This is a genomic window from Flavobacterium hibernum (assembly GCF_000832125.1).
GTDB classification, from domain to species: Bacteria; Bacteroidota; Bacteroidia; order Flavobacteriales; family Flavobacteriaceae; genus Flavobacterium; species Flavobacterium hibernum.
Window position 1 is genome coordinate 1 of record NZ_JPRK01000014.1, and the last position, 57,671, is coordinate 57,671.

At 33.1% G+C, this 57,671-nt stretch carries 37 protein-coding genes and 1 tRNA gene (1 of these 38 running past the window's edge); 27 read left to right on the forward strand and 11 right to left on the reverse strand.

What is annotated here, in order from left to right; genetic code table 11:
- Window positions 1–85: transfer RNA gene (locus IW18_RS16650), tRNA-Leu, on the forward strand.
- Window positions 86–198: 113 nt separating this feature from the next.
- Here IW18_RS16650 and IW18_RS16655 read toward each other — a convergent pair.
- Window positions 199–1,218, reverse strand: a complete 1,020-nt coding sequence (locus IW18_RS16655) for a proline-specific peptidase family protein (RefSeq protein ID WP_041519036.1) — start codon at window positions 1,216–1,218, stop codon at window positions 199–201.
- 152 nt (window positions 1,219–1,370) lie between these two features.
- On the opposite strand from IW18_RS16655, the gene IW18_RS16660 reads away from it, so the two are divergent.
- The 19 genes from IW18_RS16660 (at window position 1,371) to IW18_RS16750 (ending at window position 33,904) form a co-directional block, all read left to right on the forward strand.
- Window positions 1,371–2,417 (forward strand): LacI family DNA-binding transcriptional regulator, encoded by a 1,047-nt coding sequence (locus IW18_RS16660; protein WP_041519037.1) that lies wholly within the window; start codon window positions 1,371–1,373, stop codon window positions 2,415–2,417.
- 270 nt (window positions 2,418–2,687) lie between these two features.
- The gene (locus IW18_RS16665; protein WP_041519038.1) at window positions 2,688–4,838 is read left to right on the forward strand and encodes an alpha-glucuronidase family glycosyl hydrolase; all 2,151 of its coding nucleotides are present in this window, start codon (window positions 2,688–2,690) and stop codon (window positions 4,836–4,838) included.
- 16 nt (window positions 4,839–4,854) lie between these two features.
- Window positions 4,855–5,592 carry an SDR family NAD(P)-dependent oxidoreductase gene (locus IW18_RS16670; RefSeq protein WP_041519039.1) on the forward strand — a complete coding sequence of 246 codons (738 nt, stop codon included), beginning with the start codon at window positions 4,855–4,857 and terminating at the stop codon, window positions 5,590–5,592.
- A gap of 25 nt (window positions 5,593–5,617) precedes the next feature.
- Window positions 5,618–6,781: a mannonate dehydratase gene (uxuA, locus tag IW18_RS16675; protein ID WP_205625292.1), complete on the forward strand. Its 1,164-nt coding sequence runs from the start codon at window positions 5,618–5,620 to the stop codon at window positions 6,779–6,781.
- 157 nt (window positions 6,782–6,938) lie between these two features.
- Entirely contained in the window at window positions 6,939–9,797 is a 2,859-nt protein-coding gene (locus IW18_RS16680) for a glycosyl hydrolase 115 family protein (protein WP_041519171.1), read from the forward strand.
- Window positions 9,798–9,913: 116 nt separating this feature from the next.
- Window positions 9,914–11,029, forward strand: coding sequence for an endo-1,4-beta-xylanase (locus IW18_RS16685; RefSeq protein ID WP_041519040.1), 1,116 nt, complete (start codon window positions 9,914–9,916; stop codon window positions 11,027–11,029).
- A 281-nt stretch (window positions 11,030–11,310) separates the two neighbouring features.
- Window positions 11,311–12,744: an MFS transporter gene (locus IW18_RS16690; RefSeq protein WP_041519041.1), complete on the forward strand. Its 1,434-nt coding sequence runs from the start codon at window positions 11,311–11,313 to the stop codon at window positions 12,742–12,744.
- A gap of 27 nt (window positions 12,745–12,771) precedes the next feature.
- On the forward strand, window positions 12,772–13,806 hold the full coding sequence (locus tag IW18_RS16695) for a glycoside hydrolase family 43 protein (RefSeq protein WP_041519042.1): 1,035 nt from the start codon (window positions 12,772–12,774) through the stop codon (window positions 13,804–13,806).
- Window positions 13,807–13,830: 24 nt separating this feature from the next.
- The gene (locus IW18_RS16700; RefSeq protein ID WP_041519043.1) at window positions 13,831–15,570 is read left to right on the forward strand and encodes a glycoside hydrolase family 43 protein; all 1,740 of its coding nucleotides are present in this window, start codon (window positions 13,831–13,833) and stop codon (window positions 15,568–15,570) included.
- Between the two features lie 276 nt (window positions 15,571–15,846).
- Window positions 15,847–16,857 carry a GntR family transcriptional regulator gene (locus IW18_RS16705; protein ID WP_041519044.1) on the forward strand — a complete coding sequence of 337 codons (1,011 nt, stop codon included), beginning with the start codon at window positions 15,847–15,849 and terminating at the stop codon, window positions 16,855–16,857.
- 3 nt (window positions 16,858–16,860) lie between these two features.
- Complete coding sequence (locus tag IW18_RS16710) at window positions 16,861–18,348, forward strand: xylulokinase (protein WP_041519046.1); 1,488 nt, start codon at window positions 16,861–16,863, stop codon at window positions 18,346–18,348.
- Window positions 18,349–18,352: 4 nt separating this feature from the next.
- Window positions 18,353–19,678, forward strand: a complete 1,326-nt coding sequence (xylA, locus tag IW18_RS16715; protein ID WP_041519047.1) for a xylose isomerase — start codon at window positions 18,353–18,355, stop codon at window positions 19,676–19,678.
- Window positions 19,679–20,228: 550 nt separating this feature from the next.
- Window positions 20,229–20,885, forward strand: a complete 657-nt coding sequence (gene fsa, locus IW18_RS16720) for a fructose-6-phosphate aldolase (protein WP_041519049.1) — start codon at window positions 20,229–20,231, stop codon at window positions 20,883–20,885.
- A 604-nt stretch (window positions 20,886–21,489) separates the two neighbouring features.
- Window positions 21,490–24,654: a SusC/RagA family TonB-linked outer membrane protein gene (locus IW18_RS16725; protein ID WP_115098663.1), complete on the forward strand. Its 3,165-nt coding sequence runs from the start codon at window positions 21,490–21,492 to the stop codon at window positions 24,652–24,654.
- 12 nt (window positions 24,655–24,666) lie between these two features.
- Window positions 24,667–26,298 (forward strand): RagB/SusD family nutrient uptake outer membrane protein, encoded by a 1,632-nt coding sequence (locus tag IW18_RS16730; RefSeq protein ID WP_041519051.1) that lies wholly within the window; start codon window positions 24,667–24,669, stop codon window positions 26,296–26,298.
- Window positions 26,299–26,334: 36 nt separating this feature from the next.
- The gene (locus IW18_RS16735; protein ID WP_041519052.1) at window positions 26,335–27,702 is read left to right on the forward strand and encodes a glycan-binding surface protein; all 1,368 of its coding nucleotides are present in this window, start codon (window positions 26,335–26,337) and stop codon (window positions 27,700–27,702) included.
- 12 nt (window positions 27,703–27,714) lie between these two features.
- Complete coding sequence (locus IW18_RS16740; RefSeq protein WP_041519053.1) at window positions 27,715–29,919, forward strand: endo-1,4-beta-xylanase; 2,205 nt, start codon at window positions 27,715–27,717, stop codon at window positions 29,917–29,919.
- Between the two features lie 139 nt (window positions 29,920–30,058).
- Window positions 30,059–31,687, forward strand: coding sequence for a GH35 family beta-galactosidase (locus tag IW18_RS16745; RefSeq protein WP_041519054.1), 1,629 nt, complete (start codon window positions 30,059–30,061; stop codon window positions 31,685–31,687).
- Between the two features lie 291 nt (window positions 31,688–31,978).
- On the forward strand, window positions 31,979–33,904 hold the full coding sequence (locus tag IW18_RS16750; RefSeq protein ID WP_052480206.1) for a sialate O-acetylesterase: 1,926 nt from the start codon (window positions 31,979–31,981) through the stop codon (window positions 33,902–33,904).
- A 100-nt stretch (window positions 33,905–34,004) separates the two neighbouring features.
- On the opposite strand, the gene IW18_RS16755 is transcribed toward IW18_RS16750, so the two are convergent.
- The 4 genes from IW18_RS16755 to IW18_RS23415 all read right to left on the reverse strand — a co-directional run bounded on the left by IW18_RS16755 (window position 34,005) and on the right by IW18_RS23415 (window position 41,915).
- Window positions 34,005–35,513 (reverse strand): efflux transporter outer membrane subunit, encoded by a 1,509-nt coding sequence (locus tag IW18_RS16755; protein ID WP_089081950.1) that lies wholly within the window; start codon window positions 35,511–35,513, stop codon window positions 34,005–34,007.
- 9 nt (window positions 35,514–35,522) lie between these two features.
- Entirely contained in the window at window positions 35,523–38,636 is a 3,114-nt protein-coding gene (locus IW18_RS16760) for an efflux RND transporter permease subunit (RefSeq protein WP_041519056.1), read from the reverse strand.
- Between the two features lie 50 nt (window positions 38,637–38,686).
- Window positions 38,687–39,778 carry an efflux RND transporter periplasmic adaptor subunit gene (locus IW18_RS16765; RefSeq protein ID WP_041519058.1) on the reverse strand — a complete coding sequence of 364 codons (1,092 nt, stop codon included), beginning with the start codon at window positions 39,776–39,778 and terminating at the stop codon, window positions 38,687–38,689.
- A 2,014-nt stretch (window positions 39,779–41,792) separates the two neighbouring features.
- On the reverse strand, window positions 41,793–41,915 hold the full coding sequence (locus IW18_RS23415) for a hypothetical protein (protein WP_262488174.1): 123 nt from the start codon (window positions 41,913–41,915) through the stop codon (window positions 41,793–41,795).
- Between the two features lie 75 nt (window positions 41,916–41,990).
- Between IW18_RS23415 and IW18_RS16780 the strand changes: the two genes are divergently transcribed.
- The 6 genes from IW18_RS16780 (at window position 41,991) to IW18_RS22740 (ending at window position 50,610) form a co-directional block, all read left to right on the forward strand.
- Complete coding sequence (locus IW18_RS16780) at window positions 41,991–42,227, forward strand: hypothetical protein (protein WP_041519063.1); 237 nt, start codon at window positions 41,991–41,993, stop codon at window positions 42,225–42,227.
- A gap of 384 nt (window positions 42,228–42,611) precedes the next feature.
- Window positions 42,612–44,879 carry an N-6 DNA methylase gene (locus IW18_RS16785; protein WP_052480207.1) on the forward strand — a complete coding sequence of 756 codons (2,268 nt, stop codon included), beginning with the start codon at window positions 42,612–42,614 and terminating at the stop codon, window positions 44,877–44,879.
- 5 nt (window positions 44,880–44,884) lie between these two features.
- Complete coding sequence (locus IW18_RS22735) at window positions 44,885–46,237, forward strand: restriction endonuclease subunit S (RefSeq protein ID WP_160113207.1); 1,353 nt, start codon at window positions 44,885–44,887, stop codon at window positions 46,235–46,237.
- Window positions 46,234–47,682: an AAA family ATPase gene (locus IW18_RS16795; protein WP_041519065.1), complete on the forward strand. Its 1,449-nt coding sequence runs from the start codon at window positions 46,234–46,236 to the stop codon at window positions 47,680–47,682. The genes IW18_RS22735 and IW18_RS16795 overlap by 4 nt, the downstream gene beginning before the upstream one ends.
- Window positions 47,682–48,362, forward strand: a complete 681-nt coding sequence (locus tag IW18_RS16800; protein ID WP_041519066.1) for an HNH endonuclease family protein — start codon at window positions 47,682–47,684, stop codon at window positions 48,360–48,362. Before IW18_RS16795 ends, IW18_RS16800 begins: the two co-directional genes overlap by 1 nt.
- Window positions 48,363–48,378: 16 nt before the next feature.
- Window positions 48,379–50,610, forward strand: a complete 2,232-nt coding sequence (locus tag IW18_RS22740) for an AAA family ATPase (RefSeq protein ID WP_052480209.1) — start codon at window positions 48,379–48,381, stop codon at window positions 50,608–50,610.
- 20 nt (window positions 50,611–50,630) lie between these two features.
- Here IW18_RS22740 and IW18_RS23375 read toward each other — a convergent pair whose 3' ends face one another.
- The 4 genes from IW18_RS23375 to IW18_RS16820 all read right to left on the reverse strand — a co-directional run bounded on the left by IW18_RS23375 (window position 50,631) and on the right by IW18_RS16820 (window position 55,066).
- Window positions 50,631–50,807 (reverse strand): JAB domain-containing protein, encoded by a 177-nt coding sequence (locus IW18_RS23375; protein WP_240475573.1) that lies wholly within the window; start codon window positions 50,805–50,807, stop codon window positions 50,631–50,633.
- Between the two features lie 64 nt (window positions 50,808–50,871).
- Window positions 50,872–50,997: a hypothetical protein gene (locus tag IW18_RS23420; protein WP_255313464.1), complete on the reverse strand. Its 126-nt coding sequence runs from the start codon at window positions 50,995–50,997 to the stop codon at window positions 50,872–50,874.
- Between the two features lie 168 nt (window positions 50,998–51,165).
- A complete protein-coding gene (locus IW18_RS16815; protein WP_041519068.1) occupies window positions 51,166–54,039 on the reverse strand; it encodes a type I restriction endonuclease subunit R in 2,874 nt (957 codons plus the stop codon).
- A 100-nt stretch (window positions 54,040–54,139) separates the two neighbouring features.
- Window positions 54,140–55,066 (reverse strand): tyrosine-type recombinase/integrase, encoded by a 927-nt coding sequence (locus IW18_RS16820; protein WP_041519070.1) that lies wholly within the window; start codon window positions 55,064–55,066, stop codon window positions 54,140–54,142.
- Between the two features lie 75 nt (window positions 55,067–55,141).
- Between IW18_RS16820 and IW18_RS23225 the strand changes: the two genes are divergently transcribed.
- Window positions 55,142–56,284 (forward strand): restriction endonuclease subunit S, encoded by a 1,143-nt coding sequence (locus IW18_RS23225; RefSeq protein WP_084607975.1) that lies wholly within the window; start codon window positions 55,142–55,144, stop codon window positions 56,282–56,284.
- Here the strand turns inward: IW18_RS23225 and IW18_RS22745 are convergent.
- On the reverse strand, window positions 56,277–57,515 hold the full coding sequence (locus tag IW18_RS22745) for a restriction endonuclease subunit S (RefSeq protein ID WP_052480210.1): 1,239 nt from the start codon (window positions 57,513–57,515) through the stop codon (window positions 56,277–56,279). The genes IW18_RS23225 and IW18_RS22745 overlap by 8 nt on opposite strands.
- 47 nt (window positions 57,516–57,562) lie before the next feature.
- Window positions 57,563–57,671, reverse strand: partial view of a type I restriction-modification system subunit M gene (locus IW18_RS16835; protein ID WP_041519071.1) — the 3' portion only. It continues 1,451 nt past the right edge of the window; 109 of the gene's 1,560 nt are visible here — the last part of the coding sequence; the start codon falls outside the window, past its right edge — the gene reads right to left on this strand; its stop codon occupies window positions 57,563–57,565.

Sequence of the window (57,671 nt, forward strand, 5' to 3'; positions counted from 1 at the left end):
CTCGGATGGTGAAATTGGTAGACACGCTGGACTTAAAATCCAGTGAACAGTAATGTTCGTGCGGGTTCAAGTCCCGCTCTGAGTACTAAAAACTTCAATTGGCTTGGCTAATTGAAGTTTTTTTTTGCAATAAACTCAAGTTTTACGAATAATCTAATTGGTAAGTTCTCTTCTGATGATCTTTTTTGAGTGTAAAATTTAGAAATTTTCTTTATTAACGTCGTTAACAAATTGTATTACTCCATTCATAAAAACTTTTTGGTCATCCCACATGGCTAAATGACTTCCGTTTGGGCAATATAAATAGCGCCCTTTTTTGACTAATTTACTCTGTTCTTCCATTGCTTTAGGATCCATTGTGTCATATTTTGCTCCAATCATAAGAGTCGGAACAGTGATTTCATGAAGACGATTCTTAATATCCCACTTCGCTAAGCGACCACTAATTCCAAATTCGCTTGGTCCTTGCATTATAGTATAGATTTCATTGTTAATATGTTTGCTGGCTCGATTTAAACCGTCTGGCCATTCTTTTAATCGACATAGATGTTGCTGGTAATAATTAGGAATAAGTATTTCCATATAACGAGGATTGCTAAAATCTTTTTTTGATTCCAGTGCTCTTATTTCGGCTAAGACTTCTGGTTTCATTTGTTTAGAAAGTACTTCATCTGCATATTTTCCATATTCCGGCGCGCTTGCCATCATGTTTGCAACTAGCAAACCTTTCATGTTTTGTTGATATTTTAATGCATATTCCATTGCGAGAATTCCTCCCCACGAATTTCCTAACACATAAAAATTATTTTTGTCTGCGCCAATCGCTTTTCTCACTTGTTCTACTTCCTCTACAAAACGTTCAGTAGTCCACAGGATGCTGTCTTTTGGCTGATCACTGTAATACGAGCCTAATTGATCGTATTCGTAAAATTCGAAGCCTTCTCGTTGAAAGAAAGTTTCAAAACACTCCATATACTCATGTGTCATAGCTGGACCGCCATGTAAGAGTAATATTTTTATTTTGGGATTTTTTCCAAATCGTTTGGTCCATACTTTAAATTCGCCAACGGGAGTTTTTATAGGGATCATTTTAACTCCTGCTGATTCTATACTATTTTCTACATTGTAAGTAAAATAATCATTAAGAGTGCTTTTTTGTGTATCGTTTTTACAAGAGCCTAGTAGTAGAATAGTAGCTAGAGGAATAATATAACGCATAGGTATAGATTTAGAAATGATTACATTGTGTTATATTAAAAATACGAAATTTAATTTACTTGTAATTCATTCAGGTACTTACGGTATTGTTATTTTTCGAAATATCATCTTGTTGTAAAATAGTTTATATTTACATCTATATTATTTATTTCATGGAAGAAAATAAACATGTAACGATTTACGATATCGCTGAAAGGCTTAATCTTGCAACATCAACTATTTCAAGAGCGTTAAAAGATCACCATACTATTAGTGATAAAACCATTAAGAAAGTAAAAAAAACGGCTGAGGAAATGGGATTTGTTCCCAATACTTTAGCAGCAGGTTTGCGTGGAAATAAAACTAAAACTATTGGGGTTTTGATTCCAACTGTGACACAGCCTTTTTTGTCTTCTCTAATTAGTGGTATCGAAATTACCGCTCAAAAATCAGATTATACCGTAATTATTATGCAATCGCATGACTCGTATGAAGAAGAAGTAAATATGGCTAAATCTTTATACAGTAATCGTGTAAGTGGTGTCATTTGTTCACTGGCAATGGAAACTAGGGATACAGCACATTTTCATCAGTTTTCAAATAATAATATTCCATTGGTATTTGTCGACAGGGTTCCAAAGGATTATAACACTTTTAGAGTCGTTATTGATAATTATTCAGCGGGATACAAAGCTACAAAGCATCTTATTGAGCAGGGTTGTATTCGTATTGCTCATTTAACTGCTGGTTCAGAGCTTGGAAATCTATATAATGAAAGAAAAAGGGGGTATATTGAGGCTTTAAAAGATCATAATATTCCAGTAGAAGAAGAATTAATTATTAGTTTAAATTCTGTTACTTATGAAGATGGTGTTAAAGCGAGTAATACTTTATTTGATCTAAAACCAATGCCAGATGGGTTATTTGCTCCAGGAGATATTTTGGCGGTAAGTGCGGTTCAGACCGCAAAAAAAAGAGGTATAAAAGTTCCGGAAGAATTTAAGGTTATAGGTTTTAATAATGATCCCATTTCGCAAATTATAGATCCTAACTTATCAACTATTACGCATCCTGCTGAAAAAATGGGAAAAGCTGCGGCTGAGATTATTATCAAAAATTTGAAGTCGTCTAAAAATGATGATGCAAAAGAGATTACTTTTTTAAATACAGAGGTTCTTGCCAGAGAGTCGTCTAGTAATGAATTGTTAAAAGATATTTAGGGTTTCACCTCTAGAATTTACGATACTAAAGCAGGATAGTTTTTTAAATTATCCTGCTTTTCTTTGTTAAAGAAATAAATTTTTGAAAAAAAAGAGACTTAAAGTTTTTTTCTTAAATAACAATCCTATATTTTTACGCAACCGATTGCAATTGTTGTTTTATTTGTAATAATGTATTTTTTAGATTAAAATTTTATCAAATATTTTTATTAATCCGTAAAACATTGATGCTTTATAGGTGAGGTTTTAAAGAATAAAATTAAAAAGTAAATGACTTCATTAAGATTTTTTTTCTGGTTTCTTCTCATTTCCTTTTCGGCTTCAGCTCAAAAGGACTATAAATTATGGCTTCAATACCATAAAATACAAAACGCTGCAATTGCGTCAGAATACAAAAGTAACTTGCAGGGAATTGTTTCTTTAGGAAGTTCCGCAACTTCTAAAATTTCTCTTACTGAATTAGAAACCGGAATTTCTGATATGCTTGGAAATAAACCAGAAGTAAAATCAGTAATAAATGGAGAAAACAATTTAATTTTTGGGGCTCAAACTAATTTAAATTCGGATTTACAAAAAATATTTCAATCAGATTTCACTCAGATAAATAATGAAGGGTTTATTATAAAATCGGTTTTGTTGAAAAATAAAAAACAAATAGTAATTACCGGAAAAAATGATGTTGCTGTCTTATATGGTGTTTATAGTTTTTTGAGATTAATGCAAACGAATAAATCGATTAAAAGCATAAATATTGTAGATGCTCCAAAAACTAATATCAGAATCTTAAATCATTGGGATAATTTAGATCGAACAGTTGAGCGCGGTTACGCTGGTTTTTCCTTATGGAATTGGCAAAAATTACCTGATTTTATCGATCAGCGTTATATTGATTATGCCAGAGCAAATGCCTCAATTGGAATCAACGGAACTGTTTTGACCAACGTAAATGCAAATGCGCTAATTCTAACACCACAATATTTAGAGAAAGTTACGGCATTGGCAAATGTCTTCAGACCCTACGGAATAAAAGTGTATTTAACTGCCCGTTTTTCGGCACCAATAGAAATTGGAGGTTTAAAGACGGCCGATCCAAAAGATACTGAAGTTGCCAATTGGTGGAAAGAAAAAGCAAAAGAAATATATAAGTCAATTCCTGATTTTGGAGGATTTCTAGTAAAAGCAAATTCAGAAGGTCAACCAGGTCCACAAAATTATGGCAGAGATCATGTCGATGGTGCCAATATGCTTGCCGATGCTGTTGCTCCGTTTGGAGGTGTTATTATGTGGAGAGCTTTTGTATATTCTGAACATGATGCCAACGACAGAGCAAAACAGGCTTATGCTGAGTTTCAGCCATACGATGGGAAGTTTAGAGACAATGTAATTGTTCAGGTGAAAAATGGAGCAATAGATTTTCAGCCAAGAGAACCTTTTCATCCTTTATTTGGAGCAATGCCAAAAACGCCTTTAATGATGGAGTTTCAAATTACGCAGGAATATTTAGGTTTTAGTACGCATTTAGTTTTTCTGCCTAAATTATTTCAGGAAGTTTTAGAATCGGAGACTTATCAAAAAGGAAAAGGTTCGACTATTGCTAAAGTAATTGATGGTTCTTTAAATCCACACAAACTTACCGGAATTGCAGGAGTTTCCAATATTGGGAATGATCTTAACTGGACAGGTCATCCTTTTGCGCAAGCCAATTGGTATGGCTTTGGGAGATTAGCTTGGAACCCGTATTTAGATGCTGAAATTATTGCGGATGAATGGTTACGAGCTACTTTTTCGAATGATGAAAATTTCATTAAACCTGTAAAAGATATGATGCTCACATCGCGCGAAGCAGTTGTAAATTATATGACGCCACTTGGTTTGCATCATATTATGGATACTGGGCATCATTATGGCCCGGGACCGTGGGTAAGTAATTTGTCAAGACCTGAATGGAATCCAACCTATTATCATAAAGCCGACAAGAACGGAATTGGTTTCGATCGATCTAAAACCGGAACAAATGCAACTGCACAATACGCGGCAGAAGGGGAGAAGATTTTTGATAATCTGGAAACTTGTCCTGAAAAAGATTTATTATGGTTTCATCATGTTTCATGGGATTATAAACTGAAAAGTGGTCAGACGCTTTGGAATGGTATGGCTTTAAAATACCAAGAAGGCGTAAATCAGGTAAAAGAGATGCAAAATACGTGGAGTAAAACAAAAAAATATGTTGACAGCGAACGCTATAAAGAAGTTGAAATGTTGTTAGCAATTCAATACAAAGAAGCTAAATGGTGGCGAGATGCCTGTTTACTTTATTTTCAGCAGTATTCGGGTAAAGAATTGCCTGTGGGAGTAGAGAAATCGACACAAACTTTAGAATATTTTAAATCATTAAAATTTCCTTTTGCACCAGGAAATTAATTATACAAATTAAAACATGAGCAATAAAACAGCAATTGTAACCGGAGGGAATTCGGGTTTAGGATTTGCAACCGCAAAGAAATTATGTGATAACGGAATCAAAACGTATATCATCGGAAGATCAAAAGAAAAAACAGAAGAAGCTTGTCGAGAAATTGGCGTAAATGCAATTCCTGTTTTGTACGATCTAAACGATATTGCCGGAATTCCAGCAATGATAGAAAGTATTACCAAAAATGATCCAATTGATATTTTGGTAAACAATGCCGGTATTAATCTTAAAAAAGAATTTTCGGATGTTACAGATGAAGATTTTCTATCTGTAATTCACACCAATCTTTTAAGCGTTTTTGCCGTAAGTAGAGAAGTGGTAAAAAACATGAAAGAAAATGGCGGTGGAAGCATCGTAAACATTAGCTCGATGGCATCTCAATACGGAATTCCAAAAGTAATTGCCTATTCAGCAAGCAAAGGAGCAATTGAATCAATGACAAGAGCAATGGCAGTAGAATTGGCTTCGTTTGGAATTCGTGTTAATTGTATTGCACCGGGATTTATTAAAACCAAAATGTCATCTACAGCTTTGGATAATGATCCTGAAAGAAAAAATAAAGTGCTGGGAAGAACGCCAATGGGCTTTTTGGGTGAGCCTTCAGACATTGCAGATGCAGTATATTATTTTGCTTTAAACGAATCCAAATATACTACAGGAACAGTTTTGCCGGTTGATGGCGGAAACAGCATTGGGTTTTAATTTTAAATCATCGATTATGATAAAAATGCAGCAAACAATGCGATGGTTTGGTCCGCAGGATAGCATTACATTAAGAGATATAAAACAAGCTGGCACAACCGGAATCGTAACCGCTTTGCATCAAATTCCGGTTGGAGAAATCTGGACCGTTGAAGCAATTATAGAAAGACAGCAAATTATTAAGGAAGCGGGATTAGAATGGACTGTTGTTGAAAGCCTTCCGGTTCATGAAGAAATAAAACGTGCAAGCGGATCGTATTTGCAATATATTGAAAACTATAAAACGAGTATTAAAAACTTGTCTTATTGCGGTGTCAAAGTCATAACCTATAATTTTATGCCTATTCTCGATTGGGTTCGAACGGATCATAATTTTATTAATAAAGATGGAAGCAAAGCCTTGTTATACAATCAGGACGCGTTTACTTATTTTGATCTCTATCTATTAAAAAGACCAAACGCCGAAAATGATTATTCGGAAGCAGAAAAAGAAACTGCTTTACAATTTGGCAACCAACTTTCGGAAGAAGAAAAACAATTACTTTTTAAGAATGTTTTATTGGGATTGCCAGGAAGTAAAATCAACTTTACGGCCGAACAGATTTTGTCTTTGCTAGATAATTATGCCAATATTGATAATCAAAAATTAAGAGAAAACTTAATTTATTTTTTATCCGAAGTAGCTCCGGTTGCCGAAGAAAACGGCGCAAAATTGGCCATTCACCCGGATGATCCGCCATTTTCGGTTTTGGGTTTGCCGAGAATTGTTTCTACAGAAAATGATATAAAAAATATTCTGGAAGCCGTTCCTTTAAAAGCAAATGGTTTGTGCTATTGTACTGGTTCTTTAGGCGCTAATAAAAATAACAATCTCGAGCAAATTATTGAAGATTGTGGAGACCGAATTCACTTTTTACATCTCCGAAATACCTTCCGCGAAAGCGACAATATTTTCAGAGAATCAGAACACTTAAAAGGCGATGCTAAAATGGAAGTTATTGTAGAAAAACTTTTAGTGTTAATGAATAAAACCAAAGTGAGTTTACCCATGCGTCCTGATCATGGATTTTTGCATGATGTTGATGAAACAAACGAAACGTATCCCGGATATTCACTCGTAGGACGATTAAAAGGTCTTGCAGAATTAAGAGGTTTAGAAATGGGAATTGCTTATAAATTAAATTTATAGATTAGTTTAACTATCCTAACAGGTTTCGAAAGCCTCTTAGTTATTTGGAATGAACAAAAAACATTACGGCTTAGACCTGTCAGGTCTCCGTTGAAAATACAAAGGTTTAAATAATAACTAACAAGGTTCTAATTTCTATGATTTTATGTATTTAAAAATGAAAGTATCGCATTTAATTTTATCGCTTTTCCTTATGGGATTCGGGATGAAATCGTATGCCATAAATCCGGATAAATATGTAGTACATCAGGCTTCTGCCGAAAGTTTTCCTTTGGTTTCAAAAGGCAAAATAGCTTCGCTTTTAGTTAGTGAAAAGGATTTTTATGGGGTTTTAAAAGTTGTTGGACATTTAGAAAGCGATCTTTTTAAAGTTTCAGACTTACATCCAAAAAGAATAAATAAAATTACCGATATTCAGGATTTTGTAGTTATTATTGGTACAATTGGCAAAAATGAAATTATTGACCAATTAGTCAAAGAAGGAAAAATCGATGGAGATCAGCTTAAAGGGAAATGGGAAAAATTTACCACGCAAATTGTCGATAATCCGGTAAAAGGAATTAAAAAGGCTTTGGTCATTGCAGGTTCGGACAAACGAGGAACGATTTACGGAATTTACGATTTATCCAATCAAATAGGAGTTTCTCCATGGTATTTTTGGGCAGATGTTCCCGTTCAAAAACAATCAGAATTACATGTATTACCCGGAATTCATTCGCTGGGAGAACCAAAAGTAAAATATCGAGGTATTTTTATTAACGACGAAGCACCAGCTTTATCGGGTTGGGCATTTGAAAAGTACGGCGGATTTAATTCGAAATTTTACGATAAGGTTTTTGAATTGATTCTGCGAATGAAAGGCAATTATTTATGGCCGGCCATGTGGGGTAGAATGTTTTATGTCGAAGATCCGCAGAATGCTGTTTTAGCCAATGAATATGGAATTGTAATGGGAACTTCTCATCACGAACCTTTAACAAGAGCACATGCCGAATGGGGAAAAGCAAACGGGAAGTGGGATTTTAATACCAATTCTGAAGCTTTGATTAATTTTTGGAAAGACGGAATTAAAAGAATGGGAGATAACGAAACCATTGTTACGGTTGGAATGCGTGGCGATGGTGATGAACCTATGACTGAAGGAACGGCAATTGATTTATTAGAAAATATCGTAAAAACGCAAAGAAACATCATTGCAGATGTTACTAAAAAACCTGCCGAAGAAACGCCTCAAATGTGGGCACTTTACAAAGAAGTTCAGGATTACTACGACAAAGGAATGACTGTTCCGGATGATATTACACTTTTATTGTGCGATGACAATTGGGGGAATATCCGCAAATTGCCTGAACTGAATGCAAAACCACGAAAAGGCGGTTATGGTATTTATTATCATTATGATTATGTTGGCGGACCAAGAAATTATAAATGGATTAACACGAATCAAATCGAACGTGTATGGGAACAAATGGATTTGGCGTATCAATATGGAGTCGATAAAATCTGGATTGTAAATGTGGGTGATATCAAACCAATGGAATTTCCTATTGAATTTTTCTTAGATATGGCATGGAATCCTGAAAAATTCAATGCTGGTAATTTAGATCAATATTATAAAGATTGGGCAAAGGAAAATTTTGGTGATCAAAATACAAATGATATTGCCGAAATCTTAAAATTACACACAAAATACAATGCTCGTAGAAAACCAGAATTATTAAATGAGAAAACCTATAGTATTGCCAGTTATGATGAGGCAGATAGAGTTGTTGCAGATTATAAGAAACTGGTTGAAAAAGCCAATTCGATAAACGGGAAATTGCAGCCAGAATATAAAGATGCTTTTTATCAGCTGGTTTTATTTCCTGTTTTAGCAAGTTCAAATTTAAATGAAATGTATGTTGCAACGGCTAAAAACTATTTGTATACAGAGCAGTGGCGACTTTCGGCAAATGATTATGGAGAGAAAGTAAAAGAGTTATTTGAAAAAGACAATCAGCTCACGAATTATTATCATACCCAATTAGCCAATGACAAATGGAACCATATGATGTCGCAAACCCATATTGGCTATGATAATTGGCAACAGCCCGATAAAAATGTGATTCCAAATACAAGACATCTTTTTTATAACACATTTATAAGTCAGGCCATTGTTATTGAAGGAACAAAAGAATCTTTTGATGGAGTTCTAAAAAATAAAATTGCGCTGATGGATTTGACTTCGCTAGAAAATAAGCCAACTTACATCGATTTAATAAATTCTGGAGAAAAAAAATATGCGTTTAAAATTACTTGCGATTATAATTGGATTCAATTTTCTACTACTGAAGGCATAGTTCAAACAGAACAAAGAGTTCTAGTAAATATTGATTGGAAAAAAGCCCCTAAGGGAATCAGTAATAGGGAATTTACTGTTGTAGCCAATAATCAAAAGTTTACTTTTCTACTGAAAACGAATAACATTAATCCAAGTAAAGTTCATGGTTTTATAGAAAGTAACGGATACATTTCGATAGAAGCACAAAACTACTCAAAAGCAATAAACTTAGATCCTGTAAAATGGACAATAATTCCGAATCTGGGAAAAACGAAATCGGGTGTTACTTTAAAACCTTCAAATATAAAACCGATTGAGATTTCAGAAAAATCTCCAAGATTAGAATATGATGTTCATTTTTTCAGCAAAGGAAATGTAAAAGTACACGCTTATTTTTCGCCTACACTCAATTTTACTATCCGCGACGGATTGAAATACGGAATTGCTTTTGATGATGAAAAACCTCAAATTATCAATTTTAATCAAGATAATTCTGAGAAAAAATGGGCAGAATCTGTTGCAGATAATATCAAAATAATAACCTCATCGCATACCATCGAAAAACCTGGAAATCACGTTTTAAAGTTTTATGGAATTGACCCAGCTTTAGTTCTTCAGAAAATTGTAATTGAAACGGAATCAGGACAAATACTACAATCGTATTTAGGACCGCCAGAGAGTTTTAGAAAAAAGTAATTATCTAGACATTGTTTGTCGTCGATTAAACCTGACAGGTTTTTAAAACCTGTCAGGTCTCCGATGAAAATATTATTTGTTTTAAAAATAACGATTAACTATTAAACCAAAAATATATGAAATTTATTAACCATTGTTTGCCACTATTATCGTTGATGATTTTAGGCAGTTGTAATGTAAAGAAAACTGAATTGTCATCGTCTTTAAAAAATAGTTACAAGAACGATTTCTATATTGGAACCGCTTTAAGTGCTGATCAGATTGAAGAAAAAGACGCTAAAGTTGATTCGCTAATTTGCCGACAATTTAATGCAATTACAGCCGAAAATATCATGAAGTCGATGTTTGTGCATCCACAAAAAGATAAATATGATTTTGCCTTGACAGATAAATTTGTGGCATTTGGCGAAAAAAATAAAATGTTCATTCACGGACATACTTTAATTTGGCACAGTCAACTGGCGCCTTGGATGGAGAAAATTAAAGACAGTACCGAAATGAAAGCTTTTATGAATGATCATATCACAACAATTGTCTCTAAGTACAAAGGCAGAATCAATTCGTGGGATGTAGTAAATGAAGCTCTAAACGATGATGGAACTTTAAGGAAATCAGTTTTTCTAAATACGCTTGGCGAAAGTTATCTTGCCGATGCTTTTAAACTAGCAGCAAAAGCCGATCCAAAAGTCGATTTGTATTATAACGATTATAACCTTGAAGATCCTGCAAAAAGAGAAGGTGCTATTAATTTGATAAAAAAAATAAAAGCTGCCGGAGGAAAAGTGGATGGAATAGGAAGTCAGGGACATTGGAATTTAAATAGTCCGTCACTAGAAGAAATTGAAAAAAGCATTTTAGCCTATTCAGCATTAGGAGTTAAAGTTGCTTTTACCGAATTAGATATTACAGTTTTGCCAAATCCGTGGGATTTAAAAGGAGCAGATGTAAATCAGAAATTTGAAGGAAATCCTAAAATGAATCCATATCCAGAGACACTTCCAGATTCTATTCAGAATAAATTAGCACAACGTTATGCTGATATTTTTAAATTATTCCTGAAGCACAAAGACAAAATAAGTAGAGTAACTTTCTGGGGAGTTCATGACGGACAATCGTGGTTGAACGATTGGCCCATAAAAGGAAGAACAAATTATCCTTTACTGTTTGATACAAAGTTACAGCCTAAAAAAGCATACAACAGCGTTATGCAATTAAAAGAAGTAAAAGAATAATTTTTAAGGCTAAAAATGATCCCTTTTTGAAGATTGTTTTACAATCGGTTGTTTTTTGAGTAATAATTGTAATAAAGTAAACTAAATTTGCATAATATGTTTTTTTAGCTAAATTTACACAACCGATTGTTTAAAATATAAGTAAGTATAATTTTGTCATTTCGAGAAACCAGAAATCTTCATTTGTTGCTCAGGTCTCGTTCTTCAAAATAACAAAACAGGAGTAATTTATTTAATTTTAACATTCTGTACTAACTAACCAAAATAACCACTAACCCATAATGAATCACATTTCTCAAAAATTATCAATTAAAGAAAAAATAGGATACAGTTTAGGCGACTTAGCAGCAAATTTAGTTTTTCAGACTCTGATGACTTATTTGGCTTATTTTTATACAGATATCTACGGATTATCGCCTACAGATTCATCTATCATTATGTTGGTTGTAGGGCTAATTGCAGCCTTTATATTTAACCCAATCATTGGAGTTTTGGCAGATAGAACCAATACAAAATGGGGAAAGTTTCGACCTTGGATTTTAATTACGGCAATACCATTAGGAGTTGTTGCTTTATTGGCTTTCTCAACACCAGATTTTTCGTATCACGGAAAAGTAATTTACGCCGTAGTAACCTATACTTTATTACTGTTGTTTTATGCCAGTAACAATTTACCATATTCGGCATTGAGTGGTGTAATTACAGGCGATATGCGAGAAAGAAACAGTCTGTCATCGTATCGTTTTGTAGCCGTAATGTTTGCGCAATTCTTTGTTCAGGTATTTATGCTTGGTATTATTAAAAGTGCCGGAAACGGAGACAAAGCTATTGGAATCGAAAAGGTAATGACCGCTTTGGCAATTATAGGAACCGTTATGTTGTTAATTACTTTTTTGACCACAAAAGAGCGTATCATTCCAAAACCGGAACAAAAGTCAAGTATTAAAGAAGATCTAAACGATTTAATGAAAAATAAACCGTGGATAATCATGTTGACTTTAACAACCTTGGTTTTTATAACCCTGTCAATGAAAGGTGGAGCTTATGTATATTATTTTGAAAATTATGTCAATAAAGAACAATTAGCCATTTTTATTCAGCCCATTCTGGATGTGTTGTCAAATTTGGGATTGAATCATTTTGGTAATGATCCCATTTCGGCAGGATTTGGATTGTTTAATGCCGGCGGAATCATCTTTATGATTGTTGGAATTACATTGTCTAAAAGCCTTGCAGATAAGTGTGGAAAAAGAAACGTTTTCGGATTGTTTTTATTCATTTCAACATTATTTATTATAGCGTTTTATTTCTTTCCGCCAACCTCAATAAGCTTGATCTTTTGCTCTCAAATCTTTCATGGATTTTTCTACGGAATCACAATCCCAATTCTGTGGGCAATGATTGCTGATGTTGCCGATTATTCAGAATGGTTAAACAACCGTCGTGCTACAGCCATAATATTTTCGGCCATGATGGTAGGATTAAAAGCAGGTTTAAGCATTGGTGGGTCATTAAATGCTTTGTTTTTAGGATACTTTCATTACGTCCCAAACTCATTAACACAAACAGATACCGCCGTAAACGGAATAAAATTATTGGTCAGCATTTTTCCTGCTATTCCATTTTTAATTGGTGTTGTTCTATTGTTCTTCTATAAAATCAATAAAAATATGGAAGTACAAATAGAATCCGATTTAAAAGAAAGAAGAAATTAATTATTATTTAAAAAACAAGATATCACTATGCCTGAAGATAGTATTGAACAAATTAATTTTGAACAAATTAATAAATTAGCCATTTCCAAACCCCTAGTATCACACATGTATACAGCTGATCCATCGGCACATGTGTTCAACGGTAAAATTTATATTTATCCTTCGCATGATATCGATGCCGGAATTCCATTTAACGACAATGGAGATCATTTTGGTATGGAAGATTATCATGTGTTTTCGATGGAAAATATTCAATCTGAAGTTGTAGATAATGGTGTTGCCTTACATGTAAATGAAGTAGCATGGGCCGAAAAACAAATGTGGGCGCCGGATGCAGCACATAAAAACGGAAAGTACTATTTGTATTTTCCTGCCAAACGAGCCAACGGAATTTTCCAGATTGGAGTTGCCATCAGCGATTCGCCAGTTGGACCTTTTAAACCTGAACCAGATGCTATTAAAGGAAGTTATAGTATTGATCCAGCAGTTTTTGAAGACGAAGATGGGAAACATTATATTTATTTTGGCGGAATTTGGGGCGGACAACTTCAAAAATACCGCAGTAATAAATACGATGTAGATAATGAAGAACCAGTTGGTAAAGAATCTGCATTAGGACCTATCGTAGCTTTGCTAAGAGAGGATATGTTAGAATTTGCAGAAGAACCAAAAGAAATTAAAATACTGGATGAAAACGGCAAAATCTTATTGGCAGGAGATAACGACCGACGTTTTTTTGAAGCTTCGTGGGTGCATAAATACAACGATAAATACTATTTCTCTTATTCTACAGGAGATACCCATTTTATTTGTTATGCGATAGGCGATAATCCGTATGGGCCATTTACATATCAGGGGCGAATTTTAAACCCTGTCGTAGGCTGGACTTCACATCATTCAATTTGTAAAGTCGATGATGATTGGTATTTATTTTACCACGACTCAAGTTTGTCAAAAGGAGTAACGCATTTAAGAAGTATGAAAGTAACCAAAATCGATTATCTCGAAGATGGAACAATAGTTACAATAGACCCTTATGGAATAAGAAGATTGTTGGATTAAGATTTTGTTTATCAGTAAAAAGATATGTTTAAAATAGAAAAAATAGATTTTAAAATTGTTACTGTAATCATTTTGATGATTGCCACTTCTTCGTGTAAAAAAATTTCTCAAAAATCACAATCGGTTGTGTGTTCTGATTGTGCTGCTTTTGACTGGTTTAATTACAAAGGAAATGACGATGCTTATGCCAATATATCCAAATCTGATAAAGAATATCTAAATCCAATTTTGGCTGGATTTTATCCCGATCCAACCATTTGCAGAGTGGGAGATAAGTTCTATTTGGTAAATTCTTCATTTTGTTATTTTCCAGGGTTGCCCATTTTCGAAAGTACAGATTTAGTCAACTGGAAACAAATTGCAAATATTATCGACCGTCCGGAACAAGCTAATTTTGGTAACTCAAGATTGTCTGGCGGAATGTACGCGCCAACACTTCGCTATCATAATGGAACTTTTTATGTGATTTGTACCAATGTAAGCGGAGTAGGAAATTTTATCGTAACTGCAAAAAATCCTGCAGGCCCTTGGTCAAACCCAATTGTGATTCCTGGTGTTGACGGAATTGATCCCGACATTTTTTTTGATGACGATGGTAAAGTTTATATCACGCACAATGGATCGCCGCCAAATAATATTTCGCTTCATGACGGACACAGAGCTATTTATATGTTCGAATATGATTTGAAAAATCAAAAAATTACAAGTCAACCCAAATTAGTCATAAACGGAGGAACGGACATGGCTAAGAAACCAGTTTGGATTGAAGGTCCGCATGTGATAAAAAAATCAGGATATTATTATATGATTTGTGCACAAGGTGGAACGGGTTTCAATCATTCTGAAGTTGTTTTTAGAAGCAAAAACATATATGGGCCTTATGAAAGTTATGGAGAAAATCCAATTATGACACAATCACATTTAGACCCGAATCGTAAAAATGAAGTTTCAACAACCGGACATGCCGATTTTGTAGAATTACCTAACGGAGATTGGTGGGCAGTATTTCTTGGTTGCAGACCTTACGGAATGGATTTGTACAATACAGGAAGAGAAACGTTTATGATGCCAGTTGAATGGAAAAATGATTGGCCAACAATTGTAGACGGAAACAAAGCCATTCCGATGATGAATAAAAGACCCAATTTGCCCCTTTCAAAAGAAAAAACAGAACCAATGAGTGGGAATTTTGTTTCTCATGATGATTTTGAAAATAACAAGTTAGACTTAAAGTGGAATTTTATTCGAACGCCTTCTGAAAGATGGTACGATTTAATGAACGGAAAACTAGTTATGAAACCGCGTCAGGAATCAATTCATACCGAAACTAATTTTTCATTTATAGGAAGAAGACAACAACATTTAAAATTCGAAGCGTCAACAAAATTAGAATATAAAGCCAAAGATGCTTTAGGAACAGCAGGTTTAGTCGCATTTCAAAACGAAAAACATTACCTGTTACTTGGGAAAAGGTTAAATGCCAATGGAAAGCAAGAAGTTTATTTAGAAAAAACAGCCGCTAAAAGTAACGATGGAAAACCTGAGATTATAGCCAAAAAAGAAATTGCTGAAAATGAAAAAGTATTGTTTTTGAAAATTGAAGGCAAAGCAAGATTTTACGACTTCTATTATAAAACAACCGAAAAAGGAGCATGGATTTTACTCGCAAAAGATATTGATGGAGCGCTATTAAGTACAAAAGAAGCAGGAGGGTTTGTAGGGACATACTTGGCGATGTATACTTCGAGTAAACATTTCGATTAATAATCCATAAAGTTTTTGTCGAGTTAATTGTGGAGATTTCTTGTTCCTCGAAATGACAAGATTGTGTCTTATGAAACCGTTTTGCGTGAGGGATAGCAGTGGAAAGCCCACAGCCTGACGAAGGAAGTGCGAGGACTTGAAACGATCCCGAAGCTTCGGGACGACCCAGAGGGACACGCCCAAATTAAAAAGTTAACAATTTTTGCATAAAAACTATTTTTTTATAACTAACAATTAGTTACTTTAGCTTACCATAACAGAACGGAACAGAACGGTATGCTAAACGAAGAACAAGAAAAATTTGTATTTACAATAAATCACGATAGTGATGTTCCGAAATACCAGCAATTGGTAAACGGAATCACCAATGCCATTGCCGAGAATATTTTACAAAAAGGAGATTTGCTGCCGTCAGTAAACAGCATTTGCAAAACGAATCAGTTGTCAAGAGATACCGTTTTTAAGGCGTATTCGATTTTAAAAGACCAAAACATCATTGATTCTGTGCCCAATAAAGGATATTATGTATCGGGCGAAACCAGAAAAGTGCTTTTGGTATTAGATACTTTTAAAGCATATAAAGAGGTGTTATATCATTCGTTTGTAAATAATCTTGCTGATAATGTGATTACAGATGTACAATTTCATCATTATAACATTGACGTTTTTAAAACGATCATTAACAATAGTGTAGGAAAGTATTATAAATATGTGGTGATGAATTTTGATCATAAAGAAGTGTCACCAACTTTATCTGTAATTGCCAACGAAAAGCTATTATTAATTGATTGGAATATACATACCGAAAAACAAAATAATTATGTTTTTCAGGATTTTGGAAAAGCATTTTATAATGCTTTAGAAAATGCGGTTGATTTGTTTAAAAAGTATAAAAACATACAATTTGTTTATCCGGATTATACCAATCATCCAAAAGAAACATTGGAGTTTTTTAAAAAGTTTTGTACCGATTTTAATTTTGATTATGAAGTTATTACCGATCCAAAAAAGTTCAATATCGAAAAAGGAATTGCCTACATCAGTGTGAGCGATAGAATTTTAGGTCACTTTTTAGAACAATGCAAAGAGCGGGATTTAGAACCCGGAAGAGATGTTGGTTTTTTGTCGTACAACGAAACGCCAATGAAGAAATTTATATATAAAGGAATTTCAGTAGTATCGACTGATTTTAAAGAATTAGGAACAAAAGCCGCAGCATTTATCACACACGATGAGGTTGTTCAGAGTTATGTATCAACAAATTTAATTTTAAGAGAATCATTATAAGTTATGTATTATATAGGATATGATATTGGAAGTTCTTCTGTCAAAGTTGCTTTGGTAGAAGCCGAAACCGGAAAAAAAATAATCGTATTGCATGAACCGCAAAACGAAATGGAAATTGTGTCGTTGCACCCAGATTGGGCAGAACAAGACCCTGAAATTTGGTGGCAATACATTTGTGTAGCAACCAAAAGAGCAATTCGCGAAGCAAATATTGATGCATCTAAAATTTTGGGCGTTGGTATTTCGTACCAAATGCACGGATTGGTAATTGTGGATAAAGAAGGAAATGCACTGCGCAATTCTATTATTTGGTGCGACAGTAGAGCAGTCGAAATTGGAGATAAAGCTTACGCTGATTTAGGACAGGAAAAGTGTGGAGAGCATTTACTCAACTCTCCTGGAAACTTTACAGCTTCAAAACTAAAATGGGTAAAAGAAAATGAACCTGAAATATACAATCAGGTTTACAAATATATGTTGCCGGGAGATTATATCGCTTATAAACTTACGGGCGATATTAAAACCACAAAAAACGGTTTATCTGAAGGGATGCTTTGGGATTATAAAGAAAACAAAGTAGCCAATTGGTTGTTGGATTACTACGGAATCGACCAATCGTTGACGCCGGAGATTGTAGAGAATTTTACAAATCAAGGAGTTTTAAACGAAAAAGGCTCAAAAGAATCTGGACTTCCAGTAGGAATTCCAGTAGTATACAGAGCAGGAGATCAGCCCAATAATGCATTGTCGTTAAATGTGTTGAATCCGGGTGAGGTTGCGGCAACAGGAGGAACTTCGGGAGTTTTTTATGCCGTGAGCGATATGTCTACAGGAAATAAAACAAACAGAGTAAACAACTTTGTTCATGTTAATTACGAGTTAGAAACACCAAGAATAGGAAAATTATTAAACATTAACGGAGCAGGAATACAATACCGTTGGTTGCGAAATAACATGGGCGACGAAACCTACGAATCCATGAACCGAAAAGCGTCAAAAATTGCAATTGGATCAGATGGAGTTGTCGTGATTCCGTTTGGAAATGGTGCCGAGCGTATGTTTAATAACAAAACCATTGGAACCCATTTTTTAAATCTGAATCTAAATATTCATAATAACGCACACTTGTTTAGAGCTTCACTTGAGGGAATTGCTTTCTCGTTTGTGTACGGAATGGAATGTTTAAAAGATGACAATGCGACGATAAATGTAATTAGAGCAGGAAATGATAATTTATTCCGCTCAGAGATATTCTCCAATACAGTGGCAACATTAATAGGTCATGAAATTGAAATTTACAACACAACAGGAGCAGTTGGAGCAGCCAGAGCAGTAGGTTTAAAAGATGGAGATTACAATAAATTTGGGTCAAGCATTACGACCAACGATCACGTAATGACTTTTTTACCGCTCAAAAACAGAGAGCCTTACGAAACAGCTTATCAAAAATGGAAACAAGAATTAGAATTTATATTAACACATAAAAAATAAAAAAATGATAGTTTTAGGAAATAAAGAATACTATAAAGGTATTGGTCAAATTAAATTTGAAGGAAAAGAATCTGATAATCCTTTGGCATTCAAATATTACAATCCAGAGCAAGTTGTAGCTGGAAAAACAATGCGCGAGCACTTTAGATTTGCTATTGCTTATTGGCACACATTCTGCGGACAAGGAAGTGATCCGTTTGGTCCGGGAACACAAAATTTTGCTTGGGATCAGTCATCAGATCCAATTCAAGCTGCCAAAGATAAAGCCGATGCAGCTTTTGAATTTATTAGTAAAATGGGATTCGATTATTTTTGTTTTCACGATTATGATTTAATTGCCGAAGGGCCAACTTTTGCAGAGTCTGAAAGACGTTTAGCAACAATCACAGAATACTTGAAAGAGAAAAAAGCAGCTTCTGGAATTAAATTGCTTTGGGGTACTTCTAACTGCTTCTCTAATCCAAGATTTATGAACGGAGCAGCTACAAATCCTGATTTTAATGTTGTGGCAAGAGCCGGAGGACAAGTAAAATTGGCATTAGACGCTACGATTGCTTTAGATGGAGAAAACTATGTATTTTGGGGAGGACGTGAAGGTTATATGTCTTTATTGAATACAGATATGGGAAGAGAATTAGACCACATGGCACAATTCTTAACAATGTCTAGAGATTATGCAAGAGCACAAGGTTTTAAAGGAACATTCTTTATTGAGCCAAAACCAATGGAACCATCAAAACACCAATACGATTTTGACTCAGCAACAGCAATTGGATTCTTAAAAGAATATGGTTTAGATAAAGATTTCAAAATCAATATTGAAGTAAACCATGCAACATTAGCACAGCACACTTTTCAACATGAATTAGAAGTAGCTGCAAAAGCAGGAATGTTAGGAAGTATCGATGCTAATAGAGGAGATTACCAAAACGGTTGGGATACAGACCAGTTCCCAAACAACATTCAAGAAACTACAGAAGCAATGTTAGTATTTTTAAAGGCTGGTGGATTACAAGGTGGAGGAGTAAACTTCGATGCAAAAATTAGAAGAAACTCAACAGATCTTGAAGATGTTTTCCTTGCTCATATTGGTGGTGCAGATACTTTTGCAAGAGCATTATTGACTGCCGATAAAATCATCACATCATCTCCTTACGAAAAATTAAGAACAGAAAGATACAGCTCATTTGATTCTGGAAAAGGAAAAGATTTTGCTGACGGAAAATTAAACTTAAAAGATTTGTACAATATCGCAAATGAAAATGGCGAATTAAATCTTCAAAGTGGAAAACAAGAATTGTTTGAAAATATCATCAATCAATATATTTAATTGGTTTAGATTTTAAAACCAAACCTAACAGGTTTTCAAACCTGTTAGGTTTCTACAAAATATTTAAAAGAATTCAATTTCAAACATGATAGCCGTAAAATGTTAAAGTGTTTAGAAAATGACTTTTAAGTGAAACTTTAGAAATATGTATTAAGATTATGACTTTTTTGTTATTAAGATTTCAGAAAAATAGATTGAAGGTTTAGTTACTATTTTTTTAAATTGAAATAAATAAAAGTCAGTTTGATAAATAATAAGTAGTATTTTTTATTGAAGGTTTTTTGAAGAGCAGAATCAGTCAAAATACATATTTTTTTCTCGCTAAAAGTCAGACGCGTTGCAGTACATCTCTACTAACTAATTTAGACAAAGAAATTTCCACAATCTTGTCATTTCGACGAAGGAGAAATCTTCACCAGAAACTCGACAAAGATTGGTGATTTAGTTTGTAGAGCTACTTATGGAGATTTCTCCTTCGTCGAAATGACAAACTATACGATTTATAGTCGATGATAAATCGCTATTTTAACCAACCAAAAAACCAAAAAACATGAAATTTTTTATAGATACTGCTAATTTAGAAGATATTAAAGAAGCTCAGGCGTTAGGCGTTTTAGACGGCGTAACGACAAATCCGTCTTTAATGGCTAAAGAAGGAATTACAGGAAAAGATAATATTTTGAAACATTACCTTGACATTTGCAATATTGTAGATGGCGATGTATCGGCAGAAGTTATTTCGACAGATTTTGACGGAATGATTAAAGAGGGAGAAGAGCTGGCGGCATTACATCCTCAAATCGTGGTAAAATTGCCTATGATTGCAGATGGCGTAAAAGCCTGTAAATACTTTTCGTTTAAAGGAATAAGAACAAACGTTACTTTGGTTTTCTCGGCGGGACAAGCATTGTTGGCTGCAAAAGCAGGAGCGACATATGTTTCGCCATTTTTAGGAAGACTAGATGATATCTCGACAGATGGAATGCATTTAATTGCCGAGATCAGAGAAATTTATGATAATTACGATTATCAAACACAAATACTTTCGGCTTCGATTAGACATACCATGCATATTGTAAATTGCGCCAAAGTAGGATCAGATGTTATGACAGGACCACTTTCGGCAATCAAAGGATTGTTGAAACATCCTTTAACGGACATTGGATTGAATCAATTTATAGAAGACGCAAAAAAGATGAAATTATAAGATTTTCGAATCTGTAAAATCCTCATAATTTGTTACATTTTTATGTAACAAATTACACACTCCCTTTAACGCTGTTTAAAGGGAGTTTTTTTGTTTTATGTGCAACCGATTGCCTGTTTTTGTCCTTTTTTAAAGAGTTGTCGTCTTTATAGCTAAAATATTGTTATTGAAGAGGGTAAAAGGTTTTATTCTTTGCTTTATTTGATGTTTTAATCAAATTTTTTGAGAGATTTTTGTAAATCAATTTTGATTAAAATGCTTCAACTTAAAAAAAATATAGGTTTTCTTCTTTTTGTGTTTTTTTTAAGATATTTGAGTAAATGATTTGATATCTCTAACGTTTTCGTACGCGCGAAAGGTTATTTTGTCATATTTTTAATATTTTATAAAATTAAATGAGCAATGTGTTTTTTTTAGAGGCTATTTTTTAATAATTCGAAAAAAAAATTAACGCAACCGATTGTGTGTTGTTGTTTTTTATATATATTTGTTTCAATAAAGGCTTATAAAACGTTAATATTCTGCAAAAGAAAAATAAAGGAAATAAGCTCAATAAAACAAAAACTAACTAAACCATACTATTAACTAATTAAACCAATTATTTATGACTAACTTTTTAATTACTAAAAGCAAATCGAAATACTTTAAAAATCTGGGTTTCTTGATTTTCATGTTAGTATTCTCTGCTGCGGTAAATGCTCAAACAACTGTTTCAGGAACAGTTTCAGATAGTAGCGGACCAATACCGGGAGTAAATATTATTGTAAAAGGCAGTAACATTAATACTGTTTCAAATTTTGACGGAACATATACTATTAAAGCACCGGCAACCGCTATTTTGGTATACAGCTTTATAGGTTACAAAGTAAAAGAAGTATCTGTAGCCAATAAAAGTAAAATTGATGTTCTACTAGAAGAAGACTTAAACAATTTGAAAGAAGTTGTAGTAGTTGGATACGGAACCATGAAAAGAGGAGATTTAACCGGAGCAGTTTCATCTATTAATAGTGCAGCAGTTTCACAATCAGTTTCAACAACAATCGATCAAGTATTACAAGGTCGTGCAGCGGGGGTAAACATTCAGCAAAATAATGGAGCTCCAGGAGCAAGTTCTTCAGTTCGTATTCGTGGTATAAGTTCGATTACAGGAAGTAACGAGCCTATTTATGTAATTGATGGAGTTGTAATTGATGGAAATACAGGATCTATGAACTCCAACCCATTGGCAGGAATTAACCCAGCCGATGTACTTTCTGTAGACGTTTTAAAAGATGCTTCGGCAACTGCTATTTACGGTTCAAGAGCTGCAAATGGTGTTATCATGATTACAACCAAAACAGGAAAAAAAGGAGATCTTACCTTAAATTTTGATAGTTATGTAGGTTGGCAGGAAATTCCAAAACAACTACAAGTCCTTAATTTAAGAGAGTATGCAACACTTAAAAATACAAGAGCAGATCTTGGAATTGTACAACGTGACAATGCTTTTATACGACCAGATTTATTAGGCGAAGGAACAAACTGGCAAAATGAATTGTTTACAACTGCCATGATGCAGAGTTACAATTTATCTGCTTCCGGAGGAACAGATAACACTACTTATGCTTTAGGAATTGGTTACTTAGATCAGGATGGTATTGCTGTTGGATCTTCATTTAATCGTTTCAATCTTAGAGGAGTAATCGATTCTCAGGTAAAAAGCTTTTTAAAAATTGGAGTAAACATGGCTTTAAACAAATCTGAGCAAGTAACAACATTTAATGACGGAGCTTTAATCTTAACAGCACTTAAACAAACGCCTAATGTTGCTGCACGTAATGCCGATGGTACTTTTGATGGACCAGACACGACAGAATTTGTTCAAAACAATCCTCTAGGTTTGGCTTTAATGAGAGACAATCACAGCGAAAATTATGGAGTTAGAGCAAATACTTATGCCGAAATTAGTTTTTCAAAAGCATTAAAATTTAAATCACAATATTCAATCGATTATAATTTTGGAAATAATTACACATTCAATCCTTCTTATACATTTGGAGCACTTGTAAATGATGTACGTGAAGGAACCAGAACAAAATCACTAAGTGACAACTGGATTTGGAATAATTTATTGACCTATAATAAAACATTCGGAAAACATACTGTAAATGCAATGTTGGGAGAGGAAATGCAAGAACAACATTGGGAAAATTTATATGGATACCGTTCTGGATACATCACAAATGGAGCTACAGATTTGAATGCGGGAGATCCAACAACAGCAAGAAATTCAAATGCTAGTATTACAAGATCACTTAGTTCTTATTTTGGAAGAGTATTTTATTCTTTTAATGATAAATACCTATTAACAGCAACATTAAGAAGAGATGGTTCATCTCAGTTTGCCAAAGACAATCGTTGGGATTGGTTTCCATCAGCAGCACTTGCATGGAAAGTTTCAAATGAGAATTTCTTGAAAAATAACCAGACGATCAATAACTTAAAACTACGTTTAGGTTGGGGGGTAGTAGGTAACCAAAGTGTTCCTGATTATGCTTATACATCAGTATACGGTACATCAGCAACGAATTGGGGAAGCGGACAAATTGCGACCAACACCGCTAATCCTGATTTAGGATGGGAAAAAACAAAATCGAGTAATATTGGTTTAGATCTTGGACTTTTTAAAAATAGAATCGAACTTGTTGCCGATGTGTATTACAAAAAAACAGACGGGTTATTACTTGATTTAGCGCTTCCTGCTTATGCCGGAACATCTGGACAAGGTTCGACTGCGCCACCAACATACAACATTGGATCTCTTGAAAATAAAGGTATCGAGTTTACGCTAAACACGATCAACATGCAAAGAAATGACTTTACTTGGAAATCAAGTTTCATTTTCTCTATGAACAAAAACAAAGTATTATCACTTAATACAGAATCTGGGGTTTACGACAGAACACTTCAACAAGGTTCAGATGTTACAGTTGTGACAAGAACAGCAGTTGGACAACCTATTGGACAGTTTTACGGATATAAAGTAATTGGACGTTTTGAAAAAGCAACTGATTTTTATTATAAAGACAACACAGGAGCTGTAAAACCAACCGCTTTACCGGAAGGAATGGTAATTGGAGAAAATGGAGTTTGGATTGGAGATTATATGTTTGAAGATAAAAATAAAGACGGCGTTGTAAACGAAAAAGATTTAGGATATATTGGTAATCCAAATCCTGATTTTAATTTCGGTATCAATAACTCATTCTCATTTAAAGGTTTTGACATCAATATATTACTAACAGGTTCTTACGGAAATGAAGTAATGAATTACCAAAGACGCTGGTTAGAAAATCCTCGTGAGAATACCAATTTATTAAAATCGGCATTAGGATATGCACAACTAGAACTAATTGATCCAACAGGACCAAACGATTACAGAAACGTGCAAATTGTTGGAGGAGATCCTTATATGCCTAGAATTGGAGCTTCGTCTGCATCATCAGCTTCGAACTTTCGTTTAAGCAATCGCTTTATAGAAGACGGATCTTATGTAAGAGTTAAAAACATCTCAATCGCTTATAATTTGCCAAAAAGTTTATATGCTAAATGGGGAATTTCGAACATCAAAGTATATTCAAACGCGCAAAATGTATTGACATTCACTAAGTACAAAGGTTATGACCCTGAGGTTGGTTCTATTAATCAAAATGCCCTATTAACAGGTATTGATAATGGACGTTATCCATCGCCAATCATTACAACTCTTGGATTAAATGTTAATTTCTAAATCGTACAAACAATGAAAACAAAAAATATATTTCACAGAGTTCTTATGATCACCTTGCCACTTATTTGGGTTAGTTGTAGTGATTTTTTAGAAAATGAACCAGAAGATCGAATTACAAAAGAGAATTTCTATAAAACCGAATCTGATTTTCAAGCAGCAACAGGACCACTTTACAATAAAGTATGGTTTGATTTTAATGACAAATTCTATTATGGATTAGGCGACGGACGTGCTGCTAATTTGTACGCTCCTTTTTCTGACTATGTTTATCCGTTTACAGATTTAACAGAAACAGGATTAACAGGACCATTAGTTTCGGCTTGGGCATCATTGTACAATGTAGTTCAGCAATCTAATAATGTTATCATAGGTATTACAGATAGTCAGGTTAGTGCCACTGTTAAAAATAAATATATTGCCGAGGCAAGATTTATGAGAGGAACAGCATACTGGTATTTAGCGTCACTTTGGGGCGATGTAATTATTTCTACAGATCCAAGAGAATTGGTTAAAAACCCAATTGTAAACAAAAATCCATTAAAAGATGTTTACGAATTTGCCATGCGCGATTTAGAATATGCAGCAAAATACCTTCCTGAAACAGTTGGACAATCAGGACGTTTAACAAAATACAGTGCATTCGGAATGTTATCACGCGTTTACCTATCGTATTCAGGAATTAGCGCCAATCCGAACAGCGGAACAAGAAATCAGGAATATCTTGATTTAGCAAAAAAAGCAGCCGAAAAAGTAATCACAGCAGGGCCATACAAATTGATGGATAATTATGCCGATTTGTTCAAAATCGACAACAACAACAATTCAGAGTCAATGTTTGCGCTACAATGGGTACCAAATGGAGATTATGGCGTAAATAACACACAACAAGCTTATTTCGCAATAGGATCTGACGTTACTGGTGATGATGCCGCTTGGGGATATTGGACAAGAGCTTCATACAATATTTTGCAAGAATACGAATCTAAAGATGCTCGTCGTAAAGCAACTTGGATGGCCGACGACGATTTTTATCCGGAAATTAACAAATCAAACGGAGGATATACCGTAGATCATAGCAAAGATTTCTTAACAGTAAAAAAAGGAGTTGTAGGATCAACAAAAGACAATCCTAAAACCACACGTATGAATTCAGGTTTAAATACTTACATGCTACGTTTAGGCGAAGTGTACTTAAATTATGCCGAAGCAGCTTTAGGAAACAATGCCACAACTGCTGATGCTGGTGCCGTAACCGCAATAAATGCACTTCGTTTACGTGCAGGACTTGGGACAAAAGCAACATTAACATACGCAGATATTATTCACGAAAGAAGAGTAGAATTGTGTATGGAAGGTCAATATTGGTACGACCTGGTTCGTAGATCTTACTACAAACAACAAGAAGTTATTAATTATGTAACCGCTCAAAACAGAGGTGTTATAACACCAATTTTGTATGATTCTGCAACAAACGCAGTTTCAGTAGATGCTTCAAAAAGTACAAGTCCACGTGCGATTGGAGTAATCGATGCAACCATATTTACTTTGCCTTATCCGGAATCAGAACTTGTTCAAAACCCTTTATTGAGAGAAAATCCAGTTCCGTACGAGTTCAAAGAGGAAAGAATAAAAGACTTATTCTAGTAGTATTAAAATAATAAATCTAAAAGAAAGATTAATATGAAATATATTTTAAATAAAAAGTATTGGGCACCCATCGCATTCCTAGGAATCATGGTTTTTAGCATGCTATTTACTGCTTGTGATAATAACGACTCTAACGGAAAAACTATAACAATCAGTAGAGTATTTTTAGAAGATGTAAACTCATCAGTACCGGATAGAGAAGTTACTTTTGCCCGTTTAGGACAAACCTTACGTATAGAAGGTTCAGGATTTACAGGTCTGAAAAAGGTATATATTAACGGATATTCCACTTATTTTAATGTAGTTTATGTATCCGATAATTCAATGATAATAAGTGTTTCTTCAGATACACCAACCATAGATGCAGATCCTTCGGTTCGAAATACCATTCGATTTGCAAACGACAGTAACGAAACCACTTTTTCTTTTGAAATTCGATCAGGAAAACCAGTTATTAACGGGATTTCAAATACGATGCCTAATGTGGGAGAAAAAATTCTTGTTGTAGGTGCTGGTTTAACCGAAGTTAAAAAAGTAGTTTTCCCAGGAAATGTTGCAGTAACAACCGGAATTACATCAGACCCTGACGGTGAATTTTTTACAGTAACAATGCCAAGTGGAGTTTCAGACCTTGGAGGATCATTATTTGTAGAGAGTTCAAATGGAGGAGTTTATTCTCCAGCCTATTTCAATTTCAAAAAAGGATTATTACTAAATTTCGACGGACAAGGGCAACATGGATATTGGGGAACAAGTACAAGTATGATTCAACCAACAGATTTAGAATCTACAGCAGTTGGAGTTGGAAATGTTTCGCAAGGAAAATATGTTCCGCATCGTCCGGCTCGAATCGCTTCTTTTGATCCTGCAAAAAACCGTTGTACCGAAGTTTGGACAGCAGGAAACGGAGTTGATAATTGGAGAGCACAACTAACACCTTACATTCCCGCAAGTACACCGCTTGACAAAGTAGCGTTTCAGTTTGATATTTATGTTCCACAAGCATGGAAAGATTCAGGATTCTTAAAAATTTGTTTAATCAATAATTTTAACGGAGGAGAGTGGACAGGAGCTTGTTACAATTTTGTTCCGTGGATTGTTGACGGAAAATCAGTAGCTTTTCAACCCACAGGTTGGACAACAGTTACAATTCCGTTAAACAGATTATACACATGGTCAAAAGCAGCCTTTACATTCGAAGCAGTTCTGGCATATCGTGAAGCGGCAACATATCAAAATTTTGGTATGTATTTCGAAAACTCTGATGTTAAATTAAAAGATGTTACAGGAACTGCAAGCGAAGTAGAATTTGCTTCAAAAGCTACTTCAGTAAAAGTTTACACAGATAATTGGAGAATAGTTTCGCTGAATACACCGGTTTACAATGATTTTTCTAACTAAAAAAACATCAAAATGAAATTAAAATATATATTCCCTTTAATAGCTTCATCTCTATTGGTTTTGTCATCCTGTGATGATAATTTGATGGAATGGGAAAAAGACCCAGATCATGGAGCAGTAACAGGAGCAGAGCTTCCGTTAGAATTAGTTGAAAAAATTAGCCGATACGAGCCATTAAAAAGCTACACCAATTTTGTTTTAGGAAACGGAATTGGAGCTGATTTGTACATGAGCGATGCAGCGTACCGAAAAATAGTAAACGAGAACTTTGATGAGGTTACTCCGGGTTATGCCATGAAACATGGCGCTATGGTAAATGCAAAAGGCGAAATAAACTTTACAACCATAGATGCATTTATTGCAGAAACAAAAAAAGCAGGACTAACAGTTTTTGGACATACTTTAGTTTGGCATTCCAATCAAAATGCAAGTTACTTAAACGGTCTTATCGCCCCAACCGTAATTCCAGGTTCTAGCGGAACTAACATATTGGATGTAGCAGGTTTAAAAAGCGGAGCCTTTACCAATTGGTCAAGAAATAATCCCGGAAAAGGAATCACTGTAATCGATAATGCAGGATTAGCAAGTGCCACAAAAGCAATTCAATTGGCCGCAAGTGCAACATCAGCACAACCTTATAGTTTACAGTTAACATCGCCAAATGTACCAATTGTAACAGGACACAATTATGAAATTTCTTTTTACATCAAATCAGATGTAGCAGGAAAAGGGCGTCTTTCTTTTGGTTCAACATTGACAAATCAATATCCATATAAAGATTGGTATAATACAGGAGGGAGTTTTACCGAAGCTTTTGCAACAACATCAGCATGGCAACAAGTTAAAATTAAACTTGCCCCCGGAGATTTTAAAGCAGGAAGCACGACTTTTCAGTTTAATTTAGATTTAGGATATCTTCCAAATGTTACCTATTTAATCGATGTTAATACAATAGCCGTTGTCGATCTTGATGCTGCTACAGGCGTTGTCAATTTAGTTTCAAACGGAACTTTTAATTCAGGAATTACAGGCTGGACAAAAGCTAATGGAGCAACAGATGCATTAAGTGCAGCAACTTCGGCAAATGCTTATGAAGGAGCTGGAGCTATGAAAGTAGTAAATGCAACAACCGACGCAGCAAATCAGTGGAAAACACAGATTAACTCAATGTTTACCTCTACTATGACATCCGGAAAAGATTATACGATTTCGTATATGATTAAATCTGAAGCAACTGGTTCAGTTAGATGTTCAACAACTGGAACAACAGCACGTTATCAAGGAGATCAGGCTACATCGACAACATGGAAATTGGTAGAATGGAAATTTACTGCAAATGGTACAGAAACAGGTTTGAACTTCGATTTAGGAGGAACAGCAGGAACATATTATATTGATAATGTAGTTGTAACTTCTGGCGCAGCGGCAGGAGGAGGAGCAACGGCACCAATTACAGTTGAAAAAACCGATGCCGAAAAAACAAAATTGATTGGTGCTGCAATGCAAGACTGGATTTCTAAAATGATGACACATTACAAAACTGGTGTTTTTGCTTGGGATGTTGTAAATGAGCCAATGAAAGAAGACGGTACATTAAGAAACGGTACAGAAGGTGATACCGCAACAGATTATTTTTCTTGGATAAAATATCTAGGAAAAGATTATGCAGTAACAGCCTTTAAATTGGCTCGTCAATACGGAAATGCAACTGATAAGCTGTTTATAAACGATTATAATTTAGAGTCCAGATTAGATAAATGCGATGGAATAATCAATTACGTGACTTACATCGAAAGTCAAGGTGCTAAAGTTGACGGAATTGGAACTCAAATGCACATTAGTTTGACTACAGATAAAGATAAAATTGCTCAGATGTTTCAAAAACTGGCAGCATCAGGAAAATTGATTAAAATTTCTGAATTAGATGTGAGATTAGGAACAAAAACGCCAACAGTAGCGCAACAAGCTTCTCAGGCTTCAATGTATCAATATGTAATAGATACTTATAAAAAATATATTCCAGCAGCACAACAATACGGTATTACAATTTGGGGTGTTTCGGATAGTGTAAAAGAGCATGAATTTTGGCTTCCTGACGAATCTCCAAACCTTTGGGATGCTAACTATGTTCGTAAGCATGCTTATAAAGGAACGGCGGATGGTCTTGCAGGAAAAGATGTAAGTAAAGACTTTTCAGGAGAATTAGTAAAAAAATAATTTTTGCTCACAAATAAATCCGTAGTATGAATCTAGAAATAGATTTGTACTATGGATTATTTATTTCCTTAACTTTTGCAATCCAATTTAAACCGTTTGCAAACCGTAAAATTGATTTTTAATATTAAAATAATTAAGAATGTTTAATTTTCGAAAGAACAAATTTCTTTTACTAATACTATTAGTAGCTCAGTTTGGGTATTCGCAGGAAAAAATACCAAGCCTTCAGAAAAAAGGAAACAAAACACAATTAATAGTCAACGGAAAACCATTTATAATACTTGGCGGCGAATTAGGAAACTCTTCGGCAACAAGCATGGAAAGTATGGAACCTATTTGGTCAAAGTTAACCGATATGAATCTGAACACCGTTTTAACGCCCATTTATTGGGAATTAATAGAAGCGGAGGAAGGTAAATTTGATTTTTCTTTAGTTGATGATTTAATCCTGAAAGCCAGAAAAGAAAATCTCAAATTAGTATTTCTGTGGTTTGGATCCTGGAAAAACAGTATGTCAAGTCATGCACCGGAATGGGTAAAATTAAATCAGAAAAAATATCCAAGAGTTAAAGACGACAAAGATAAAAGTCATGAAATTCTAACGCCTTTTAGCGAAGATAATTTACAGGCAGATTTACAGGCTTTTCAAAAATTGATGGCGCACCTAAAAGATTTTGATCAAAAAGAACAAACCGTCATTATGGTTCAGGTCGAAAATGAAATAGGAATGTTACCCACCGCCAGAGATTATCATCCGTTAGCCAATGCCGCTTTCAAAAAAGAAGTGCCTCAGGAATTGTTACAATATCTGAAGAAAAATAAAGAACAATTAGTTCCCGAGTTTTTAGAAATATGGAAAAAAAATGGTTTTAAAACATCAGGAAATTGGGAACAAATTTTTGGAAAAGGATTATCAACCGATGAGATTTTTATGGCATGGTATTTTGCAAAATTTACCAATAAAGTTGCCAAAGCCGGAAAAGACAGTTACCCAATACCAATGTTTGTAAACGCAGCCTTAAATGCAGCCGAGAAAAAACCGGGAGAATACCCAAGTGCGGGCCCGTTACCGCATGTAATGGATGTTTGGAAAGCAGCAGGAACTTCAATAGATTTTCTCTCTCCGGATTTTTACAATCCGTTATTTAAGCATTGGAACGATTTATTTACCCGTCAAGGCGATCCATTATTTATACCAGAACATCGCTTTGATGCCAGCGCACCATTTAAAGGGTTATATGCGATTGCACATTACGAGGCAATTGGTTTTTCGCCATTTTCTATAGAGTCAGTTTCAGATGCTAAAAAAGAACCGCTTGGCAAAATATATGATTTAGTAAAACAACTGACGCCCATTATTGAAGCCAATAAAGGACAGGGGAAAATTGATGGAGTTTTATTAGATAAAGAAAATAAATTGCAAATAGTTCAAATGGCTAATTACGAATTTACCTTTAAACACGATTACACCTTAAATTGGTCAGACGGTGCAAAAGAAGAAACTTGGCCAACGTCGAGTGCAATTATTATTGAAATAGGAAAAGACGAATTTTATATAGCAGGCTCAGGAATTGTAGTCACTTTTAAACCTTTAAAAAATACCAGCCTAAATGTCGGAATTTTAAAAACCGATCAGGGAAATTTTGAAAACGGAATCTGGAAAACTGTCCGACATTTTAATGGAGATCAAACCCATCAAGGCAGACATATTAGAATTTCGGTAGGTGATTACGAAATTCAAAAAGTAAAATTATATACTTACGAATAAGGTCAATCCTAACAGGTTTCCAAAACCAGTTAGGTATGATTTTTATTCGCCACGAATTACACGAATGAGCACGAATTATATTTTATTGAAGAAAAAGGAATCTGCTAAATCTGCCAAATCTGCGAGAAAAAAAAACGCCACAGATTAAGTGATTAAAATGATTTAAAATAAATCTGTGTAAATCTTTTAATCTGTGGCAAAAGCATAAAATTCACTTCATAACAAACCCGACAGTCCCGAAGCCTCGGGATAAAACCTGTCGGGTTTACCAAAAAAGTAAAAGAGAAGCAAATGAAAAAAATAATACTATTACTTACGATACTTTTAAGTTTCGCAGTAAATGCACAGATAAAATTGCCAAGACTTATTAGCGATGGAATGATTTTGCAACGCGATACCAAAGTGAAAATTTGGGGTTGGGCTTCGCCAAAAGAAAAAATTCAGCTTGATTTTAATCATAAAACATACAAAGCCGAAACGAACGCAGAAGGAAAATGGACAATTGTTCTTCCGTCTCAAAAAGCTGGTGGCCCGTATGAAATGACATTAAAAGGAAATAGTACAATTGTACTAAAAAATATTCTTTTTGGAGACGTTTGGGTTTGTTCCGGACAATCAAATATGGAACTCCCGATGGATCGATTAAAAGATAAATACAAAGAAGTAATCGCTAAAGCGGAAAACCCAAACATCAGACAATTTTTAGTTCCTGATCAATATTATTTCACCAATGAAAAAGAGGATTTTACTTCGGGAGAATGGGTTTCGGCAAATCCTGTAAGTGTTTTGCAATTTTCTGGCGTTGCCTATTTTTTTGCTTTAGAAATTTATGAAAAGTATAAAATCCCGATCGGTTTAATCAATTCGGCTTTGGGAGGTTCTCCGGCCGAATCTTGGATTAGCGAGAAAAGTGTAAAGAAATTTCCGGATTATTATCAGGAATATTTGAAGTATAAAGATGGAAAACTAGAAGTTCAAATCGACCAAAACGATAAAAAAGTAAGTAACGATTGGTACAAATTGGCGAACAATACAGATCTTGGATTAAAGAACAATTGGTCGAACCCAGAATTTAATGACATCAATTGGAAAACAATGAATGTTCCGGGATATTGGGCAGATAATCAGCTAGGAAATGTAAACGGAGTCGTTTGGTTCAGAAAAGAATTTTCGATTCCTAAAGTAAAAGAGAATACAGCAAAACTTATTTTAGGACGTATCGTCGACGCAGATTCAGTTTATGTAAATGGGCAATTTGTGGGGACAACTTCATATCAATATCCGCCAAGAATATATTCGTTTAATGCCAATATTTTAAAAGAAGGCAAAAATGAAATTGCAGTTCGTATTATCAATAATTCGGGAAAAGGAGGTTTTGTTTTAGACAAACCTTACGAACTTGTTTTAGGAAAAGACACATTAGATTTAAAAGGTTCATGGAAATATGAATTAGGCGCAAAAATGTTGCCTTTGCCCGGACAAACTTTTGTGCGATGGAAACCCGTAGGACTTTATAATGCTATGATTGCGCCTTTAAAAAACTATTCGATAAAAGGCGTGCTTTGGTATCAGGGAGAATCAAGCACCAAAAAGCCATCAGAATATTTTTCGTTAATGGAAACCTTAATTACAAATTGGAGAACACAATGGCAACAACCTAAATTGCCATTTTTAGTAGTACAACTTACCAATTTTATGGATCCTAAAACAGAACCTGTCGAAAGTAATTGGGCAGCGTTAAGGCAACAACAATTAAACACATTGGCGATACCAAATACAGGATTAGCGGTAACAATCGATCTTGGAGAATGGAACGATATTCACCCGTTAAATAAATATGATGTAGGTAAAAGACTTTCATTGCAAGCTAGAAAAAAAGTATATGGCGAGAAGGATTTAGTTGCTTCAGGACCACTTTTTAAAGCAATGGAGCAAAAAGGAAACAAGCTAATTTTGAGTTTTACTGATACAGGATCTGGTTTGTTAGCGAAAGATAATACCTCTTTAAAAGGTTTTGCAATTGCCAATAATGACGGTAAGTTTGTTTGGGCAAATGCAACAATTGAAGGGGATAAAATTGTAGTTTGGAATGACACGATAAGCAATCCGTCAAAAGTGAGATATGCTTGGGCAGATAATCCTGTAGAAGCTAATTTATATAACAAAGAAAACTTACCAGCATCGCCTTTTGAATCCGATTTAAGTAAGAAAAAATAGTTGAGGTTTTATAAATAAAGAAAGGGGAAATCTCATCAGTTTGAGATTTCCCCTTTTTAATTAGAGTTTAGATTTCGAAATAAAAAACTTATTTCAAAAATTAATTTATTCCTCCTCCCAAAGCTTTATACAATAAAACCTGCGAATCGGCATTTTTTAATTGAATGTCAACAAAATCCAATTCAGCCTGAAGCTTGTTTTTTTGTGCACTAATTATTTCAAGATAATTGGCATATCCACTCAAATACAAATCATTCGAAACATTCACAGCAATTTCAAGATGCTCAATCTCTTTCGATTTATAAGCCAAAACATCCTGAAAAGCTTCAGTTCTGTGCAACAATGCACTTAACTCATTATACGCTATAGTGACCGTATTTTGATATTGAAGAAAAGAAATTTGTTGTTTCTTATTTGCAATAAAAAACTCCTGTTTAATTTGACCTTTGTTAAATATTGGAGCCGAAAGCCCGCCAAGCAATTGCCAAGCAAGAGATTCGCTATTAAAAAATGTAGAGAACGAAAAAGAGTTAAGTCCGCCATAAGCACCAAGATTTAAAGTTGGGAAAAAAGCAGCACGTGCAGCCTTAGCATCGGCATGCGTGGCAGCTAATTCAAAATAAGCCTCAGATACATCAGGTCTTTTATGAATGATAGAATCCACACTTATTTTTTGATTTAAAACTTCAAGATGTCCAGATAAAAAGGTTGAACTTCTTTCGATTTTTCCGCCATATTCACCCAAAAGATTCAGTAAAGCTTTTTCAGTTTGATCAATACTCAAATCCAATTGCTTCGCTTCGGCAAGAATGTTATTGTTTTGCGCATTAAATTGCTGTACAGCTAATTCAGTAGCTTTTCCAACAGATCTTTGCGCCGAAATAATATCAAGAGCGCGCTGCTGCGTAACTAGATTTTTTTTATAAATAAGCGCTTGATTGTCCAGTGCAATAAGTTTGTAATAAAGCGATGCAATATCACTAAGCAATCTGGTTTGTAACAATCTCATTCCTTCTTGCGAAGCAAAAAAACGTTCGCGCGCCGCTTTTTTTCGATTGCTTAATTTCCCCCATATATCAGCTTCCCAAGATACTTTTCCAGCAAGAAACAAATTTGGAGTTACATCAGTATTAATTCTTTGATTGTCTTGTATGTTTTGAGACAAATTTGTGTCAAAGTTTCCAACACCATCCATAGTATATTTACCATAATGAGTTCCAGATGCATCTGCCACAATTTCAAAAGAGGGCAATAAAGCAAGTTTTGCTACTTTAAGATGAGAATTGGCAATTGCAATTCTTTCCTGCATGATTAAATAGTCAGGATTTTGAGCAATAGCTTTGTCTAATAATTTTTCTAATTGAGGATCTTTAAAATAGTTTTTTGTTTTTAAAGGAATAAAAGCCTCAAGATTTTCAGTTGAATTTTTTCGCTTAGCATCAAAATTTTCGGGCAATGTTTTAGCTTTTTGCTGTTCTGCCATCTTTGGGGCAGAACAAGCTGTTAATACAACCACAAATGCTATTATTAAAATAGAAGTTGAGTTGTTTCTCATAAAATGCCATAAAGAATTTACGATTTGATGAGATTTATATATTGAATTTTTCATTGTTTAAATTTATTTTTTCATTGCTTCTTCAAGTTTTGCAAAAAGGATGTAAAGACCAGGAATAATTACAAGTCCAAAAATGGTACCTATCAACATTCCTCCAGCAGCCGCAGTACCAATAGATCTGTTACCAATTGCACCGGCTCCAGAAGCAATACACAAAGGAATAAGTCCTGATATAAAAGCAAATGAAGTCATTAAAATAGGTCTAAAACGAAGTCTTGCGCCCTCGATTGCGGCTTCGGTAATGTCTTGACCTAACTTATTTTGAGCCATAGCAAATTCCACAATCAAAATGGCGTTTTTGGCCAGCAGTCCTATAAGCATGACTAAGGCAACCTGAGCATAAATGTTATTGTCTAACCCAACAGCGAGAAGTGCAAGATAAGAACCAAAAACACCCACAGGAAGCGACAGAAGTACCGGAAAGGGTAGTAGTAAACTTTCATACTGAGCCGCAAGCAATAAGTAAACAAACAATAAACATAAAGCAAAAATGTAAATCGTTTGATTTCCCGAGAGGATTTCCTCACGTGTCATACCAGACCATTCAAGCTCAAACTTTTGAGGGAGTTTTTCGGCTGCGAGTTTCTCTACAGCTGCAATTGCTTCTCCGGAACTGTAACCGGCAGCAGGTTCTCCGTTAATCATCGCGGACATATACATATTATAACGTGTAAGAACTTCTGGGCCATAAACACGTTCTAATTTTACAAATGTCGAAAACGGAACCATTTCGCCCGCATCATTTTTAAGATACATATCCAAAATACTTTCGGGATTTTTTCTAAACTGAGGTCCCGCTTGTACCATTACTTTATACATTTGAGAAAAACGAATAAAGTTTGTAGCATAAAAAGATCCCAACATCGTTTGTAGAGTAGACATTGCATTATCTACAGAAACTCCTTTTTTGGCAGCGAGATCATAATCAATATGTATTAAATACTGAGGGAAAGTAGCATCGAAACTGGTAAACGAATTTTGTATTTCAGGTGAAGCATTTAACTCTTTAATAAAGTTTTTGGTAACTTCATCAGTGTTACTAATTGGCCCTCCTGATTTATCAAGAAGACGCAATTCAAAACCACTAGTATTACCAAATCCAGGAACAGTTGGTGGCGCAAAAATTTCGATCTGAGCATCCGAAATACCTTTTGTTTTCTGAGTTAATTGTGTAATGAATTCATTAACAGATATGTTTCTGTCGCTCCAATCCTTCAAGTTAATCATTCCCATTCCATACGAAGCTCCAGCAATTTCAGTTACAATACTATAACCTGCAAGTGTCGTAACATTATCAACGCCTTCAATTTGTTTTGCAATGCGAGTAACCTCGTCAAGCACTTTTTCTGTTCGCTCTACAGTTGCACCTTGTGGCGTTGTAACACTAACATATACCATTCCCTGATCTTCTGACGGAATAAATCCTGATGGTAAAAATCGAGACGTTCCCCAAGTAAGAATACAGAATAAAACTAAAAGACCAACCGTAATAGAACTGCGATCAGCAAATTTTGAAAGAACTCTAATATATTTTGACGTGATATTATCAAACCATCTATTAAATCCATTAAAGAAACGATCTAAAAGTGACGTTTTCTTTTTGTTAGGATCGTGTGGTCTTAGCATAATAGCACATAGAGCAGGAGTAAGAGTAAGTGCATTAATACCAGAAATTACAATACTAATTGCCATTGTTAGTGAGAATTGCCTATAGAAAACCCCAACAGGACCGCTAAGGAAAGCAACAGGTATAAACACAGCAGCCATTACAATTGTAATTGCAATTACAGCACCTGTGATTTCTTTCATCGCACTTATAGTCGCGGGTAGAGGATCGAGGTGTTCTTCGGTAATTTTAACGTGTACAGCCTCGACTACTACAATGGCATTGTCGACGACAATTCCAATCGATAATACCAAGGCAAAAAGAGTCAACAGGTTTATAGAGAAACCCATCATCGACATGAAAGTAAACGAGCCAATTAAAGCTACGGGTACTGCCAATACAGGAATAAGTGTAGAACGCCAATCTTGCAGGAATATAAAAACAACAAAAGCTACAAGAAGAAAAGCTTCAATAAGTGTTTTTAAAACCTCGTCTATCGATGCATCAAGAAAACGAGAAACATCATAAGCAATATTGTAGTTCATTCCAGGAGGAAAAGACGTTCCTTTTAATTCCGCCATTTTTTCTTTTACGCTCGCAATTACTTCAGAAGCATTCGAGCCTGGTCTTTGTTTTAGCATGATTGAAGCCGAAGGTTTTCCATCAGTCTTCGAAACCATTCCGTAACTCATAGCTCCCAATTCTATTTTTGAGATATCTTTCAATTTCAGAATTGTACCATCAGAATTGGCTCTAATTGGTATTTCTTCATATTGTTTAGGTTCAAAAAATTTCCCGCCATATTTTATTACATATTGTAATTGGCTGTCCAGTTGTCCGGAACCTTCACCAACTTTACCCGGCGCGGCAGAAATGTTTTGTTTTTGCAACGAACTAATTACTTCGTTTGCTGCGATGTTGTACGAAAGCATTTTTTGAGGGTCAAGCCATACTCGCATCGAGTACTCTTTTTGTCCCATAATTTCGGCACGACCTACACCATCAATACGCTTTAATTCCTGAAGAATATTAATATCAGTAAAATTGAAAATAAACTGTTCGTCCTGAATTTTATCTGTACTCGTAACGTTGAGGTACATCAACATACTGTTAACCTCTTTTTCAGTAGTTACACCGGCACGAATTACCTCTTCAGGAAGTTCGTCAAGTATTGTTGTTACACGGTTTTGTACGTTAACAGCAGCCAAATCAGGATCGGTTCCAACTTCAAAGAAAACCTGAATTAAGGTTAAACCATCATTTGAAGTTACGGTTGACATGTATGTCATTCCAGGAACACCATTTATGGCTCTTTCTAACGGGAGCGCGACGGCGTTGGCGGAAACCTCTGCGTTGGCTCCTGTATATTTGGCTGTAACAGTTACAGATGGCGGAACAATATCTGGAAATTGGGTTATGGGAAGCTGGAACAATGCCAGTAATCCCAAAAGAACTATCATAACCGAAATGATTAATGACAATATTTTTCTTTTGATAAATAACTCTATCATTATAATTTTTTTAGATCAATAATTAAATAACTGTTTTACAAGTTTAAAACCTATATCTGTTTGATGTTGATTTTGTCGCCGTCTCTCAATGATTGTGTACCTTCCTGTACAATTAGGTCATCGTTTTTTAGACCATCGTTTAAAATATAAACATCATCAAGAGTACTTTCAATTGTAATATTGGTCATTTTAACTACTCCATCTTTTTTTACCAGAAATACATATTGTTTATCCTGAATAGAAAAAACAGCTTTCTGAGGAATTAAAATCGCATTGATTTTAGGTTCTGAAATAATTAGTTTTCCAGAAGTTCCATGTTTTATAAACCCTTGCGGATTGTGAAATTTTGCTTTGTATTGAATAGAGCCTGTTTGTCTGTCAATTTCTCCATCGGCAGTTCTTAGTTCACCTTTTTGATCGTACACCATTCCGTTGGGTAAAACCAGTTTAATATCGCCTTGATTATTTAAGGTTTTGTCTTCCATCATTTGGAAATAAGTATTCTCTGGAATCGAGAAATAAGCATAAACGTCGTCTAGTTGAGAAACGGTTGTTAGTAACGACCCATTTTCTACTAAACTTCCTTCTTTAAACGGAATTCTGTCTACAGTTCCGTCAAATGGTGCGCGGATTGTGGTAAAACTAATTTGTTGGTTGATTGCTTTTCTTTCAGCGGCAGCGTGAGCTAATTTTGCAGAAGCAGCATCATTTTTTGCTTTAGATAATTCTAATTCTTTATCTGCAATTACTTTTTTATTAAAAAGAGTTTGAGCCTGTTCCAATTCTACAGTTGTGATTCTTAAGTCGGCTTTTGCGCTTTTGTAAACAGCTTCGGCTTTTAAAAGTTGAATTTGAAGTTCTACATCGCTTATTTTAAATAAGATTTGGCCTTTTTTTACTTTCTGTCCTTCGCTTACATAAACTTTTTCAAGTAATCCGGGAATTCTAACATGAATTTCTACATTGTTTTTAGCGTGAACATCAGCAACAAATTTGCTCGAAACTATGGTGTCTTTTAAAGTAACTTTATAAACGGGAAGTGTTTTTATATTGTGGGAATCCTTTTTGGATTTATCGCCACACGAGACTAAAACGAATAGGGATAAAGCGAATAATAGGAATTTATTTTTATGAATATTCATAATGAGGTTTTAAAATTTTGAATAAATAGATTTGCTCCCTAAATATTGAATACTGGGAGTTTGAGTTTGGATTTTGTTTCTGATAACAATCAGAATAAAAAATAATAATGCATTCGGATAATTCATTTTGAGTGAAGTACCGTTTTAGAAGATGTTTTTATGACAAGGTCAATTCATGTAGTATAGGGCACATGAAAGTTTTCTCAGAGATTATCTGAAAATAATAAAAACAGCAAAAAATTGTAATCTAGAAAAGTTGGTACAAATGCAAGTAAGTGTGCCTTTGAACCTGGTATAGCGAAGCTATACCATATATTAAGCTTTTTTTATAAAGCTTGAAGTTTATTAAGTTGCTAAAATACGGAGCTTTGATTGTACTTTGTTCTAAAGTAGTCGCTCTGGCTTTTATTTTCTTTTTGATTTTGTAATGTATCTCTAAATTTTTAGAGGAAGAAAAATCTGAAGAATGAACTAGTAAATCGTCAGCTGCAACGCTATCTAGAACAATGCAACTGCTAAAATGTAAAGGTTGCTGATATGTTTCGGTGCCTTTAAAAAAAGAAAGCAGCGATAGTAAAAGGATATATATGAACTTGGTAGGTTTCATTTACAGTACAGCAGGATTAAATAGGTTATCATAAAAACAAAACTTGTAATTATTGATAACGCGCCAAATATAGTAATTGAGAAATTATTGAATCTTAAATTTTCTTTAAAAAAAGGTTTCGAAAGCGATTATTAGTAGATTGATTTGTAAAAAGCATTAGAAGTGTTTTTTAAAATTTGATAAACGAGACCTGTTTTATAGTATTAGTTCTTATTCAGAGAAAAATCTAATTTAGAAGTATAATTGTTCTGGAGAGTTCTGTGTAATTAGAAATTAGATCTGCATAAGTGATGTAGGTTCGCTCTAATTGAACTTGCTTTGTTTTGGCATATGACATTCATTTTTGAGCTTGACGTTTTATATTTGAAAGTAGTGTAGAAAAACCTTTGAGGTATAAAATGACGAAACCCTCAACAAAAGTTAAGGGTTTCGAGTTCTGCGGAGAAAGAGGCTCCGCCACCTGTATCGAAAGCACCAGTAAACACTGGGTGTCATATTATGTCAAAAAATGCAGGGTACTAATAGGGCACTCTTAAAATTCTTAGGTTATTTTAACCTCTGTAAATGTAGGAAAAAAAATCGAGAAATAGCTGGGAAATTTCAAGAAAATGGTGATGTGATTATTAGAGTTTGAAAAAAAAATTGTTCGTTTTGTTATTGATTCGTGGTGGTTTACTTTTAAAGCTTCTTTTTTGGAAGAAGTGCCAATAAGCTTGATCGCTTTTGGAAAAACATACATACATATAAAACATATGTTTTATTTATGTACAAATTTCGGATTGTTGACAATTATCTGTAATATGTTTATTTAAAGATTTTAAACAACTTTAAAGTTATGGTTCGAGTCCTGTTCCCGCAGTTACTAAAAAGATACATATCCTTAAATTACATATAAAATACTTGTTTTTACATTATAATCATAATTACGAGAGATATTTCCGAGCGGGAAGCATTCAAATATCTAACCAGTTTATTGAAGATTTTTATAGTATTATTGCATGTACATCTTAAAAGTTTATATAAAAAAATATATTTCCAATTAATTAATCTTGCTGAATTTTGGTAGCTTCGTTTAATAAAAAAGCAAAGGATTATTTTAGCATGTAGTGACCTTATAGATTCAGAGAAAGGTAAGCGGGTGGCAGGATTACATGCCTATTCCTTAATTCGTTGATTTTATTGGTGTTCTCAAGTACTCTTCCAAAAAGGGTAGCCGAATAGGTCTCATTTATAATGACTTACCTTGTAGCCCTTTGTAGCCTTGATCAATTTAATTGCAGTCAGTCAATGTACTTTAATATCAGTAAAGATATTAAAAATGTCATTATGATACAACAAATAATAATCCTTGTTGTGAAATTATTAAGGCTGAATTTAAAGATGGTTTTGTATTTGGAAAATTTGTGCTTAACCGAAAGATGCCTCATCTTTAACTCTTGCAGAAATATTAATTGATTCAATACTAGAAAAAGGTGTGCTTAAAGATCTACCAATTGTTGGTTCTTTAATTGGAATTTGTAAAACTGGCATTGTTGTAAATGATTAAAGGTTTCTAAATAAAATGATGTTTTTCCTTAAAGAATCATCTATTTTGTCAGAAAGTAATTGAAAAAAAATATTGAAGATTTAGAAGACAGCGAATATCAATCAGAAGTAGGTGAAAAATTAATTGCTATTATTGATAAATTAGAAACTGGTTCTAAAGCTAAACTTCTTGGAGAAACATTAGCTCTTTTCGCTAATAAAATTATAACAAAAGATGAATTTTGGAGAGTAAGATTTATTATTGAAAGATTACCAATGTCGGATATAATTGCGCTAAAAAATTGGAAGAATATTTAAATATAGTTGAAGGTATTGATCTGTATAAATTGTTGATCCATCTTCTCTACTTAATACAAATTCAATTGTTCTTACCATTATTCAGAATTCGAACTATTTACTAAAGGATTTGAAAATTTTAAATGAATTATTTAAGGAATATTAACCTTTAGTTTGTTAATAATAATTCTCGCTTTTAAGTTTTCCTCTAATTTACTTCCGTTTGCTTTTTCGTATGTTTGTAAATTGTTCCAATAATTTTTTAACGTCTAAAAATAACTTCATAACTAATTAGAAATTCTAATATAAAAATAGTTATTTTATATTAGAAAAAAGAATTAATGAATTGTGTAGGAGAAATTAAAAAAATGCTCTAAAATAAATGATTGCAAAAAAACGTTTTGTATGAAACTAGAAGTCCAAATAAAAGACAACAAAATATATGCACCACTTAAAGACCAATGGTTGGTTTTAAAGCCAGAAGAAAAAGTTCGTCAAGAATACATTTGTCGTTTAGTAAATAATTACGGGTTTTCAATAGAGCAAATGGCACAAGAAGTGCAGGTTACCAATGGGCAACGTGGACAGGGACGTGCTGTAGCTGATGTTGTCATTTGGAAAAATGAAGAAGATAAGTTAGCTGGGAAAAATGCTGTGATAGTTGTAGGGTGCAAAGCTGACCATATTACGGTGCATGAAGACGATTATTTTCAAGGATATAATTATGCTTCTTGGGCTGGAGCAGAATTCTTTGTAATGACAAATCAAAAAGAAACAAGAATCTTTAAAGTTGTAAAAGGAAACATTTCTAGGTGTCTAGAGGAAATCGTTAATATACCATCTGCTAAAGAGATAAAGAGCGATAAAGAAATTGAAAAGTTATTGAACCAAACCAAAGCTTTTACACGAGATGAGTTTTCAAAACTACTTTTTAAATGTCATAACATCATTCGTAATAATGACAAATTATCTCCGGAAGCTGCTTTTGACGAAATTTCAAAAATCCTATTCATCAAAATTAGATATGAAAGAGCCAATTCTGAAAATCAAATATTTTCAGAAAAAGCCTTTAAACAAGAGAAAGCAAATTCCGAAAAAGACAGGCCAAAAGATAGAAAAGACTTTTATCAATTTTTGTTCGAACAAACCAAAGAAGACTTTAAAGATGATGATTTATTCGAACCATCTGAAATACTAAGAATCAGAGAAAATAGCTTTGAAGCTATAATAAAAGAATTAGAAATCTACAATCTTTCCACAACTTCTGATGATGTTAAAGGAATTGCCTTTGAACAGTTCTTAGGGAGAACATTCAGAGGAGAATTAGGACAGTTTTTTACCCCTCGCACGATAGTGGATTTCATGGTAGATGTTTTAGATCCACAAGAGGGAGAAACGGTTTGTGACCCTTGTTGTGGATCTGGAGGGTTTTTAATCAAAGCTTTTGAATTTGTTCGAGCTAAAATTGAAGTCGAAATTCATTTAGCTAAAGAGGAGATTAAAAAACAATACTATACCGAAGAATATGAAAAAGCATCTGAAAAAATTAAGCTTAGTATTGATGATAAGGTCAGTGATTTATTTTCAAAACTCAATGCCGAATTAGACATAAATAATTCTAAAAGTAGATTACGTGTATTAAGTTACGATTGTATATTTGGTACAGATGCAAATCCACGTATGAGTCGTACAGCTAAAATGAATATGATTATGCATGGAGATGGTCACGGTGGTGTACATCATAACGATGGTCTATTGAATGTTAACGGAATATTTGAAAACCGTTTTGATGTGATATTGACGAATCCACCTTTTGGAGCACGTGTAGAAAAATCATTGAAAATTACTGAAGCTGACAAATATTCTGATACTGAACGTATTGAAAAATACAAGGAACGTTATGGTACTGCTTATGATAAAGCCTTAGAGCAAGTAAACAAAAATATTGGTAAATCACTCTTAAGCTTATATAAAACAGGGACAATGAGTTCACTTACTGAAGTCTTATTCATCGAAAGGTGCTTAAATTTGTTAAAGCCGGGAGGTAGAATGGGAATAGTCTTGCCAGAAGGGGTTTTAAACAATGCTAACTTGCAAAAGATACGAGATTTTGTGGAGAGTAAAGCAAAGATTATTTTGATTATTTCAATTCCCCAAGATGTGTTTATTGCTAGTGGGGCAACAGTAAAGCCAAGTTTGTTATTCTTTAGGAAGTTTACTGAAGAGGAAACCAGAGAGTACCAAAACATTACTAAAAATGTTGAAAAAAAAATTGTAACTAAATACAAACTACAATTGACAGATTTAAGTAGTAAAATTGCTTTAAAAGGGGATAAAGCTCGAACAGCTGATCAGAAAGAGTTATTGAAAGCAGAAGTTAAAGATATAGAAGAGAAAATGGCAAATGAAATTAAAGTTTCAATTAAAGAAAGTTTTAATTACAAAATACCAATTGCCCAAGTTGAAAAAGCTGGTATTAGCAGTACGGGAGCTAAAATTGAAAATGAGTTACAACCACTGGCAGAAGAATTTAAGCTATACCGCAACGATAATAAATTATGGAGTACAAAGTTCACAGATATAACATACAAGGTAATTGATGAGATAATCTATCGTATTCCGATTGCCGAAAATATTGATATGCTAGCTGAACCTGAAATTTTTTATAATTAGTGATGATGAGTAATAGTAATTTATACTTGCATTTCATTGATTTTGTTAAACTCAGTGAATGGAGTGTTCAAGGATTACTTCATTCAAATTTTAATTACACAAATAAATTTGAACTAGCAAAAATTGGTGATTTTCTTCTAAAAAGTCGTGATACTATTTCAATTGAAGATAATATAGACTATAAACGTATAACTGTCAAGATTAATAACAATGGCGTTATATTGAGGGATATTGAGAAAGGTGTTAATATAGGCACAAAAAAGCAGTTTAAAGTAAAGAAAGGGCAATTTATACTTTCTAAAATAGATGCTAGAAATGGGGCTTTTGGTATAATACCCGATAATTTAGATGGAGCTATTGTAACTAATGATTTTCCAATATTTAATATTGATTCGTCAAGAATAAATCCTCATTTTTTATTGTTAATTACGACAACACAAGCATTTATTAATTTTGCTCAAAGTTGTAGTAGTGGGACAACCAATAGACAGCGGATTAATGTTGAGATATTTTTGAATCAATTTATCCCACTTCCTTCTACTATAGAGCAACAAAAAATTGTAAATAATTATCAGGATAAAATTAAGCTAGCAGAAGATTTAGAAAAGCAAGCAGAAGATTTAGATCAAGAAATTGAAAAGTATTTTTTAGAGCAACTTGATTTGAACCAACTAAATGAGCGCTTGGAAACAAAAGGCTTGTTACTAATTGATTTTAAAGATGTGGAAAGATGGGATTATTTTTCGGGGGATTATGGCGTTAATATTCAGCTTAAAAAAAGTAAATATCCTTTAATTAAAATTGGAGAGAAATATAGTTTTGAAAAACGTTCATTTAATAAAAAAGCTTATCAGTATGAATCTTTTAAATATATTGAGATTGGAGCTATCGACGCAATTAAAGGAATAACTGAGATTAAAGATGTTAAAGTTTCTAAAGCACCTAGTAGGGCTACACAATTCGTTAAAACAGGAGATTTAATCATAGGGACAACCCGACCTTATTTAAAAAAATTTGCAATTGTAACAAAAGAAAATAATGATAATGTTTGTTCTTCTGGTTTTTCTGTAATTAGTAAATCTGATGACTATTATTTACCTTTTCTATTACAATTTTTAAGATGTTCTTATGGAGTTGAGCAATTAAGAAATAGAATGACTGGTGGCTTATATCCAGCAATTACGGAAAGTGAATTAAAAGAAATTAAAATTCCTTTTCCAAATTTTACGGAACAGAAAATAATTATGGAATTAGTAAACCAGAAAGAAACTGAGATTTTAAATAATAAAAATATTATCCAAAGTTTAATAAATCAAGCTACAGAGGAATTTGAACAAGCAATTTTTTATCAAATATGAAAATAAAAAGTGTGTATATACCAGATTTTTTAATCCTAAAAGATTTTAAAATCGTTTTTGAACATAATAAAGACTTAGCAGTCATTATTGGTGATAATGGTAGTGGTAAATCTACCCTCCTCGAAGTAATAGCTTATATTTTTGGCCATTTACACAAATATTTTGTTTTAGATGATAAAACTGCGGAATTTATTGATGGTTATGAAATTGAATTTACTTCAACATATAAATCGAAGGTATATGAAATCTATCTCAAAAGTATTTATATTAGTCAAAAAACGAACACTTTCAAACCAGTAATAAGAATTAATGGCAACGAAATGTCGATATCCCAAATTGAAAAAGAATTTGGAGGGTTTAGTAACTTTCTTCCGTCGAGGATTGGGGTTTACTATGCTGGAGAGGCTAAATTTTTACAAGCGTTAAGTGAACATTTTGAAAATAAATTTATTGATGACCTCATTAAAAAAGGGAATCCGTACACTTTAAATCCATTAAATTTGCCGAAGGAAAGACCTTTTTATTATGTAAAAGATATTTATTTAGGATTAATTTTGCTTTCACTTTTGGTAAATGCTGGTAAAAATAATGAAATTAAAAAATTATTATTAAAGTTATTGGGAGAAGTTGATATGGGAGGTATTGACACTATTATAACAATAAAAAAACCAATTTGGGCAAAAAGTGATAAAGATACACTATGGGGAATAAACTCAAATTTTGTAGAACAATTTGTACATAAGCTTAATGCTACTGCGAGTAAAGTTGACAATGAGAAGAAAGACACTATATTTTATACTTATTATGGAATCTTAGATCTTGTAAATTTATTTTCAGATTCAGAAGATAGTGACTATGCTTTTATGGTTCTCGATACCTTATTTTATAATGGTCTTTTAGAAAATATTTCAATAACATTAAAGAAGACTGATGGCACAGAAATAGATTCTGAAAGATTAAGTGAAGGGCAACGACAATTTATTGTTACAAGTGGTTTAAGCGCTTTATGGAAAGATCAAGAAAATAAATTATTTCTATATGATGAGCCTGATGTTTTTCTTCATCCTAAATGGCAACGTGAATTCATACCTTTTATTAAACCATATTTTCAGAATTCGTTTGCAATTTTGACTACTCATAACCCTTCGTTTATAAGTAGTTTAGATAATTCATTTGGTAGTCTATATCATTTTGCTGAAGGGAAGTTACATCAGCATAAATCTAAATATTACGGAAGAGATGTCAATGATGTGATAAGAGAAATTATGGGTGGGGAAATTAGGCCAGAATGGGCAGAAAAAAAGATTAATGAAGTTGATGGTTTGTTGGATGTTGATTATGAAAAAGGTCTGAAAAATTTTAATAAATTGAAAGAGTTATTGTCTTCAGATGATTCTGAAATAATTAGATTACAAACAAAGATTGATTTTTTAAAAGACTTTTAATGGAAAAAATCATAAAACTTGGGACAGATCCAGTTCCGTTAGATTCTTTCAAAAAAGCAAGGATTGATGAAGGTGGTGAATTTAGAGCTACAACTTATTTAGATTTTGTAAACCCTGAAAAAAATAGTTACAAAAAAGTACTCCTAGAAGAGCAATTTTATTTATGTGCATACTGTAATAAATTATTATCAGAAGAGAATTTACATCACTTAAAAATTGAACATTGGTATCCTCAATCCCTATGTAAAAAAGATGCCAATTATAAGACTATTAATGCGGCAGATATATTACATTCTAATATGTTGTTAGTTTGCAACGGTGAAAGTGTAAATCCAAAATATAGACATTGTGATTCTTCTAGAACGCCGAAAAAAATGTTAACAATTAAACCTCAAGATAGTGGGTATAGTTTTGATCTTTTTTTACGATATGAAGGTGGAAAGTTAATTTCTAGTGATCATGATATTAATATTGATATAAAAGAATTAAATCTTAATCATGAAGATTTAATGTATAAAAGAAGAATTGTTTTGGATCAATTTAGAAAAATTTTATTATCCCTTAATAGAAATTCTATTAATAAAGTAGCATTATTAAAAAAATATTCGAATCCAAATAGTGAAGGCAGAAAAGCTCAATATTGCACTTTGATCTTAAACGAAATTAAAAAGATCAAATAAAAATTAAACAACCAAAATGAGAATAACCAAACTACAAATTAAAGATAAAGAATACAAAAACCTAGACATTGATCTTCAAAATAATTCTGCAGGTGTAATGGCTTTTATCGGTAATAATGGAAGTGGTAAAAGTAATTTACTTGAATCGCTTTCTATTATTTTTAATCATCTATATACTGGGAAAGAAAAAAACATACCGTTTAGCTTTTCCATTTCCTTTACCAATAGTGGTTCTGCAGATGAGATAAACATAACTAAAACCAAGTCAACTGTAAAAACGACCATTGCAGGAAAACCCGTTTCTGATGCTTATGATAAATTACCTAAACAAATCGTGGCCATCTATAGTGGTGAAGAAAACCGCCTTTGGAATAATTGGTACAAACCCATTTACTTAGACTACATATCTAATATAACTAGTGGTAAAACTACAGGGATTGGCGTATACAATGAAATGCCTAAAATGCTATACATTAATAAGTTTTATTGGCATATTTCACTTCTTTGTCAGTTGTTACAAAAATCCTATAACGTTTCTGATACATTTTGTTCAGATATTTTAAATATCAAAGATGTTCATTCTATAAAATTTAAGTTCAATAAATCCAATTACGCAAACTACGCAACAAGTTCGGTGAAATCGTTTGTTCAAAATATTGATGCAAAGGACGAATATACCTTAGAAGAGTTAAATGAGATTCTAGATGATAACGGTTATACAGTAGCAGATATTTATAAATATTTATATATAGCTTTTACTCCTGAGAAAAAGAAAATGATTGAAGATATTGTGATTAAATACAATGATGATCATTTGGAAATTGAACATTTTAGTGAAGGTGAAAAGAAAATGCTTTTAATAAAAGCTGCATTGGAGTTTGCTGGAGCAGAAGATAGTTTATTTATATTAGATGAACCTGATGCTCATATTCATTTGAGTAATAAAATACAAATTAAAAAAGTATTTGAAAATTACGAAGCAAACAGACAGGTAATTCTTACGACTCACTCCCCTACATTAACAGATACTTTTGAAAATGGTTCTCTATATATGCTTAATCAAGGTAAGCTTGTACCACAGCAAAAACAGGAAATCTTGGAAAACGTATCAGGAGAATTCTGGAACAAGTTTCAGCAAAATGCCTTTATTGCTTCTAAAAAACCAATTATATTACTTGTGGAAGGAAAACATGATAAAGAGCATATTAGCAATGCATTTAATGCTTTAAAGGAAGAGTACGAAGATTTAGAATTTGAAATATTTAAATTAAACACAGAAACTAATATTCAACCTTTTTTAAGGGGTTTGTATGAAAGTGAGTTTGATGAATCAAAGTTATTTATTGGTTTGTTTGATAGAGAAAATAAAATATTGAATGATTTCAAAAATCCTAAAAATTACACCAAAATAGATGGAAAGGCATTTTTTAAAATTATTGAAAGTGATAAGCAAAATAACAACTATTTTGTAACGTCTCTACCTGAATTAAATGATAAGAAATGTGATTGTTCTATAGAGATGATGTATGATTATTCTCTTTGGGAAGAATCTTATCAAAAGGCTGTTTTAAATACCTTAGGTAAAACTTCAAATAAGTCAATAAAAGAATATTCTGAGGACGTATTAAATGACGCAAAAAACATTCTATCTCATAATTCATCATCATTTGCAAAGGATGATTTTAAAAACTTTCGAAAGATGTTTGATTTAATTGAAGAAATCAAAATTCATAGTGAAAGTTTACAAGTTAAATCTGTTGTAAAACCTGTTCGAGCCAATGTTGTGACTAAGGAAAAAACAGAAGCAAATAAAGATAGCGAAAAAGAGGATGAAGAGGTTAAGTTAAAAAACCTCACTTTTGTCAATTTAAAAGGAAAAAGATCAGGCAAAAAGGTATCAGAGTCTCAGCACCTGAAAGGTAAATCAAGCGTTATAAAAAGTATATATAATAGCTTAAATTTTGCCATTTCGGAAAAAGATGACTTCATAATTGATCCCAAAGTAGAATATATTGCTTTCAAAAGAAATAATAAAAATGTTTTTGATATTAAGCTGCAAAATAGTAAAGTAATCATGTGGGTCAACAAAAAGAAAGGTGAATTACCTTTAGAATTGACAAATCTATTTATTGACTGTTCTGCCAAAGGTCATCATGGTAATGGAGATTATGAAATTCATTTTAATTCTTTAGATGAACTTAAATTTTTTTTATCAAAAGATGTAATTAAACAAATAGTTCAACTGTAATTTTTTTGCAAGTTTATTTTCTATAGTATAGCTTCAGAGGCTGTGAGGTTTACTGAAGGATGATTGTGAATCATCATTAGTGATGTCTCATTTGCTTTTAGAGTAGCTGTGACTATTAATCTAAAATTTAGAACAGTACCTGTAATTCCTACAGAAGATATTTCGTAAATTCCAAGTGCTTTGTGAGCATGATTCAAAAGCGATATTTTAAACTGCTCGAAGAATTCTATTTTAGTACAATTCCAATCGAAGAGTCAGTTTTTATGCATCTTTCGAAGATTTGATTTGTGGTCTTTCAGAGTTTTTTACTTTTGTTTTGTAAATCTGTTCAATTTCAGATACATTTTTGTAGAAATTCCAAATATTAGGCGTTCTTGATTTTTGCATTCGGGTACAATTAGAATGCCCGGCTGTTCCTTCAGAATAAATTCCGCTTTTTTACGAAAAAGCCATATTACAATGCCAAGTTAATTATCTTCATTATATCTGTTGTCTCAATTGCTCTTATTTATATTTCTCTACAATATTAGGAAAATAACCTAACCTAACACTTAATTAAAGTCCAGATATACCATTAACAAAAGTATCTACAAAATCTAAAATTTTATTTAATATTCGGTCGCCTACTTCTTTAGATTTTAAAACGCTTGGTCTTCCATCTATGCGAAGGTCTAAAATTTCTTTTCTTAAAGGTTCTCGTTCAGTAAAAAGATAATTTTCAATTAATTTTTCAGTTTTTTCATCGGAAAGATTTTCGGTTTTTAGTAAATCTTGGAGTGCTTTTTCTTGTTCTTCATTCCAGAATTTTTCAAATTCTTCGGGAATAAGATCGGTATCGGCAATTTGAGGTAGGCTTTCTTGAATAAATTTCTCAATCAGTTCTCTCTTACTTCTTAATGAGACTTCAGTGTTTAATAAATTTGAGATTTCTTTTTCAATACTTTCTTTATCTTTTGAACTGTGTTTTAGTTTGAACTTAATTAGAAGTTGAATAATGTAGGTAACGTTGATTGTATCACGTCTAATCAACTCCAATTCGAAATCAATGTCATTTAGAATAGATGTTTTCTCTATTGCAGCGCTAGTGCTAAGTTTGTCTTTTAAATCCAAATACTTACTCGTGTAATCTGCAAATAGCTGTTCCTCAATTTCCAAATCATTCCATGTAAATTCGGAATAATGGCTCATTTTCTTGTGTAATCGTATAAGTGCTCTGAATGTCAAAATAAATTGTAGCTTATCTTCTTCAGTATATAGATTATCTACAGTGCTAACCTGAGGAACAATTTCTAGCAATTTTTTAGTTACTTCGTTGAATTTTTCTGTATAGACTTCATAAGGTTCAACGATAATTTCATCAATTGCATCTTTATTGCTAAATAGCGCAATTGCTTCGTCTGTTTTATCTTTCAGATTTCGAAAACATACAATATTACCTTGTGTCTTGTTTTTGTCTAAAGTACGATTTGTACGGCTAAATGCTTGAATAAGGCCATGGTATTGAAGGTTTTTATCAACATACAATGTATTCAAGTTTTTACTGTCATATCCCGTTAAAAACATATTAGCAACTAACAAAATATCCGTTTCATGTTTCGGATGTTTTGATTTTCTGGCAACAGCATTATAATAATTGTAAAAACCTTCGCTATCCTTAATATTTTCTGCTGTTCCAAACAATTCGTTAAAATCCTGTACATAGACTTCCAATAATTCTCTACGATGTGGTTTCACGCCGTACTCTGCTTGTGGTTCTGCAGCCATATTCAATCGACTGGCTAATTGATCCTCTATCTCTTCCTCGTTTTGAGCATAACTAAAAATAGTTGCTATTTTTAAATTATGTTCTCCATTCAACTTCTTACGTTTAAAAATTTCGTAATACTCAATAATGGCATCAATATCTTGAACGCACATCATCGCACAGAATTTTTTGGATTGAGTTTTCTGATCGTGATATTGAATGATGTAATCTACAATTGCTTCTTTACGTTCAGGAGCTTCAAAGACTTCAGCTTCATTTATTTTTTCAATTTTCAAGTCAATTATGTTATCTTTTTTCTTGAAAGTTTGAATATATTCAATCGAAAATCTCAAAACATTTTCATCTCTAATAGCATCTGTAATTACATATTTATGAAGACACTTTCCAAATAAACTGGATGTGGTTTTTTCTCCATTGGCATTCTCTGCTAAAATTGGTGTGCCTGTAAAACCAAACAATTGAATATTATCAAAATAACTTACAATGTTTTGATGTGTATCTCCAAATTGTGAACGATGACATTCATCAAAGATAAATACCATTCTTTCGTTTTTAAGAGCTTTCATTTTAGCTAAATTCCGACCCGAAATAGCATTATTGAGCTTTTGAATGGTTGTAACAATAATTTTTACATTCGGATCATTGAATTTCCTGATAAGGTCATCTGTGTTGGTTGCTGAACTTACTGAGCCTTTGCTAAAGCTATCATATTCCTTGTTGGTTTGATAGTCTAGATCCTTTCTGTCTACTACAAAAACTACCTTTTTGATAGCTGTAATTTTTGATAAAATTTGGCTGGCTTTGAAACTTGTTAAGGTTTTTCCACTTCCTGTTGTATGCCAGATATATCCATTTTTCTCAATGTTGTACCCATTTAATATTTCGTTTTCGGTTACTTTTTTTATAATACTTTCCACAGCATAATATTGATATGGACGAAGTATCATTAACCGTTTATCTGTCTCGTTAAGTACAATGTATTTACAAATCATTTTACTTACATGACAAGGCTCTAAGAAAGTATCAGTAAAACCATTAAGAATGTTGTTAAGAGGATTATTATTCTCGTCTGTCCAATGGAAAGTTTGAAGATATTCCTGTTTATGTGCACCGAAATTGCTGAAATACTTGGTATTTACACCATTGCTGATTATAAACAGTTGGACAAAATGAAATAGCCCTTTTCCTGCTCCAAGACTATGCTTTTGATAACGGTTTATTTGGTTGAAAGCTTCTTTCATTTCCAATCCCCTGCGCTTCAGTTCTATCTGGACTAATGGCAACCCATTAATTAGTAAAGTTACATCATAACGATTTTCATATTTCCCTTCCTGTGTAATCTGATTGGTTACCTGGTATTCATTTTGGCACCAATGTTCTACGTTCAGAAATTCAAAATAGAGGTTCTCTCCATTATCTCTTAAAATATGATGTTTTGTTTCACGCAATATCTTTGCTTTTTCAAATACTGACATTTTGTTAACAATATTGAGTACTTTTTCGAATTCAGTCTCACTAAATTGAATGTTATTGTGCTTTTCTAGTTGCGTTTTCAAGTTTGTCAACAACTCTTTTTCATTTGCAATAGTCCTATATTTATATCCTAATTTTTGTAATTGGATAATAAGTTGTTCCTCTAAGATCTGTTCAGACTGTTTGCTCAAAATAATTATGAATTAGGAGTTGTTATGTTTACCTTTAAAATATCAAATTTAACAAAATAAAGAGGTTTCTGCCACTTCTCCTAATTCATAATCTAAAAGTTTACCTTAAAGCTTTAAACATTTGTTCGATTGCTTTCTTTTTCTGTTCCATATTGGGATGGACATAGAGATTTAAGGTTGTACTAATATTAGAATGTCCCAAAAGCACACTTACAGTTTTGTAATCGCAATTACTTTCAATACATCTGGTTGCGAAACTGTGCCTCAGTCCATGAAACTTCAGGTCAGGCATCTTCAAATGTGCCATTAAGTTTTTATAATAGCTGCGATAAGTTCTGGGCTCAGTTGGCTTAGCATCATTGGTTAACACAAAGAACGATGGGTTTACAATTTTTTTAAATGGTTTGAGAATTCTTAATAAATCTTTGCTTATCGGAATTTCACGAATAGAATTTTTTGTTTTTGGCGTGTCTAAAATGAGTTCTGTTTTTCTGGTTCCATCTTCAATAACGTAAATGCGTTGGATGGTTCTGTTAACGCTGATAACACCTTTATCTGTATCAACATCTTCCCAAGTAAGAGCGCAAACTTCTCCTATACGCATCCCAGAGCTTAAGCAAATATAAACTCCTAAATTTCGAAATGTAAAATGCTCTTGTATGTAATTCATGATTTTTTTCTGATCAGAACGGTTTAAAACTTCAATTGTATATTTTTCTCGCTCTGTTGGGAACTGTATTTCAAATGGGCTATAATCCACCCATTTATGTTTAGCTCCATACTTTAGAATCATTTTCAGAACGATTAGAATATCCTTGATTGTTTTTTGGCTTAAACCTGATTCCAATTTCTGAAATACAAAAGCTTGCACTTCTGCTTCCTCAATCGAATATTTATTACCAAATATGGGTAGAATGTGGTTTTCAATTAAAAGAGTATAAGCTGAAAAACTTGATTTTTTCACGTATTGCTTTTTGTTTGTTTTCCATAGGTCAATTACCTCTAAAATTTGTTTTTGATCATTCATTATTATTTAATTTTTATTAATTCCAAAGGAAAGAAATAAAGAATTGAGGATTTTAATATCATTAAGGTTCCTAATTTGAGATTTCCAGAGTTTATAGGTGAGTGGAAAGTGGAAAGATTAGGAGATATTATTGAGTTTAAGGCTGGTTATGCATTTCCAAGTAGTGGAATGCTTAATGCAAAAAGCACTTATCAATTAATAAAGATGTCTAATGTGTATCGAAACGAGCTGCGCTTAGATAGAAATCCTTCATTCTGGGATCGAGTGAATGTTAAACAAACTGAGTTTTTGTTAAAAAAAGGTGATACAATTTTAACGCTGACTGGCACTGTTGGTAAAAAGGACTTTGGCTATTCTGTCCAAATAAACGAAGATGATAAATATTTGCTAAATCAAAGATTAGTATTACTTCGAGAGAAAAAAGGCAAAAGTGTCAATGGTTTTGTAGGGCAAGTTGTTTCAAATGAAAAATTCCTTGATGATTTTTTTGAGATAGCTAAAGGGGGAACAGGAAATCAAACAAATGTTGGAATTGAAGGTATTAAAAATTTATCGTTTCACTTTCCTTTTGAGCCTGAACAAAGAAAAATTGCTGAGTTTTTGGACTTAATTGATCGGCGTATCCAAACCCAAAACAAAATAATTGGAGAGTTGAAAGTATTAAAAAGTACACTTCGCAATAGATTATTTCATGATATTATCAATCAAAGATATAAAGATTTGTTAATTAAAGATGTTTTAGAATATGAACAGCCCACCAAATACTTGGTTTCAACTACTGATTATTCTTCTGATAGATCTTTAGTTCCTGTTCTAACGGCAAACAAAGCATTCATTTTAGGATACACTGATGAATGTTTTGGTATTTATGATAAAAGCGATTGTATTATTTTTGATGATTTTACAATGGATATGAAATATGTTAATTTCCAGTTCAAAGTAAAATCTTCTGCTATAAAAATTCTAAAACCAAAACCTGGGGTTAATTTGAAATTCGTTTTTGAATACCTTTTATTTCTCAATTTACAATCTGGAGAACATAAGCGACATTATATTTCAGAAGTTGAACCAATGATTATTGCTTTACCAAACATTGATTTACAAGATGATACAGCAGAATTTTTATCTAGCATTGATAAGAAAATAAGTATTGAATCTGAGGTTTTTAGTTTATTGCTAAAACAAAAACAGTATTTATTATCAAATCTATTTATATAAAAAGGTTCTGTAATAAGTACTTTTTTTGATTTTCATATTGAGTTAGTAATAAATTTTCAACTTCAATCTTATTATTAATTAAAGATAAAATGTTATAAATTTTATCTTGCTCTTTTTCATTCGTTGGCAACAATAATTTAGCACCATTCAAAAACGTATCATTATTAATATTCATTGTGTTTTTTGCACCTTTTTGAACTAGAGGATTTAAATAATTAAAAGTATTTACAGGTGAATTAAAATATTCATGAAGCAAATATCCTAAAGCAAATGTTTTAGGTGTAAAAACACAATAAAGAGGAGAAACAACCCCAACTCTTCCAGTTCTGTTTTGCTTAATTATTCCGAAAGGAAATTCAGAGGTTGGGCTTTTGGTATAAACCAAATCGCCATTATAAACTAATTTATAATGCATAATTTCTTTTGCTGAAAAAGACCTGCCTAAATGTTCAATTTGATTAATAACTCCTTTGTGTTTTGAAACAGAAAATACCTCAAGATATTGATTATTCCTATTTTTATGTAAGTGTTCTTTAGAAATTTCTCCTAATTTTTTCCTTTCCCAATTTGAATTACTATCTCTATTTTTGAATCGAAGTTTATTTTCAAAGAATTTTTTAACAACCGAACTCTTTAATAACTTCAACTCTCCAATTATTTTGCTTTGGGTTTGGATGCGCTCATCAATTAAAGACAGAAATGAAGCAATTTTTATTTGTTCAGGAAGTGAAGGAAAAACAAATTTAATTTTTGATAACTTTTCTTGATTTAAATTATCTTGTGCGGCACCTTGCGAAAGACTTTGTATTTGTATTTTAAATTTATCAAATAAATGTTTAACGAAAAGAACAATTGTTTTGTCTTCTTTTGGAATTAATCCAATTATACTATCAGGAAAACATGCCTTTATTTTAAGTATCGCCGTTTCAGCAATATTTGCTGCAATAGTAATACACAAAGTATTTTCATTCCATAATTTACTTTGTTTCAATCCTAACTCTGAATAAGTTTGAGTAAATTTAGTTAGATACAAATCTGCTTTTCGTATATCTCCTGTTTGAACAAATGGATATTTTCCACCAAATAAAAACTCAGCATCTCGTGGTCTGTGTTTTGATTTTCCTCTTCCAATTTGAGCTACTTCCTCCAACTTCTTCACTTCCCAATCACCCTCAAACCCAGGAAATCTCAAATTAGGAACGTTACCTACTTTTAATTTTTTAGTCGCCATCTCGATTATTTAATTTTCGTTATTAAAAACATTAAGGATTTAAGAAATTAAAAAACTAACCCTAGTTCTTTAAAATAAACATCTATTTCCTTATCGAGATTGGCTCTTTTGGCTTCAAGTTCTTTAATTTCAAACATTACCTTTTGAATATCGATT

Coding starts and splice junctions, on each gene's coding strand:
- IW18_RS16655 (WP_041519036.1), bottom strand. CDS start 1,218: ATGCGTTATATTATTCCTCTAGCTACTATTCTACTACTAGGCTCTTGT.
- IW18_RS16660 (WP_041519037.1), top strand. CDS start 1,371: ATGGAAGAAAATAAACATGTAACGATTTACGATATCGCTGAAAGGCTT.
- IW18_RS16665 (WP_041519038.1), top strand. CDS start 2,688: ATGACTTCATTAAGATTTTTTTTCTGGTTTCTTCTCATTTCCTTTTCG.
- IW18_RS16670 (WP_041519039.1), top strand. CDS start 4,855: ATGAGCAATAAAACAGCAATTGTAACCGGAGGGAATTCGGGTTTAGGA.
- uxuA (WP_205625292.1), top strand. CDS start 5,618: ATGCAGCAAACAATGCGATGGTTTGGTCCGCAGGATAGCATTACATTA.
- IW18_RS16680 (WP_041519171.1), top strand. CDS start 6,939: ATGAAAGTATCGCATTTAATTTTATCGCTTTTCCTTATGGGATTCGGG.
- IW18_RS16685 (WP_041519040.1), top strand. CDS start 9,914: ATGAAATTTATTAACCATTGTTTGCCACTATTATCGTTGATGATTTTA.
- IW18_RS16690 (WP_041519041.1), top strand. CDS start 11,311: ATGAATCACATTTCTCAAAAATTATCAATTAAAGAAAAAATAGGATAC.
- IW18_RS16695 (WP_041519042.1), top strand. CDS start 12,772: ATGCCTGAAGATAGTATTGAACAAATTAATTTTGAACAAATTAATAAA.
- IW18_RS16700 (WP_041519043.1), top strand. CDS start 13,831: ATGTTTAAAATAGAAAAAATAGATTTTAAAATTGTTACTGTAATCATT.
- IW18_RS16705 (WP_041519044.1), top strand. CDS start 15,847: ATGCTAAACGAAGAACAAGAAAAATTTGTATTTACAATAAATCACGAT.
- IW18_RS16710 (WP_041519046.1), top strand. CDS start 16,861: ATGTATTATATAGGATATGATATTGGAAGTTCTTCTGTCAAAGTTGCT.
- xylA (WP_041519047.1), top strand. CDS start 18,353: ATGATAGTTTTAGGAAATAAAGAATACTATAAAGGTATTGGTCAAATT.
- fsa (WP_041519049.1), top strand. CDS start 20,229: ATGAAATTTTTTATAGATACTGCTAATTTAGAAGATATTAAAGAAGCT.
- IW18_RS16725 (WP_115098663.1), top strand. CDS start 21,490: ATGACTAACTTTTTAATTACTAAAAGCAAATCGAAATACTTTAAAAAT.
- IW18_RS16730 (WP_041519051.1), top strand. CDS start 24,667: ATGAAAACAAAAAATATATTTCACAGAGTTCTTATGATCACCTTGCCA.
- IW18_RS16735 (WP_041519052.1), top strand. CDS start 26,335: ATGAAATATATTTTAAATAAAAAGTATTGGGCACCCATCGCATTCCTA.
- IW18_RS16740 (WP_041519053.1), top strand. CDS start 27,715: ATGAAATTAAAATATATATTCCCTTTAATAGCTTCATCTCTATTGGTT.
- IW18_RS16745 (WP_041519054.1), top strand. CDS start 30,059: ATGTTTAATTTTCGAAAGAACAAATTTCTTTTACTAATACTATTAGTA.
- IW18_RS16750 (WP_052480206.1), top strand. CDS start 31,979: ATGAAAAAAATAATACTATTACTTACGATACTTTTAAGTTTCGCAGTA.
- IW18_RS16755 (WP_089081950.1), bottom strand. CDS start 35,513: ATGAAAAATTCAATATATAAATCTCATCAAATCGTAAATTCTTTATGG.
- IW18_RS16760 (WP_041519056.1), bottom strand. CDS start 38,636: ATGATAGAGTTATTTATCAAAAGAAAAATATTGTCATTAATCATTTCG.
- IW18_RS16765 (WP_041519058.1), bottom strand. CDS start 39,778: ATGAATATTCATAAAAATAAATTCCTATTATTCGCTTTATCCCTATTC.
- IW18_RS23415 (WP_262488174.1), bottom strand. CDS start 41,915: ATGCCAGTTTTACAAATTCCAATTAAAGAACCAACAATTGGTAGATCT.
- IW18_RS16785 (WP_052480207.1), top strand. CDS start 42,612: ATGAAACTAGAAGTCCAAATAAAAGACAACAAAATATATGCACCACTT.
- IW18_RS22735 (WP_160113207.1), top strand. CDS start 44,885: ATGAGTAATAGTAATTTATACTTGCATTTCATTGATTTTGTTAAACTC.
- IW18_RS16795 (WP_041519065.1), top strand. CDS start 46,234: ATGAAAATAAAAAGTGTGTATATACCAGATTTTTTAATCCTAAAAGAT.
- IW18_RS16800 (WP_041519066.1), top strand. CDS start 47,682: ATGGAAAAAATCATAAAACTTGGGACAGATCCAGTTCCGTTAGATTCT.
- IW18_RS22740 (WP_052480209.1), top strand. CDS start 48,379: ATGAGAATAACCAAACTACAAATTAAAGATAAAGAATACAAAAACCTA.
- IW18_RS23420 (WP_255313464.1), bottom strand. CDS start 50,997: ATGCAAAAATCAAGAACGCCTAATATTTGGAATTTCTACAAAAATGTA.
- IW18_RS16820 (WP_041519070.1), bottom strand. CDS start 55,066: ATGAATGATCAAAAACAAATTTTAGAGGTAATTGACCTATGGAAAACA.
- IW18_RS22745 (WP_052480210.1), bottom strand. CDS start 57,515: ATGGCGACTAAAAAATTAAAAGTAGGTAACGTTCCTAATTTGAGATTT.